Below are 46,766 nucleotides of genomic sequence, written 5' to 3'. Positions count from 1 at the left end.
TAAGATAGAAAATAGCGCGAGGTAAACAAGTAAAAAAAACCGTCCCATAATTACTTATGAGACGGCCTCATATTTGAAGCTGTGAAAATTTGATTTCGATATTTATTTCAACAAACCTCCCATTCCAAAAGCAGTTAATGCTTTCTCATATTGAACCTGAACGGCCTCATTTGCAGCTTTAAGGTATTCTCCGGTGAAAGGGTCGACATTGGTTCTGATCGGACGCTGACCTTTGGGTAAGCTGATTAAATTTACCACGGCGTCTGCAACATCTTGCGGATCGGGATTTAAGGTTTCGAATGCCTTGCCAACAGCGGCAGCCATTTTATTCGGATAATCTGCGATTGCTTCGTAACCATCATTAACCGAAACATCGGAACCAGGGTTGAATTTTTGTGACATCTCTGTCGGGAAAGCACCTGGCTGCAGAATGGCAACATCAACACCCAATGGTCTTACTTCGTAATGCAAACCTTCGCTGATGCCTTCCAAGGCAAATTTTGAAGCACTGTACATGGCCGCAAAAGGAAACGAAACAGCACCAAATCCGCTGGTAATATTGATGATAAGACCTTCGGATTGTTTGCGCATAAAGGGCAGCATCAATTTCATCAATCGCCAAGGTGCGATGACATTGATATCGAATAGTTCCTGCACATCGGCAGTGGTAAAACTTTCGGCTACACCGTTTCTGCTAAAACCTGCATTGTTTACCAACACATCTATTGTTCCTTCTTTTTCGATGATGGTATCTATGGCATTCTGCACACTATTTTCGTCCGTAAGTGCAACATCCAAAACCGTGACGTTCGCTATCTCTGAAAGAGCTTTTGCTTTGTCTGAATTTTTACCTTTTGTATCTCTCATTGTTGCGTAAACTTGGTTTCCCAAGGCTGCCACGCTTTTCACCGTAAGCCATCCAAATCCGCTATTTGTTCCTGTTATTAATACAATTTTTTTGCTCATTGTTTTTTGCCTTAAATTAATGATACAAAGTTCCGACCTTTAAAAACGAAAACATTTACCATTTGGTAAAAAGCGATTTTAGCGAATGTTTTTCCTAATTCTGCTTAACGATTGTTGGGTAATCCCCAAATAAGAAGCGATATATGATAGCGGAACACGATTGATAAGCATTGGATATTTTTGAAGAAATGACAAATAACGGGTCGTTGCATCTTCCGACACCAATGGACTTCTTCTATCCATCGCATCTGACAAACATTTTTGGGTTATTTTAGCTGCGATCCTGTCCCAATCAACTATTGTATTTGAGAGTGCATCCCAGTCTTTCTTCGTAAAAGCGAGCAATTTACAATCGGTAACTGCCTGAATATATTCTGAAGAAAGTGCTTGTGCTTCAAATTTTTGCTGGTCTGAAACAAAACTGTATTCGTCAATAAAGTAATGGGTTATCTCTTCGCCTTTATTGTTGTAATAGCAACACCGAAAAACGCCTTCCAAAACAAAACCAATGTATTTCGGAACTTTCCCAGCTTCCGAAAAATAATCATCTTTTTTCAAATCCACTTCCGTTGTTTTACTTTTGATAAAGTTGATTTGCTGTGGGTTCAGATTGCCAAACTGCAGTATATATTCAATCAATTTTTCCATTGTTGTAAAGTTAAGAAGGCGTTTTAATGAAGGAGTTAACATTTGGTAAAAAGTGATGTGTAGCGAGTTTGGCACAGAATCGTGTCAGGTCTTTAGTTTATCAGATTTCAGAATATTTTCTAGTGAAATCTAGACCTAAATTCAAGAGGACTTTGATTGGTTTTTGTCTTAAATAATTTACTGAAGCTTTGTGGATGCTCAAATCCTAACCCATAGGCTATTTCGCTAACGGATAATGCCGTGGTTGACAGTTTCTCTTTTGCTTTTTCTATCAGCTTTTCGTGGATATGCTGTTGTGTAGTTTGTCCGGTTAGAGATTTTAATAGACTTCCTAGGTAATTGGTTGACATATTGAGCTGTTCGGCAATCCAATGGGCGGTTGGTAAACCTTTATCAATTACATCATCCTTAAAGTAGCCATCAAGGATAATTTCCAGTTTTTCTAAAACCTGGTGATTGGTCTTCTTTCTTGTAATAAATTGCCGCTGATAAAATCTTTCGCAATAATTTAAAATAACCTCAATCTGGGAGATGACAATATTTTGGGTAAACTCATCAATTCCAGATTGATATTCTTTTTCAATTGCTTTGAAAAGCCCGATTAAAGTCTCTTCTTCTTTTTCGGAAAGAAATAAGGCTTCATTCACATCATAACCAAAAAATTTATAGTTATTAATCGTTTTTGCTAAAGATGTATTCCATATAAAATCGGGATGGAAAGCCAGAAGGTAGCCCGAAGGCTTTTTTTCAGTCTTACTAATGTTCAATCGTACAACTTGCCGGGGTCCAATAAAAGACATTAAGCCTTCATCAAAATCATATTGACTCTGCCCATAATGAAACTTTCCCTGAATATCTCTTTTGAAACCAATAAAATACAAATCCTGAACCCAGCTGATTTCAGATTCCTCGATTTGATATTCCACCAACCTATAATCTACCAAACTGATGAGTGGATGCTGAGGCTTTGGCAATCCAGAAATCTTATGAAATTCCGAAATGGTATCAATGGTGTATAATTTTCTATTATGCATAATCTAAAAAAATAAAGGCAACAGCAAGAACTGTTGCCCATACAAATTTAATAATCTGTAGATGTACTTAGCTTTTTAAATGCAGAGATTTCGTTTTGAAGTGCATTTAGTTTGTCTTCGGCAAGGCTGAATGCATCAGAACCTAAAACCAAATGAATTGGTGGATTTTTCATGGAAACCAATTCTACCAGTGCAAGAGCTGCCTTTTCAGGGTCGCCGGGTTGATGGCCGTTAATGTCTTTTTCGTGCGCCGTTTGAAGTTGTCTTGCCACGGTGTATTCTTCGATTTCAGTTTTTGGCGTTCTGAGCGAACCGCCAGTCAAGAAATCAGTTCTGAAATATCCCGGATAAACAACTGTTGCATTCACCCCGAATTCTTTCACTTCCGCAGCCAAAGCTTCTGTGAAGCCTACAACGGCAAACTTGGTAGCACAATAGATTCCCCAACCTGCAAATTCTCCTGTTAGGCCACCAATGGAAGCAATATTGATAATAAAACCGTTTTTTTGTTTTCTCAGGTAAGGCATTGTTTTTCTGATGATGTTCAGCGAACCGAACACATTGATGTCAAAATTCTGCCGGCTTTCCAGGTCCGTAATTTCTTCTAAGGTTCCCAATTGTCCGAAACCGGCGTTGTTTACAACGACCTCTAATTTGTTGAATTTCGCTATCGCTTTTTCAACCGCTGCTTCAACGGAAGTTTCATTGACTAAATCAACTTCCAAAGGAATAAACGACTCATTTTCATCGCTTACTGCGCTCTCCAATTCGGCAATATTTCTGGAAGTTGCGGCCACAAAATGACCCTCTGCCAATAACCTTTTTACTAAAGTTAGACCTAAACCTTTTGAAGCACCTGTTACGAACCATACTTTTTTTGTGTCCATTTTTTGATTGTTTTATTTGAGTATTAATGACAATGCAAATTTGGTCAGCATTTAATAATAGGATGTAGCTAAATCACGGCTTGTTGTAGCTGAAACAAATATCTTAATTATAAGACCGCCTAAACTCAGAAGGCGACATATCGGTTTTCTTTTTAAAAAGTATACTGAAGGACTGCGAATGCTCAAATCCTAATGCATAGGCTATTTCGCTAACGGATAATGCCGTGCTTGACAGTTTCTCCTTTGCTTTTTCTATCAGCTTTTCATGGATATGCTGTTGTGTGGTCTGGCCAGTTAATTGCTTCAATAAACTACCTAAATATTTGGGTGAAATACGCAGTGAATCTGCTACAAATTGGACGCTTGGCAAGCCTTTCGACAGCAACCCTTCATTGTTGAAATAGTCGTTCAGTACCGTTTCTAATTTATCTAAAAGCTGGTGGTTGGTTATTTTCCGGGTAATGAACTGGCGTTCATAAAATCGTTGGGCATACGTAAACAACAATTCTAATTGGGCAATAATTACATCCTGGCTGAACTTATCGATGTTGGCATTGTATTCGAAACGAATGTTGTCGATAATGCCGTTCATCATGGCTTCTTCTTTATCAGAAAGGAACAGCGCTTCATTGGCCGCATAATCAAAATATTCATATTGTTTTATCTTTTTTGCCAAAGAAGTGTTCCACAAAAAATCAGGATGTATCAGCAGCATCCAGCCCTGCATATCAGGCGGTATACCGCCATCTTCGCCACGCATGATTTGTCCCGGTGCCATAAATGCCATCAGGCCTTCATCAAAGTCATATTTCTGTTGCCCGTACAATAAATTGTTACAACCCCTTTTGAGTGATACGGTATAGAAGTCAAGCAATATGCTCACTACGTTTGATTCATTGGTAAATTTGGACACATCGACGATGCTGATGAGCGGATGCTGCGGCTTTTCTATTCCGGCCAAACGGTGTGCGTCTGCTATGGATTTTATGCGATAGGGTAACATATTAAGCAATGGATTTTATAAACGGATATTTCAACCAGATCATCACCAGCGGCATGATCAAAAACGGAATTTCTATCAATGCCATTTTAAAGTTGCCTGCTCTCACTGCTAATGTCATGATGATGACAATCGAAATGGCATTGAGCACATTGCCAATGAAAAATGTTTTTGGGATAAGGAGTAAAACACCAATTAACAAGGTCATGCCGCCAAAAATGGGAATCATGTTTTCTGTAATGCCCAGTTCGGTCATCATTTTGAGCGATTCTGGATTTTTTTTGTAGTTAAAGGTGTCCCAGCCGTGCTTGAATGCGAGATAAACAGATAGCAGCAGCAATACCAAAGAAATTATACTTTTTATCATAGTTCGTTGTTTTTAAATGGTACACTAATTTATTGAATTCTTTTAAATTTCATTGTTTTACCCAAAAGTGAAACCCCTAGATAACCCCGGAGATGCAATTCGTTTTCTGATTTCAATTTGGCATTGAGGCTGTACGTATCGCCATCACTGGGATTATATAGTTTTCCACCGCTGTATTCCCCTTTTTCAAATTTAAGATCGGTGACATTTACAATGCCTTGCCTGGAGCGGTTTTTCAGACATTTATTAGGGTTATTGTTGTCTTTTTTTGGCGTTTTTCCATCGGCTTCAAACATATTGGATGCCCATAACAGTTTCCCGAAATATTTGCCGTCTTGTTTGAAAATTGCAAATTTCAACTTTACATCTCCGGCTACACTTTCCCATTTTCCAATGATTTTGTCTGCGGGTTGTTGTGCAAAGCTTAGCGCAGATGTCAGCAACATAACGGTTGCAAAAAGTAACTTCTTCATAAGTGCTTATTTATTGTTTTTTTAGTTTTTTGATCGCTTTAAATTCTCCATGCCCCACCTTCAGCATTAAGCCAGGCATTATCTTAGTCGCCAATTGGATGATGCGGATCATAAATGGTTTCAATTCTTTTTTATCTTTCTGCAGACCGTCTACAACGACTCTTACCATATCATCTGCATTCATCATCATGCTTTCGTTGGGCTTTTTTACCCAATCGTCTTGCAATTTTGTTTTTACCCCCGGTGGTATCATCTCAAATACTTTTACATTCGTATCTTCCAGTTGCAAACGCAGCGATTGGGTGTAGGCACGGACCGCTGCTTTCGTGGCACTATAAATGGGAGCTGCTGAGTAACTCATAAAGGCGATCCCCGACGATACATTGACTATACCGGCAGATGGCTGTTTCAATAAATGAGGCAAAAACTGATGCACCATTTGGATGGTGCCGGTAAGGTTGGTGGCTATTTCCCGGTTGATGTTTTCTAGATCCAATGACTGGTCCTGAAGGTCTATCAGGCGCATCATCCCGGCGTTGTTGATGAGGATGTTGAGCTTGGGAAATTGTGTAGTGACGTCTTTGTATAGTTGCTCAATGTCTTGGGGATTACTTACGTCACTCTGGAAAGTATGTACACCCGGATACAGTTTTTTTGTTTCGTTTAGTGCATCTTGTTTACGACCTGTAACGATTACTGCTGCTCCTATTTCGGTGAATTGCTTTACCATTTCTAATCCCATTCCGGCTGTTCCTCCCGTGATGAGGATGGTACTGTTTTTTAAATCCATTTTCTTGACTATTTGTTGAAGCAAAGATCAATAGGAATCAATATGTCGATGTAACCAAAAGTCGGATTATTGTAGTGAAAAGTGAATATTAGGGTTTGATTTGTTTCACTTCTACTGCTATACACTATTCCCAGCGCATTTCCGCCGGAAATACCAAGAAGATCGATATTTACCCTGATCCGGTCGCCAGTGGGATGGATGTTTATAGATAATAAATTAATCTAAAAGATATAGCTCACTTTCGATAATGTCGATTTTGTGTAGTTTCTCATCGATAACTGTATCGATTGCTACTGTTCTATTTGCTTTCTTTGAATCCGAGGGTTTTAAGATGCAGACTGATGCATGCGGTTTAGAAATCAACTGTGCCTAAGGCTTTCATAATTGTAATTTCACCTAGGTATTTTCTATTTAAAAACAAATCGTGATCAAGTCTAAAAACATAACAAAGGCTACGGGCGTGTTCATCCTGATAACTACACTTTTGTTTCTTTGGGAAGTTGCGCATAATTTAGAGCCCATATTAATTACGCGTTTAAAGCGATTTTTCGACTTATCTACCGCAGAATCTACTTTAGTGGATTCTTCCGTCTATATTGTCTATTTGGTTATGGCTTTATTGGCGGGTCGGTTGATGAAGCGTGTAGGCTATCGATGGGGAATTATCATTGGTTTACCTAATAAATAGATATGGATAAAAATAAATACAGAAAGAAGCAACCCCTTTCCCTCCCCCCAATTGTGTTTGGAACAAGTGGGCTAGGTAATCTTTATGAGGATATTCCTTACAATTCCAAACTTCAGGTTGTTGAGCAATCCATGAAGGGCGACGAGCAGGAGATAACGGTTTTTGATTCTGCCGGCAAATATGGAGCGGGATTGTCATTGCATGTTTTGGGGAAATGTCTACAGGATCTGGATGTTGATCCATCGCGTGTTTTGATCAGTAATAAATTGGGTTGGTTTCAGACACCTTTGCTCACTAAAGAGCCAACCTTTGAGCCAGGAGTATGGAAAGGGATTAAAAATGATGCCGAGCAAAGGATCAGTTATAACGGAATAAAAGAATGTTACGTGCAGGGAAACAATCTCCTTTACCCATACAGAGCTGCACTCTTGTCCGTGCATGATCCGGATGAATACCTAGCAACAGCAGATTCAGCGGAAGAAGCACAATTGCGGTATAGGGAGGTCTTGGAAGCTTACCGGGCACTTTTGGAATTGCGTGAGGCAGGCGAAGTCATTGGCATAGGGGTAGGATGTAAGGATTGGAAAGTTGTACAGCGAATTGCGTCTGATATCGATTTAGATTGGGTAATGATCGCCAATAGCCTGACTATACATAGCCATCCACAGGAATTAGTGGACTTTATTGAGGAGCTACAGAAGCGCGGAGTTTGTGTTGTGAATTCAGCAGTCTTCAATGGCGGATTTCTTACAGGAGGCGATCATTATAACTATCGTTTGGTGGACAGGGGTACTAAAGCAGGACAAGATTTATACCACTGGCGAGATCAATTCTGGTCGATATGCGCTAAACATGGAGTAAAGCCAGCGGAAGCATGTTTCAATTTTAGCTTCAATATCCCAGGAGTGGCGAGTATCGCACTCAACACGACGAAACCCGAGAAGGTGAGGCCGAATATAAACATGGCGTCCAAGGTTATCCCGACTGCTTTTTGGGAAGAAATGCATGCACTCGGATTATTGGAAAGGGTATTTGGATAATGCCTTTAGATAGTATGGATACGTTGATATGCTTAGAATCAAACAGGTTTGAATATAGGTTGATGCCAATTCCTAAGTCGCAACCAAATCAGGTGCTGGTAGAGATTCCTCAGGTAGAAATTTGTGGAACGGACTATTTCATGCGTTCAAGGCAAGTCAACTTTTTTTGATTATCCGAGGATTTTAGGACATGAGGTTGCCGTCCGTATAGTAGATGAAGGCGACAGGACATTTGCGAAAGGAGAGTTGGCTACATGTATGCCGTAGCTTGCCGGTGGAATATGTACCGCTGCTCATGAATCTTTTTTAGGATTAGATAGCCGGATTATAAAAGTAGAAGTGGAATTTTAGTCTTTTGCTTGATTGGCAAAAACTTTGAGTCTTTTTTTGTAAGAGGTAGGGTTTTCGCCTGTCAGCTTTTTAAAAAGGCGATTAAAATAAAAAACATTATCAAAGCCTAATTTAAAGGCCAGCTCTTGCACACTATAGTCTCCCACTAATAACATGAGCTGCGCCTTTTCGATCTTTTTTCGGTTGATGTATTTTCCAGGTGTGCAATTGATCTGTTTTTTGAATGATCTGATCAAGTGATCTTTCGTCAAGAAGGAAATATCAGCCAATTCAGAAATGGATATCGTGGTATCAATGTGCGAATGGATGTAGTCAAGTACCCTAGACATCCTTTCGTCTACATTAGGGATTTTCTCTTCTGCTTGTGCAAAAAAGCGAGAGAGGATCTGCTTTATAATTCCTTGACTTTCGAGTTCTAGAGCCAACGGGGTATTTCCCTGAAGTGCTATATTTCTGATTAGCTCGGTAGAATTGTCATAATCTTTCGGATCATAATAAGAAAGTTCCCTTCCTGGGTTTATCTCGTGTAGACGCTTAACCAAATTGGCGCTGAGTTGATCGCCGACTATTTCGACGGGAAAACTAAATAGATCAAAAATACTGCGTGGTTTATCTGGACTTTCGTAAATGTGGATGTAGAAAAGGGTAAGATCCTCCTCACACTCGTACCCATGGGGTGTATAGGAGGGAGTGAGATAAAGATGCCCTTCTTTTAATTTTATCTTACCACCGTTACGCACGATTTTCGCGGCGCCTTTTACTATATAATGAACTCTAGCAAAAGGGCTATTGATATTTTTCCAATTCCAATCTGCATGATGTTCGGCATAACCAATGTTCAACAGGATAAAATCTAAATTGTACTTTTCTCTTTTCATATGCCTTTTTCAAGATAAGGGTCAGTTGCATGAATATGTTGGCCTTTGCCTATGGTATAGTCTATTTAAATACGTCCTTCGTCGTTAGCGTAAAGGTAACCATCTTTTACGGCATGTGTCAATAGGTTGGCCTTTAAAATATCGATTAAGTGCATGTTCTTATCGATGACGGTCAAGTGCAGGTGGCTTTTCATGGCTAATTTTGACTTGTAGGCCTTAACAGTAGTAGCCAAGTATATTGTGCATTTGATTTGTTTCACCTAAGGTGCGTGGCTCCTTAAGCAAAATCCTAATCTTGGTGACAATAGAATAAGGTAACATCAGTAACAAACAAACCATAATGGAGATAAAAGATAGATATGGTGCCGTTCAGAAAAATTACGCACAACCAATAAAACGCTATTGCCAAACACTTGATTTAATCGATGATGCCGAACTTATTGCCAAGTATGTTGCCGCGCACAGCGAAGAAGTTCATTGGCAGGAAATTAGGGAAGGGATAAAGCAAGTTGGCATTTTGGAGATGGAAATTTATCTATTGGAGAATAAGCTTTTTATGATCGTAGAAACAGGGGTCGATTTCCAGTGGGAAGATGCTTTTAACATTTTGGCCACACTTCCAAGACAGCAAGAATGGGAATGCTGGATGTCCTCATTCCAGCAGAGCAAGAAGGGGAGCACGGACAAAAAATGGAGATTGATGGATAGGATTTTCCATTTGTATCCGCGTATATCCTGAGCGATCAGTATGGTGATGCGGCGGCTTTACTGAGTCAAAGTCGATAAAGGACAAGTTTTTGTCGATAACGTGGGTTTTGTTCTTTTGAAAGACACTTACATTTGTTAGTATAATAATAGCCCTTTTATAAACCGAAGAGTTACCCTAAAATTGTCAGATCTGTCAACGGAGGTCATTCAACGGATTTTACGAAAAAGAAGATTTATGAATAGGAGAACAGTTATTAAGATGTTGGGAACAGCTATTCCAGCTCTTTATTTAAGTAAATTTTCCCATGGTCAGGGAAATTGGGTGAAGGTGCCGTTTAGACCTGATTGGGTTTCTTTAGAGAATTATCGCGTTCCCGAATGGTTCCGCGATGCAAAGTTCGGTATATGGGCGCACTGGGGCCCGCAATGTCAGCCTGAGCGTGGCGATTGGTATGCCAGAGGTATGTACGAGGAAGGATCTGATCAATACAATTATCACGTACAGACCTACGGTCATCCTTCTCAATTCGGATTCAAGGACGTTATAAACGAATGGAAGGCCGAGCAATGGGATGCCGAACAATTGATGGATCTATATGCCCGTACCGGTGCACAGTATTTTATGGCGCTTGCCAATCATCATGATAATTTGGACTTGTATAAGAGTAGTCATCACCAATGGAACAGTACGATGGTTGGTCCAAAAAAGGATATTGTAGCAGGATGGGAACGTGCAGCTAAAAAAAGAGGTATGCGTTTCGGCGTGAGTGTTCATGCCGCACATGCTTGGACTTGGTATGAGACTGCACAACGATCGGATAAAAAGGGACCGCTCAAAGGGATTCCATACGACGGCAAGCTAAGCGAGTCAGATGGTAAAGGCAAATGGTGGGAGGGTATGGATCCGCAGGGACTTTACGCCCAAGATCATGCCTTGAGCAAAGATAGCGAGGATGGACATAGTATACATAGACAATGGCACTGGGATGTCAGTACTGGCGTAAACGTACCCACGAAAGACTATTGCGAAAACTTCAGGGATAGAACATTAGAGCTTATTGATAACTACAGACCAGATATTGTATATTTCGACGATACTGCGCTTCCCCTATGGCCTATAAGTGATGTAGGTCTTCAGATAGCGGCACATTTCTATAACGAAAACCAAAAATGGCATGGTGGAAAACTACAGGCCGTGATAAACGGAAAGATTTTGGATGAAAAGCAACGTAAATGCATGGTATGGGATATAGAACGTGGTCAGAGCAATAAAATAGAGCCCGAGCCGTGGCAAACCTGTACCTGTATAGGTGCTTGGCATTACGATCGGAGGATATATGATAACGGACATTACAAATCGGCAAAAACGGTGATTCACATGCTGGTGGATGTCGTTAGTAAAAATGGCAATTTGCTTTTGAGCGTTCCGCTTCGTGGAGACGGCTCTTTGGATGATAAGGCGCGCCTGGTGGTCGAGGGGATAGCAGATTGGATGCAGGTAAATTCTGAAGCGATAATAGGAAGCAGGCCGTGGGATGTTTTCGGTGAAGGTCCTGCACAGAAAGATGCACCAGAATTGACGGCCCAGGGATTCAACGAGGGCAAAGGTAAACCCTTCACAGCAGATGATATCCGTTTCACGACCAAAGGGAAGGATCTATTTGCTACGGTGCTGGGAATTCCCGATAACAATACAGTCACTATCAAATCGCTGGGAAAAACGAATAGTAAACGAAAGAAAATAAGCAAAATAGTGGCTTTGGGCAGTAATAATCCTTTAGATTTTGTCAGGCATAACACACACCTAGAGGTAAATATTCCCAAGCATGTGTATAGAGACGACATAGCGTTCGTGCTCAGAATATCTTAGTTTGTGATGCTTTAGTGTTCTTGGTGGATGGCTGATACATGCTGTATACGGTATCAGCCATCCAAGAATGCGCTTATTTATATTTATACCGCTAACCAAATATTTAGTGGTGGTTGCCAAGGTGTAGCCGCCTTTTTTCGAACTTAATAAAACTCAAAATGATCGCTGGATTTTTTTTCTGTGGTGCTATTAAATGGCGTTACGTGATGATCGCATCGCTGTTATTGTTTGTGTGGTCTCTTTCTGCTCAAACGTCTGGATTAATATCCGGTATTGTTATTAACGAAAATGGAGAACCGCTTTCTGGGGCAACGGTGACCGTCAAAGGGACGGTCATGTCAGTTTCAACGGATGGTAAGGGCGAGTTTCGACTGCAGACCGACGCAAAAAGCGGAATCTTGGTTGTTTCGTTTACCGGATTTGTTACAACAGAATTCAATTTGGACGGGAAAGATTTCTACCGTTTTGAAATTAAATCGATAAGTGCTGGTCTTGAAGAGGTTGTCGTCGTAGGCTATGGTACCCAAAAAAGAGTCAATTTAACCGGATCTGTTTCATCCGTTTCAGCAAAAGATATTGAAGACAGGCCTATTACGCAGGCTTCTCAAGCTTTAGCTGGGTTAGCTACAGGGGTATCCGTTTCGCAGGGGGCTGGAAGACCAGGCAACGATGGGGCTTCAGTTAGAATACGCGGTCTTGGTACGTTTTCTGGTGCAGGAAACGAACCACTTGTTTTAATCGATGGATTGGCGGCATCTTTAAATGACATTGATCCCAACAATATTAAAAGCATATCGGTGCTCAAAGACGCTGCGTCCGCATCGATCTATGGAACACGGGCAGCAAACGGTGTTATTTTGGTAGAAACGAAAAGGGGATCAAGCGGACGTCTGATGGTGAACTATAACAATACTATAGGTTGGCAACGTGTGACCGAATTACCGGATTTCGTGAATTCTGGAAGTTATGCCGAACTCTTCAATGAAGCGAATACAAATATGGGCAGAGCGCTAACCTACACACAGGAAGAAATCAATAAGTTTAATTCTGGTAGCGATCCGGATAATTATCCAAATGTACCCCATCTAAAAAATTTACTGAATTCCGGTTCCGGGTTCCAGACCAACCATAATCTTGGCTTTTCAGGGGGAAATGACCAAAGCCGCTATCTATTTTCCCTAGGTTATCTTAATCAGGATGGAATCGTAGCGAAAAACAACTACCAGCGTTACAACTTTTTACTGAATTTCGACAGCGAAATATTCGAAAACTTAAAATTAAAGGTCAATGTAAACGGAAACACGGCAAAAACCGCAGAACCAAAGCATTTTGATGGCGATATGATGCATATGATAGGTTTCGCTGTACGCCAAGGACCCATTTACGCTGGAAGAAAAAGCGATGGTACTTATGGATACCAAGACAACTACAGCCCTGAAGCATGGATGTCGAGTGAGTCTTTTGTTAACCGTGCCAACAAGTTCTTCCTTGGTGGAGCCGAACTAGCCTGGGAACTTTTGCCCGGTCTTACTTGGAGCGGAAAAGCTGGTTACAACTATTCCAACTATACCGATAATAGCTTCACTTCAAATTTCGTCTTTGACGAAAATAAAACCGTAGGCCCGAATAATCTTAATGTAAGCTCGGGTGACAACTCCTTAATTACACTACAATCGCTGGTTAACCTCGATAAGAAGTTTGGCACCCACGTACTGAATCTGTTGGGAGGATATTCAGAAGAACGCTACCGTTCGGATTGGACATCGGCGTTCCGTGATAATTTTCCCAGTAATCTTTTACATGAATTGAACGCAGGTGCGTCATCAAATATGCAATCTTCGGGCTCAGGAGAAGAGTGGGCGTTGAGATCTTTCTTCGGTAGGGCACAGTATAATATTGACGATCGCTATTTGCTGGAAGCAAATGCACGTTACGATGGTACTTCTAGGTTTCCTGGCAGTGGAAGATGGGGACTTTTTCCTTCGATATCAGCAGGTTGGAGGATTTCAGAAGAATCCTTTTTCAAAAACAATGTGACAGCTATCGATAACCTCAAACTGCGAGCCTCTTGGGGGCAACTGGGGAATCAGAACATAGGCAATTATCCCTATCAAAATGTTCTCAATTTAGGCTATGGTTACCCGATAGGGGATGTGTTTTCTCCTGGGGCTAGGCTTGTGAACCTAGCCAATGCGGACATAACCTGGGAAACAACGACGGTCACCGATATAGGTGTCGATTTAACCTTACTAAACGGCAAGTTAGATTTTGTAGTCGATTACTTCGACAAGTATACCGATGATATTCTTTATAATTTGACTGTTTCTGGTGTCCTTGGCTTAACCCCCTCTGAGGTAAATGCAGCGGCGGTCCGAAACCGGGGTATAGAATTAATGGCAAGATATAGCGGTAATATAGGCAAAGTAGGCTTTTCATTCAGCCCAAATTTTACCTATACAAAGAATAGGGTAACGCGTTTAGCAGGGGATCTTCAGCAGGATATCGCTAAGGGACTGTTTGTAGGACATTCCTTGGGCGCGATATATGGATATAGTGCTGATGGTCTGTTTGTAAACGACGCGGATGTCGCTGACTATGCCACGCAACCATATGCTGCTGAGCCTGGATTCGTGCGATATGCAGATATCAGCGGACCGGACGGGGTCCCAGATGGCATTGTCGACCCCACTTACGACCGTCAGATCATCGGAAACACGGTGCCAAAGTATAGCTTTGGGGCAACTTTGAATCTCGATTACCGAGGATTTGATGCCTCGCTGATCCTCCATGGTTTGGCTGGTTTCGAAAGACAAATGGGAGCTTACCAGGCGTTTGCTTTCTATAACGGGGGGCAGATTCAACAGTGGCAGGCCGATGGTCGTTGGACTGCGGAAAATCCTGATCCGAATGCTGATTATATTAAGCTTAGCAGTTTAAATATGGGATCAGGAACAATCATGACTTCAACGTTTTGGAATAGGAATGCTTCTTTCCTGCGCGTGAAAAATGCGCAAATAGGTTATTCGTTCGGTGAACAGACAATCAAGAAAATCGGTGTTTCCCGATTACGTGTGTTCCTAAGTGGACAAAATCTACTGTCCTTCAATAGTTTCTATAGAGGATGGGATCCTGAAATGAATCAGGCGACCGGAGATAATACGCCGTTTTACCCGATAACAAGTGTTTACACTTTTGGAGTTAATGTTAATTTTTAGTAGACATTATAATATATTTATTATGAAAACCAATATGATTTGCCGCCTATTGGTGGTTACTACAATATTTTCGTCGAGTGTACTGTTAAATGGCTGTAGCAAGGATTTTTTTGATAAGAATCCATTGGATGCTATTTCAGATGCCACTTTTTGGAAAACCGAAAGTGATGCAATGCTTGCATTGACTGGATGCTATAATACTGGGGGCTTTTGGAAAGGTGAAGATTTTTGGACGCCTAGGAGCATGGTTTTTTTGGATATGATGGCCGGCAATGGGTCGGAAAAGGAATCTATTCCCGACAGGATGACAGACGGAACGTTGAACTCGGCTTATTGGGTCGTAGAATCCTATTGGAAAAATTCCTACCAAAAGATTGCTGCCTGTAATAACTTTCTTGATCATATCGATCTGGTGAGTATGGATAATGATTTGAAAGCCTCGTTGGTTGCTGAAGTTCGGACACTGCGTGCATACGAATATTTTAATTTAGGTCTTTATTATGGAGGAGTACCACTGGTAAAAAATATTCTATCCATCGATCAGGCAAATAGTGTTGAGCGTGCCTCTAGGGATGAAGTTTGGGATTTTGCAGAAACCGAACTCGATGAAAGCTACGGACTACTTCCCAATACGCGGCCAACCAGTGAATCTGGGAGGATCACTGCTGGTGCGGCGCTAGCCATACAAGGGCGGCTACTAATGGCGAGAGAAAAGTGGTCCAGCGCGCAGGAAGTATACAAAAAGGTGATAGATGCTAAGGTGTATGAAATAACGCCAAATTACCAATCTGTTTTTAATCTGGGCAACGGTGGGGGAAAGGAAGTAGTATTGAGTTCGCAATACAAGGAAGATGTATTTGGACATGTACTATTGCAATATCTATACCCAGAAACTTGGGGCGGTTGGCATCAATTTTCGCCTTACAACGAACTTGTGAAGAGTTTCGAGTGTAGCGATGGAAAAACCATTGAAGAGTCACCTACGTACGAGGTGCATAACCCTTATGTAAACCGGGACCCACGATTGGATTATACGATTTTAATCTCTGACCGTTCAACTTTTAAAGGGCAAACCTACGTATCTCGGCCCGGTACTTCCTCACCGGACAGATTTAATCGATATAATTGGAGCGGTTATTCTATACGAAAATTTATGGACGAGTCTTTCGACGGAAATTTGATGAATTATGGGGCAAATTTCCCGCTGATACGATATGCTGAGGTCTTATTGGGCTATTTGGAGTCTGCTTTGGAAGCCGGTTCTACACTTGACCAAACGTTGCTTGACAACACCATTAACTTGGTCAGGGGACGCGCTGATGTCCAAATGCCTGCAGTAACGTTAACAGACAGGAATGTCTTGCGCAATATAATAAGACGCGAAAGACGCGTCGAGTTTGCATTCGAAGGTCTTCGATATTACGATATTCTGCGCTGGGGAATAGCCGGTACAGAACTTAATTGGCAGTTTACCGGTATGAAACTGACCAACACGCCGAATACTTATAATGATTTCGCAGTGGATGCGGAGGGATACCTGATTTATCAAAAGCGTGCGTTTAAAGTGGGAGTTAATGAACTTTGGCCAATACCGCTTTCCGAAATACAGATAAACCCGAAGTTGACCCAAAATAAAGGCTATTAATGGAGGTTTTGTGATGGATAAAGGAGATTACCTACAGCCGACGCTATAGTTGGCTGTAGTAAACCAAGCCTAAATTTTAGTTGCTGTCAGCAAGGCTTTTGCAGGCAGTTGTTACTGTAATAAGTTAGTTTTTTATTTAGTGCAATAGTGGTTAAGGGCAGTTTTTTCTAGTTGCTGATCACTACTTATTCTAAAAAAAGACGAAGAATACTTTGCTAACCAATTTTTAAAGACATATGATTCACCGAAAAAAATCTCCTAAATGGCCCTTAGGCCTCTTGCGGTATTTACCTTTCCTATTCTTTACTTTTGGCCTAATCCATTCAGCCGATGCGCAGCGAGTAAAAGTTTCAGGCGTTGTCAAAGATGCATCGCAGGCGTTAATTGGTGTGACCGTTGTTGTCGAAGGAAGTTCGTTATCCACAACGACAGATAGTACAGGAAGCTATCTTTTGAATGTGCCAGCAGGTAGCACGCTGAAATTTTTTCACATCGGTCATCAAAGCAGTCAGCTATCTCTACAAAATTATGTTCCATTGTCTTCTGGCGAGTATCGTATTGATGTCGTCATGGAGAGTCAGAATAACGATATAGACGAGGTTACGGTAGTTGCCTTTGGTACCCAACGTAAATCGAGCATGGTCAGTGCCATAGAGACGGTGAGTCCCAAAGAATTAAAGGTTCCTTCCAGCAACTTAACGACCGCATTGGCAGGCCGTATTGCTGGGGTTATCGCTTACCAGCGTAGTGGCGAGCCAGGTCAAGACAACGCATCGTTTTTCATTCGGGGTGTCACCACTTTTGGTTATAAAGTGGATCCACTTATTTTGATAGATAACGTAGAGGTTAGTGCAACAGAATTGGCACGCATGCAACCGGATGACATCGAGAGTTTCTCGATCATGAAAGATGCCACCGCAACAGCTCTTTATGGCGCTAGAGGTGCAAATGGCGTGATCCTGATCACGACGAAAGCGGGCAAGGAAGGACCTGCGAAAATTTCTTTTCGAGCCGAGAATTCATTCTCTTCGCCGACAAAAAACATCAAACTGGCAGATCCGGTAACTTATATGCAACTGGCGAATGAATCGGTACTGACAAGAAATCCCTTGGGCTCGCTTCCATATGCGCAGAACAAAATAGACCAGACTGCTGCCGGTGCCAATGAGTATATTTATCCCGCGGTAGATTGGATGGACGCATTACTGCGGGATTACACGACCAATCAAAGGTATAATTTTAGTGCAAGCGGTGGCGGTCAGGTTGCTCGTTATTATATCGCAGGAACGATGAATCAGGACAATGGGATTTTAAAAGTGGACAAGCGTAACAATTTCAACAGCAACATCAACTTGAAATCTTACCAACTTCGCTCAAATATAAACCTCAATATGACAAAATCCACTGAAGTTATCGTGCGACTGTCAGGTAGCTTCGATGATTACAGAGGCCCTATTGATGGCGGAAGCGGAATGTATACAAAAATAATGCGATCATCTCCTGTCGATTTCCCGGCCTTCTTTCCTGCCGAGCTCATGCCTAGAACAAATCATATTTTGTTTGGAAATGTGGAAGGAGCCTCGCTTATAAATCCATATGCCGATATGGTAAAAGGTTACAAGGATTATTCAAAATCTTTAATGAATGCCCAATTTGAACTTAAACAGGATTTAGGAGCACTTACCGAGGGATTAAGTCTGCGCGGGCTATTTAATACTTCGCGTTACTCTTTTTTCGATTTGAATCGTAACTATAATCCATTCTACTATCGTGCCACGGGATACAACGCAATTAATGATACCTATGCTTTGGCTTTGTTAAACGAAAATAGTGCTACAGAATATCTTAACTACAACGAAGGTGCGAAAGATATCAATACAACGGTTTATATGGAAGGAGCGGTCAATTATATAAATACCTTTGGAAAGCATGATGTTAGTGGTCTTTTAGTCTATATACGCAGACAACAACTTTTCGCTAATCAAGGTACTTTGCAAAGGTCGCTTCCTTACAGAAATCAAGGTTTGTCGGGACGTTTTACCTATGGTTATGACAACCGCTATATGCTGGAAGCTAATTTCGGTTATAACGGATCCGAACGATTCTATGAGACCGAAAGATATGGTTTTTTTCCAGCCGCTGGTGCCGGATGGTATATCTCCAATGAACGGTTTTGGGAGCCACTTTCAAAAATCGTTACTAAACTGAAGTTGCGCGCAACCTATGGAATGGTAGGCAATGACGCGATAGGCGGGGCGGATGACCGTTTTTTTTATCTTTCAGAGGTTAACATGAATGATGATGGCCGAGGTGCAGTATTTGGGGAAAGATTCAATTATTACCGACCGGGCATTACCGTAAATCGATACGATAACAGGTTGATCACTTGGGAGCGTTCAACAAAACTTAACACTGGATTTGAATTTGGACTTTTCAACGCTTTTGAACTTCAGGTCGATTATTTTAATGAAACCCGTGACAATATATTGATGAATAGGGCGGCGATACCTACCACGATGGGTTTGTCGGCAGACGTCAGGGCTAACGTGGGCCGAGCAAAGGCTTATGGTGTAGACCTATCTGCCGACTTTAACAAATCATTTGGTGAATTATGGCTTCAAATGCGTGGGAATTTTACCTACGCAAGAAGTGAATTTCTCGAATACGAAGAGCCAGAATATGCGGAGCAATATAAGCTCAGACCGGGCAATTCGATCAATCAGGTTTTTGGTCTTGTCGCCGAAAGATTGTTTGTGGATGAATTCGAAGTCGCTAACGCCCCTCGCCAAAATTACGGCGATTATATGGCCGGCGACATAAAATACAGAGACTTAAACATGGATGGTCGTATTACCGATCTAGATCAGGTGCCCATAGGTTACCCAACAGTTCCTGAAATAATCTATGGTTTCGGGTTTTCAACTGGCATGAAAGGATTCGATTTATCGGTCTTTATGCAGGGCTCCGCAAGATCATCTTTTTGGATAGACCCGAGAGCTACGGCACCGTTTGTTTCCTATAATTATCCTGGCGAAAGCCTTGCAGGAACTCAAAATGCGCTCTTGGAGGCCTATGCGAATGATCATTGGTCGGAGAGTAATAGGAATCTTTACGCGCTGTGGCCACGGTTGAGCAATGCGGTTAACAATAACAATGGACAGACAAGTACATGGTTTATGCGTAACGGTGCGTTTCTTCGACTAAAGACCGTAGAATTTGGTTACAGCATCCCTCAAAAAGTATTAAAAAATGTGAAGTTGGGGATGGCTAGGGCATACCTCAGTGGTATTAACCTAGCAAACATCACTGGCTTTAAGCTTTGGGATATCGAAATGGGGGGAAATGGTCTTGGATATCCCGTACAACGCGTTTTTAATTTAGGTTTACAAATTGGCTTTTAACATGAAGATCACATACATTATTACCTTGTTTTCGACGGTCTTGTTGACCTCCTGCAAGGATTATCTGGACATCGTTCCAGATAACGTAGCAACGATAGATAATGCTTTTACCAATAGGAATGAAGCTGAAAAATTTTTATTCACTTGCTATTCCTATTTGCCACAGGAAAGTTATATATACGAAAACCCCGCGTTATTGGGGGGAGACGAATTGTGGACTTATTGGCCAATTACCGGATTAAGTAGGCTGCCTACTTTTCCTCAAGAAATAGCAAGGGGAAATCAGGGCATCGTAGACCCTTATCTCAACTATTGGGATGGACAGCAGTCAGGTAAGCCACTTTTTAGAGCACTTCGGGACTGTAATATATTTTTAGAGAACGTGGATCAAGTTGTCGATCTTGATCCATTTATGAGAGACCGCTGGATCGGCGAAGTACAGTTTTTGAAAGCTTATTATCACTTCTACCTAATGCGCATGTATGGCGCAATCCCTATTGTGGATCGCAATATACCTATATCTGCTTCTAAAGAGGAAGTTCGCGTTTCGCGAAATTCTATTGACGAAGTAGCTAATTACATTGTTGATTTATTGGATAGTGCAGCTGCAAAGCTGCCGGATCAGATCCAAAATAGGGCGACAGAACTTGGACATATCACTAAACCAATTGCACTTTCTATAAAAGCGAAGGTATTGGTAACGGTTGCTAGTCCATTATTTAACGGAAATAATGATTATACCGGGCTGGCGAATAAGGACGGTACCAATTTGTTTAGTCGAGGATTCGATTTGCAAAAGTGGGAAAGGGCACTTTTGGCCTGTAAGGAAGCCATTGCGGCTTGCGAAAAAGCAAACATACATCTGTACCGTTTTTCGAGTGCTTTGGTTACGGTTAACGACCGAATTCGTAAAGAAATGGATATAAGAAACAGTGTTTGTGAGCCATGGAATGAAGAGGTCATTTGGGGATTTACAAACGGAACCGGTTCGGGCATACAGCTTCAGTCCATGCCGAGGCTTAATAGCGCTTATCCCGGTAATGAGTCGACATTTGGTCAAATCGCACCAACCTTGGGAATGGCGGAAAGCTTCTATACCCGCAACGGGTTGCCTATACAGGAAGACAAAACTTGGGATTATGCAGGTCGTTTCATGCTGAAAGTTGCGGAAGCTGGTGAATTGGACTATTTGCAACAAGGTTATACTACCGCCGCTCTACATTTTGAACGTGAGCCGAGATTTTATGCCAGTATGGCCTTCGACGGATCACTGTGGTACATGGAAAATGGAACTTGGCCAGTTCAGGCTAAATCAGGACAGGCACAATCTCGAAAGTCTGCTTTTGGATATTCTATTACTGGTTATTTCCCGAAAAAATTAGTGAACTGGAAATTTGTCATTCAGTCCGGACAAGCCATATCCCAGGAACAATATCCATGGCCCGTCATAAGGCTTGCCGACCTATATCTATTATATGCAGAAGCATCTAATGAGGTCAATGGTCCTGGAGAAGAGACGTCCAAATATCTTAATATGGTTAGGGAGCGAGCTGGTATACCTACCCTTCAGGATTCCTGGCGTGATTTTGCACGTAATCCTTCGACAATTTTCTCCAAAGATGGACTGCGTGATGTTATCAGACAGGAACGGCTAGTAGAGCTGGCATTTGAAGGTCATCGGTTTTGGGATCTAAGGCGGTGGAAGCTTGCAGCAGAGGAACTTAATAAGCCCATTTATGGCTGGGACGTAGAACAGGAAGATGCCGGTAACTATTACAGAAGAAAACTGTTGTATAATCAAAGATTTACCAGTCCAAGAGATTATTTATGGCCAATTAGGGAATATAGTCTGGTAGTCAATCCAAATTTAGTACAGAACCCAGGTTGGTAACTTTTAAACTTAGTTATGATTAATTTATATAAAACCTTTGCATTGATCAATGCGTTTATGCTTTTTTACAGTTGTAAGGAGCCTAAGATCGAACCAATATACACAGCGGGACAAGCCCCCGGAAAAATCTCCGTTACTAAAATAGAAGCGCTTCCTGGAACTGTTAAAATTACCTATAACTTACCTCAGGAAAGAGACCTGCTTTATGTATCGGCTGAATATACTGATAAATACGGAAAAAAGATTGAGGGAAAGTCATCTGGATATACCAACACCATTACCATAGAGGGGTTTGCCGATACGGCCGCCTATGAGGTTTCGCTTTATGCTGTCAGCCGAACAGAGGTTAGATCATCACCAACAGTTGTTCAGGTACAGTGTTTGCTCCCCCCCGTGTATGATGTGCTTAAAAGTTTGGATATTCGAGCTGATTTCGGTGGGGTCAATGTCACATTTTCCAACCAAACGGAAGCGCCGCTATCATTGGTCGTCGCCTATCGAGACAGTCTAGGAAAGTATATCGATAAGGAAACCTTCTACACCTCACGCAAGCAGGTGTCGCTCACCGCCCGAGGGTTTTTATCGAATAGCACAGATTTTGCGATCTTTTTGCGCGATCGTTGGAACAACCGAACGGACACGCTATTTCGTACGTTAACTCCTATTTACGAACGGGAACTTGACAAAAATAGATTTCGAAGCATTACCTTACCCAGCGATGTCGCCGTTGGCTGGGGACTCCCTATTCCAAATTTATGGGATAGGGTCGTCGCTGCCGAAGGATACATGTGGCATTCCGTAGACGCGCCAATGCCCATGCATTTTAGCTTTGACTTAGGTGTTCAGGTGCAATTGAGCCGATTTGTGTTGTGGCAGAGGCAGGGGCAATGGATATACAACCACGGAAATCCAAAACGATACGAAGTATGGGGGTCGGCTAATCCCTCCAGTGACGGAAGCTGGGAAAATTGGGTTTTACTGGCTCAATGTGTGTCCGATAAACCGTCAAAACAGCCGTTGGGTATGAATACCGCTGAAGATGTCGCCGCCGCCGCTCGCGGAGAAGAAACGAATGTATCACTAGATGCTCCTAGGGTACGCTATATCCGAATAAAAGTGTTAGAACCTTGGGTTGGATCGGGAGGTCAGGCTGCGCACATTTCGGAAATGACATTTTATGGAAATGACAGTAATTGAAAAACAAAATGAGACAGATATATTTTTTAAATGTGCTATTTATCAGTTTTTGTCTGCTGGGCTGTACAAAAATGGATGACTACAAAAGGTTCTTTGATGACCAAGAAATAATTTATATTGGTAAACCTGATTCTGTCAAAGTCTTTTCTGGTAGGGAAAGAGTAGATATTCAATGGCTTATCATATCGGATCCAAAGGTAAGTTCAGCAACGATTTATTGGAACAATAGAGCAGAGCAAAAGAAAGTCGATATTCAGCGTGGAGCAGGTGTCGACACGGTTCGCACAACGATAGATGGCCTGACGCAGGGATTTCACACGTTCGAATTATTTACCATGGATCAGGAGGGAAACAGGTCGGTTTCCGTTTATACATACGGCATGGTATACGGAGATAATTATGAAGCTAGTCTACCTAATCGATCAGTTGACGGCATAAAGTACGAACCAGATGGTAATACGTTTGTCAGCTGGCTATTGGCAGATAGCGCATCTATCGGAGTTAGCTTGTCTTATGAAACTATTTTAGGAAAAAAGAGGATTAAGTACATTTCCAATGATGAACTTACAACAGAGTTGGAGGGGTGTGACCCTGATAAACAAATATTTTATCGAACAATGTACAAACCTGATCCTATGGCTATAGATACATTTTACGCACCAGAGATAACCTTAAAAGTTAATGAGATCTTGTTGAAAAATGCAGGATCACCTTTTCGTGGTACCAATATTTCAGGTAGGTGGGGCAATCTAGAATCTTGGGACACAAATACCGCCGCCAAAAATCACGATGGAATTGGAGGGTTCGATAATGTCAATAATGGCGGATTTCTATCATTCGAATATTGGAGTACACCTCCCATTATCAATGGAAAGATCTCCCAATCTATACAGCTTCCAAGTGGAAAATATCGGATGGTAGCCCGAGTTTCCAATATCGACTACACTTGCGAAGCAACGTATATGTTGGTCTGTGCAGGTTCCAACCTTTCGAATGTGGAATCCATTGACTCTGCAATAGCGGCCTTCAGGCTTACGGATAATTTTTTAAATAATAAGGATATAGCCGTCCCTTTTCAACTCAATACTAGACAATTAGTGACATTAGGTTTTCTTTCGACAATGGTGCAAAATAATCCAACGAGCGTGCGTATTTCCAGTGTACGTTTGTATCGCGAGAATGAATAGTAGGAGCCTTTCCTGGCGATATCTCCGATTTGTTGGCGAGTTTGATCAGTATATTTTTATTTTAGACTACGCCCTTAAAAAATAGAATAAATTGATTGGCCTCGACGGGAATGTAAAACAAACCGTGTCATTAGCTGAATTACCGCCCTGTTGGGATGGTAATTCAGCTACCCTTTGGCTATTGCCAAAAAGAGCAAAGTTCCAACTTTAGTTGAACTTTTGTTAGGTCTTCGCGGAGAGGGCGGGATATGTTTAGCCCCACATCCCCAAGCTTGGCGCTAAACGAGCGAAGTTCGAAGCCTGCGGGTTCTCATCCCTTAACTATTGCTAAAAATAACAAAAGTCCAACTTTCGTTGAACTTTTGTTAGGTCTTTGCGGAGAGGGCGGGATTCGAACCCGCGGTACCGTTTCCAGTACGACAGTTTAGCAAACTGTTCCTTTCGGCCACTCAGGCACCTCTCCGTGTTTCGACTGTGCAAACATAACGCAAATATTTTATTCTGCAAAGCGTAGAAACGTATTTTTTACTAAAAAACAATAACGTTCTGACAGTCAAAAAGATTTTTTAACTAGGGCATAGCGGCGCTGCTGCGCTTGTTGACATCGTAGTCAATGCGTACATGGTAAATACTTTTTAACATCGCTTTGAATATGTCGGAGACCTCTGTGATATCACGCATGGTGATATTTGCATTCATAAATTGGCGTTGTGTAATTTTATAGTCGATGATTTTGTCGACCAGCTTATTTATGGATTCCTCACTGGGCTCTTTAAGCGCTCTAGATGCCGCCTCTACCGAGTCGGCCATCATCAGTACAGCTGTCTCTTTGGAAAATGGTACCGGCCCCGGATAGCGGAAGATACTTTCATCTACCAGCTTGTCTGGGTTGTTCTTTACAAACATATTGTAGAAAAAATCCACCCGGGTAGTGCCGTGGTGCGTGCGGATAAAGTCAATCACCACTTCCGGCAAGAGACTTTTTTTAGCCATTTCCACCCCTTTGTGCACATGCGATATAATGATCTGCGCCGATTGCTCGGGCGTTAGCTCCTCGTGCGGATTTGTTCCGGAGCGTTGGTTCTCGATAAAGAATAGTGGATTGGACATTTTCCCGATATCGTGGTAAAGTGCGCCTGCTCGAACGAGCAAAGGATTTCCACCGATTTTGTAAATTGCCGCTTCCGCGAGGTTTGCCACTTGCAGTGAATGTTGGAAGGTGCCCGGAGCTTTAAGGGATAGCTCACGCAGGATACGGGAGTTGCTATTGGTTAGCTCCATCAGGGTGAGATCGGATACGATGCCGAACAAACGTTCAAATGCATAGATAAGAGGGTAGGCAAGGAGCGTAAGTCCAACACTAACGATAAATGGAGCGATGTCAACCCAGTAAATATTACTGAAAGATCCGTTTCTCGTTAACACCAAACCGACATAGGCAACAATATAGGTGGCCAGAATAATAAGCGAGGAAACCAAGAATTGTTCCCGCTTGACTAGCGTTTTGATGCTATAGATGGATACCATACCCGCAATAAACTGAAGAAAAACAAATTCGTAGCTATTCGGCACGAAAAGAGCCGCAATCAACACCATAAGCAGATGGATGTTCAACGCCACTCGGGTATCAAAAAGCACACGGAAAATGATGGGTACGCTGCAATATGGAATGTAATAGAGGTTCGGGATCTTCATGTTAAGCGCCCAAGAGAGAACCCCCAGCATGGCTATGATCACAATCAGGATGATCATGACGAGCCTGTTGTTCTCATAGATGGACGAGCGAAAAAAGTAAAGGAATACCATGAGTAGCGCGATACACATCGAAATCATGATGAACTGGCCAATTGCCACAAAATTCTGGTTACCACTGATGCGTGCTTCATCCTCAAAAACCTTGCGCAGTGACTCCAGTTTTTGGTAGGTTTCATTATTGATTATCTTATCCTTTTCGGCAATGAGCTCGCCCTTTTGCACTACCCCTCTAGTGCTGGAGATGTTGGCTAAGGCATTCTGTTCTACTTTATTGGTGAGGTTTTCGTCAAAAATATAATTTAAGGTGACGTAATTTTTCAAAATCTCTGAAAGCCATGCCTTTCTAACTATTTTCGTGTTTTTGGCTACCGATTGATGGATGTATTGATTCGCTGATTCAATCGTGAAGATATCCGCCGTGTTTTTTTGCTGTGCGATATTTTCGTGGATAAGCGTAAAATTGTACTCCCGCTGCGTTTTATCCACATTTTCAGGATCCAGACCTTTGTTTTGATAGCGGTTGTTGAGTGATACAATACCCCGGTTATAGACGTAATTTAGCAACGCGTTACCCACGTTTTGGTAAGTTTCCAGATTACCCTTTCCCAACGTGTCCATATTTCCAATCTGCCATTTTTCGGCTATATCGGTATTAAATTGGTCAATTTGCTCCTTGCTAGCGCTAGCATTCAGTGTATATACAGGTTGTACAGTCTTTAGAATCTGTTCTCTATCTCGAATCAGCTCCTCTTGCGTTTTCAAGATCGCAAAATTATAGGGTGAGATCAAGTTGTCGTGATTCCAAGCCTTGCCCTTCTGAAATTCGTACCGAAAACGCGGTTGTTTGGGTAAAAAAATACCGATCAGGACAATTGCCAAAATAACCATTGCAAACTTGACCAAAAAGGAGTTATTTTGATTCTTTTCTCCGCTATAATTTATCTTAAGTTTAGCCACTTACCGTATCTTTTATTTGTAAAACTACCATTCCACACAAAGGTAACACATTCTCGCGGAATCCGTTTGTCGATTAATTTAAGAAATTCTGTGGAGAATGGTAACTGACTTCCCTATCTTTGCGTAAAATTTAGAGATCATGGCTACGACAAAACATTTGATTGCTCCCTCAGTGCTTGCTGCAGATTTTGCTAGGCTTTACGACGATATACAAATGGTCAATAATAGCGAGGCCGATTGGTTCCATATTGATATTATGGATGGCGTATTTGTGCCCAATATCTCCTTCGGATTTCCTGTTATGCAGGCTATTGCTAAGTATGCGACGAAACCGCTGGATGTACATCTGATGATTGTGGATCCAGATCGGTATTTAAAGTCTTGTAAAGACGCCGGAGCGGCGGTTATTACGGTTCACTACGAAGCTTGTACACATCTGCATCGTACGCTGGCCGCTATTCACGAGCTGGGATGCAAGGCTGGTGTCGCCTTAAATCCACATACGCCTGTCGACTTGCTGAAAGATGTGATCGGCGATATCGATTTGGTCTGTTTGATGTCTGTCAATCCAGGTTTTGGAGGACAGAAATTTATCGAGCAAACCTACGTGAAGATTAAGGAACTGCGGGCCATGGCAGCAGGTGTACAGGATGCGTTGCTTATTGAAGTAGATGGCGGTGTTGGGGCGAGTAACGCGGCTAAGCTGCTGGAGGCTGGTGCGGATGTGCTTGTAGCGGGAAGCAGTGTTTTTGGTGCGAAAGACCCGTCGGCAGCGGTTCAGCAGCTAAAACACATTGCTATCGGGACGAAGACTGTCTAGGACCATTTGTTAGCAGCTTCAGTAGATTTACTTCAAATAGGGACTGCTCGGTTTTTCATCAGGCGTGTTTATTTTCAATTGAAATACCCGTTTTTGGTGAGACTATCCTGACGCGGAAAAGTATGTTGTTTGGATTTGTTCCAAATTAATACCGGCCTCCGAAGAGTCCTGCTTAAAACCTATTCTTTTTTGTATTTTTGTCGTAAATCAAAAAACGGACATCCGATTGGTTTTTTTATGAACATTACGTGCGATACGTTGTTTTATTGTAACTGGGCAGCGTATGTTATATGGGATATAAAACACGGATAGCCGTATACAAAAAAACAGGCTACAAACACGTAGATTTACTGCAATTTTGAAACGACTTATTAATGATGAGTACTTATAACGATTATATTCAAGAGATTGAAGAAAGAAAGCAGCAAGGTTTACATCCTAAACCAATCGATGGTGCAGACTTGCTTCATGAAATGATCAACCAAATCAAAGATCCGGGCAATCCCAATAGAGCAGATTCGCTGCATTTTTTTATTTACAACACACTACCTGGCACAACCAGCGCTGCTGGGGTCAAGGCCAAATTCCTGAAAGAAATAATCACAGGCGAAGCGATCGTAGAAGAGATTCCGCCTGCGTATGCTTTTGAATTATTGTCACACATGAAAGGCGGTCCATCGATAGGTGTTTTGCTGGACTTAGCGCTTGGCGACGATGCAGTACATGCGCGACACGCCGCCCAGGTATTGAAAACGCAAGTATTTCTTTATGATGCGGACATCGAGCGTTTAAAGAAAGCCTTCCAAGAAGGGAATGCGATAGCAAGAGATGTCTTGGAAAGCTATGCAAAAGCAGAGTTCTTTACACAATTGCCGGAAGTCGCTGAAGAAATCAAAGTGGTAACCTTTATAGCAGGAGAAGGTGATATCTCGACGGATTTACTTTCACCGGGCAATCAGGCACATTCGCGCTCGGACAGGGAGTTGCATGGCAAATGCATGATTAGCACCTCTGCGCAGGAAGAGATCAAAGCATTGCAGGCGAAACACCCCGACGCTAGCGTGATGCTGATAGCCGAAAAAGGTACCATGGGAGTAGGCTCTTCCCGGATGTCCGGGGTGAATAATGTAGCTTTATGGACAGGCAAGCAAGCTAGTCCCTATGTGCCGTTTGTTAATATTGCTCCTATTGTAGCTGGAACAAACGGTATTTCACCTATTTTTCTGACGACGGTTGATGTTACGGGTGGGATAGGAATTGATCTGAAGAACTGGGTGAAAAAAGTGGGGCCAGACGGACAGGTCGTGCGTGATGAAAAAGGAGAGACCATCCTTGAAGAGGTTTATTCGGTTGCTACAGGCACCGTTTTGACCATCAATACGAAAACGAAGAAATTATATCAAGGGGATAAGGAGCTTATCGATATAGCAAAAGCCTTTACCCCACAAAAAATGGAATTTATAAGAGCCGGCGGCTCTTACGCTATTGTATTTGGCAAGAAAATTCAAACTGTCGCTGCCAAAATTCTTGGTGTGGAAGCAACGACTGTATTTGCGCCGGCTAAAGAGATTTCTGTGGAAGGGCAGGGGCTGACGGCTGTCGAAAAAATCTTTAACAGGAACGCTGTTGGAGTCACATCGGATAAAGTGTTGCACGCCGGTTCGGATGTGCGCGTTGAAGTGAATATCGTTGGCTCGCAAGATACAACCGGATTGATGACTGCGCAAGAATTGGAGTCGATGGCTGCGACCGTGATTTCGCCAATTGTCGACGGTGCATACCAATCGGGCTGTCATACGGCTTCGGTTTGGGATAAGAAAGCACAGGCAAACATACCGAGATTGATGAAATTCATGAACGACTTCGGTTTGATCACGGCTCGGGATCCTAAAGGTCATTATCCGGCCATGACGGATGTTATTCATAAGGTGCTCAATGATATCACGGTAGACGAATGGGCGATTATTATTGGTGGTGATTCACATACCCGGATGTCAAAAGGTGTTGCATTTGGTGCCGATTCAGGTACGGTAGCGCTTGCGCTAGCGACGGGAGAGGCGTCGATGCCTATTCCAGAGTCAGTGAAGGTGACCTTCAAAGGCGAGATGAAAGACTACATGGACTTTCGAGATGTGGTTCATGCTACACAGGCGCAAATGTTAAAGCAATTTGCTGGCGAGAACGTCTTTCAAGGTAGGATTATCGAGGTGCATATCGGTACGCTTCCTGCGGATCAGGCCTTCACCTTTACAGACTGGACGGCCGAGATGAAAGCGAAAGCTTCTATATGTATCTCTGAGGACGATACCCTGATCGAATCCTTGGAAATTGCAAAAGGAAGAATCCAGATCATGATAGATAAGGGCATGGACAACGAAAAGCAAGTTCTCCAAGGTTTGATCAACAAAGCCGATAAACGGATTGCGGAAATTAAATCTGGTGAGAAGCCTGCGTTGACGCCAGACGCGGATGCGAAATATTATGCGGAGGTTGTGGTCGACCTCGATATGATTGCGGAGCCGATGATAGCTGATCCTGATGTGCATAACGATGACGTCTCTAAACGCTATACACATGATACCATCCGTGAACTGTCTTATTATGCTGGTGAGAAAAAGGTAGATCTGGGTTTCGTCGGCTCATGCATGGTTCACAAGGGCGATTTGAAGATTGTTTCGCAGATGCTGAAAAACCTAGAAGAACAGCAGGGTAAGGTGGAATTCCGGGCGCCATTGGTTGTCGCTGCACCGACGTATAATATTATAGACGAGTTGACAGAGGAGGGCGATTGGGAAATATTACAACGCTACTCCGGCTTCGAATTTAGTGATATACTTCCAAAAAGTATTGCGCGGACAACATATGAGAATATGATGTACTTGGAACGCCCTGGTTGTAATCTCTGTATGGGAAACCAAGAGAAAGCAGCTAAGGGGGATACCGTTCTTGCTACATCAACACGTTTATTCCAAGGCCGTGTTGTGGAAGATGCTGAGCGTAAAAAAGGAGAATCGCTCTTGGCATCTACGCCTGTTGTCGTTCTTTCTGCCGTATTGGGAAGGATTCCAAATATGGAGGAATACAGAACTGCGGTGAAGGGTATAGATTTAACCACATTCGCTCCGCCGGTGAAGCAATTGGTCGGATAGATCAAGATGATCTTTTCGAAAGGTGAATTTTTAACTGCTAATAAAATTAAAGAGATATGGCATTTGATATTAACATGATAAAGAAGGTTTATGGCCAATATGAGGAGCGTATTAATGCAGCTCGTAAGGTCGTTGATAAACCTTTGACTTTATCCGAGAAAATTTTGTATGCCCATTTATGGGATGGCAATGCAACCGAAGCTTACGAGCGCGGGAGCTCTTATGTAGATTTCGCACCAGACCGTGTGGCCATGCAGGATGCAACCGCACAAATGGCCTTGCTGCAATTTATGCAAGCCGGTCGTCCAAAGGTAGCCGTACCGTCAACGGTGCATTGCGATCACTTGATTCAAGCAAGAGATGGCGCAGCGGAGGATTTATCCCGTGCTAAAAGTGAAAGCTCGGAGGTATTTAACTTTTTATCTTCCGTTTCGAATAAGTACGGTATTGGCTTTTGGAAACCAGGAGCGGGGATTATTCACCAAGTGGTGTTGGAAAATTACGCGTTTCCTGGCGGTATGATGATCGGTACGGACTCGCATACGGTCAATGCTGGTGGATTAGGAATGGTTGCTATTGGCGTTGGCGGTGCTGATGCATGTGATGTCATGGCGGGCCTACCTTGGGAGCTTAAATTTCCGAAATTGATCGGTGTCAAACTTACCGGTAAATTAAGTGGTTGGTCCTCGCCGAAGGATGTGATCTTGAAAGTCGCGGGTATCCTAACCGTAAAGGGTGGTACAGGTGCTATTGTCGAATATTTCGGCGAGGGTGCCGAGTCGTTGTCCTGTACGGGTAAAGGTACGATCTGTAATATGGGTGCCGAAATTGGCGCGACGACATCCACCTTCGGTTACGATGAATCAATGGAGCGGTATCTCCGGGCTACCGACCGCGCGGAAGTGGCCGATGCTGCCAACGCTGTCCAAGCGCATTTAACAGCTGACCCGGAAGTGTACGCAAATCCGGAGCAGTATTTCGATCAATTGATTGAAATCAATCTATCTGAATTGGAGCCTTCTTTAAATGGGCCGTTCACCCCAGATTTATACACACCTGTCTCGCGTATGCGCGAGGAAGCTGAGAAAAATGGCTGGCCGACTAAAGTTGAGTGGGGCTTGATCGGTTCCTGCACAAACTCTTCCTATGAAGATTTGTCACGCGCTGCATCCATTGCCCAGCAAGCCATAGATAAAGGATTGGTGACGAAGGCCGAGTTTGGGATTAATCCCGGATCAGAACAAGTGCGCTATACGGCTGATCGGGACGGATTGTTGAAAACATTCGAAGAGCTAAATGCGACCATCTTCACGAATGCATGTGGTCCATGTATTGGTATGTGGGATCGTGCGGGCGCCGACAAACAGGAAAAAAATACGATTGTGCACTCCTTTAACCGCAATTTCGCGAAACGTGCAGATGGTAATCCAAACACCTATGCGTTCGTGACCTCCCCAGAGATTGTGGCTGCTATTGCTATATCGGGAGACCTAGGTTTCAATCCTGTTACGGATACATTGACCAACAGAGATGGGGAGCAAGTAAAATTGGATCCACCTACTGGAGATGAATTGCCTAGCAAAGGTTTCGATGTGGAAGATGCCGGCTATCAGGCACCTGCTGCTGACGGGTCGGGGGTAGAAGTGGAAGTTTCGCCGTCTTCGGATCGTCTGCAGCTCTTGGAACCCTTTGCAGCTTGGGAGGGTACGGATCTGAAAGGCTTAAAATTATTGATTAAAGCCAAAGGCAAGTGTACCACAGACCACATCTCCATGGCTGGTCCTTGGCTAAAATACCGCGGTCATTTGGATAACATCTCCAATAATATGTTGATTGGTGCAGTAAACTATTTCAATGATCAGACAGACTCCGTTAAAAATCAATTGACAGGAGAGTATGCGGGTGTTCCTGCAACACAGCGTGCCTACAAAGCGGAAGGTATCGGGTCGATCGTCGTCGGAGATGAAAACTATGGTGAAGGCTCCTCACGCGAACACGCGGCTATGGAACCTCGTCATCTTGGCGTTCGGGCCGTGTTGGTTAAATCGTTTGCCCGTATTCACGAAACAAACTTGAAAAAGCAAGGAATGTTAGGATTGACCTTTGCGGACAAAGATGACTATGATAAAATCCAAGAGGACGACACCGTGGATATCTTAGGGTTAACATCTTTTGCTCCAAACCAGCCGCTAACCGTGGTGCTGCACCATGCGAATGGTACGCAAGATCAAATATCGGTTAACCATACGTATAATGCACAGCAAATCGAGTGGTTTAAAGCGGGGGGCGCATTGAATATTATCCGTAAGAACCAAGCAAAGAAATAAGTTTCTTTTGCCTTACATAAAAAAATCCCTTGTCATATCGACGAGGGATTTTTTTATAATCTGATACCACCCAAACGCTTATCAAAAAAGCTATTTAGTCAGCTCTTGATCTATCGCCTGTTGGAGTAGCGGGCTAACGGGCACCAAAGGCAAGCGTACATAATCGGAAGAAACAATGCCTAATTGTTTCATGATGTACTTTACACCACAGGGGTTGCTTTCTACGAAGCATAGCTCAGTTAGTTTCAGTAAGTCGTTGTGTTCGGCGCGTGCTGCGGTATAGTCTCCGGCTGCACATAGTTTGGCCAATGTGGCGACCTTCCTCGGAAAAGCGTTGCCGATCACGGAAATAATTCCCGCAGCGCCCAGAGCCATCATCGGTAGCGTTATGGGATCATCCCCAGAGATCAATAGGAAATCTGCTGGTTTGTCTCGCATGATTTCGCTGAATTGCGCGAAGCTACCCGAGGCTTCTTTTGTGGCAACAATTTGCTCAAAATCCGTTGCCAGGCGCACTGTTGTTGCTGGAGACATATTACTGCCGGTCCTTCCGGGTACGTTGTACAAGATAATGGGGAGCTTCGATGCCGTCGCAATAGCTTTGTAGTGTTGGTAAATACCTTCTTGTGTAGGCTTATTGTAATAAGGCGATACAGAAAGCAAAGCACAATAACCCGAAAAATCGAAAGAAGCCACTTGCGAAACGATTTCCTGCGTATGATTACCTCCCAATCCGGCTACCAACGGCACGCGACCATTCACATGTTTCGATGTATACATCCAAATTTGCTTTCGCTCCTCGGCAGTTAGGGTCGCTGTTTCACCTGTAGTACCCAAAGATACCAAGTAATTCATCCCTTCATCGATTTGAAAGTCTATCAGTCTGCCCAGCGACTCAAAGTCAATCGATCCATCTGCATTAAAAGGAGTAACCAAAGCTACACCTGCTCCTTGAAGCTCATTCATTGTGTGTGATATAGTTTTTATTATGGATTAATCATGTTCAAAATGTCCTGATCCGAAATGATCGGTATCTGCAGTTTTTCGGCTTTCGCTAGCTTTGAAGGGCCCATCTTATCGCCTGCAACGAGGTAGTTCAATTTGGCCGATATACTGGATACCATTTTTCCGCCGTGCGACTCGATCAGCTGTGCCAATTCGTCTCGGGAGAAATCTGCAAATACGCCGGAGATCAAAAAGGTTTTGCCCATCAAGCTGTCGCCAGCCAGGACCACCTCTTGCTCTTCGATTTCAAATCGTAGACCGGCTTCCTTTAGCCGTCCGATCTCCAAAAGGTGCTGCGGATCGTGCAGGTAATTGTATACGCTATCGGCTATTCGCCCACCGATATCCTGCACGGCAGCCATCTCTTCGGCACTCGCCGCAATAATCTGATCGATCGTTTTAAAATGTTGTGCTAATTTCTTCGCAATGGTTTCCCCGACATGGCGAATGCCTAATGCAAAAAGTACCTTTTCAAAAGGTTTCGATTTTGATTGTTCGATGCCTGCCAACATATTGTCAATGGATTTTGCGCCAAAGCGCGCTAAGCCCTTTAGCTCTTCTTGATGTTCTTTTAGGGAATAGATATCCGCTATTTTATGCAGTAAACCGAGCTTATAGAAGGTTTCGATAGTTTCGTCCCCCATACCTTGGATATCCATCATTTTGCGACCAATAAAATGCTGGAGCTTTCCTACAATCTGCGGCTTACATCCATCCTCATTGGGGCAATAGTGCACCGCTTCGCCCTCTTGACGAAGGAGTTCAGTCCCGCATTCCGGACATACGCTAGGGTAAACGATCGGAGCTGTTCCTATGGCGCGTTTCTCGCCATTGACGCCGATCACCTTTGGGATAATTTCACCCCCTTTTTCTACATAAACGGTATCACCTTCATGGAGATCCAAGCGCGCAATTTCGTTGGCATTGTGCAGCGAGGCACGTTTGACCGTGGTGCCGGCCAGCAAGACTGGCTTTAAGTTGGCGACGGGCGTTACAGCACCAGTACGACCCACCTGATAGGTGATGCGTTCCAGCTCCGTTTCGACACGCTCGGCCTTGTATTTATAAGAAATCGCCCATCGGGGAGATTTGGCGGTAAAACCCAGCTCTTCCTGTTGTGCATAATCGTTTACTTTAATCACGATGCCATCGATATCGTAGGATAGCTGATGTCGGGCTGTATCCCAATGGCTGATAAACGAGAACACGTTATCCATGGAGTGGCACAAAGATGTGTGTTCGCATATTTGGAAACCCCAGCTCTTTACAGCTTGTATGCTTTCCCAATGGCTGGCAAACAGCCGGTTTCTATTGTCGGCGTACAAAAAGTACAGGAAACAATCTAAAGGTCTCTTTGCTACTTCCTTGGGATCCTGTAATTTAATTGTTCCAGAAGCAAAATTCCTCGGATTGGCATACGATTGTACGCCTGCGTCTTGACGTTGTTTGTTCAGGCGCTCGAAAGCGGCACGGTGCATAAATATTTCACCACGTATCTCGAATGTAGCCGGATAATTTCCTTTTTTTAAATGATGCGGAATACGCCGTACGGTCTTGACGTTGTTGGTTACCTCATCGCCCTGCACCCCGTCGCCACGTGTGACGGCTTGGACCAATGTGCCGTCTTCATAGGTTAATGAGATGGACAAACCATCGAATTTCAGTTCACAAACATATTGTACTTGATCGCCGACGACCTTACGAACGCGCTCGTCAAATTCACGGAGCTCTTGCTCGTTGTAGGTGTTTCCTAACGATAGCATGGGCCAACGATGAGCTACCGTGCGAAACTTTTGGGTAATATCCCCACCGACCTTTTGGGTAGGTGAGTTTGGATCTCTAAATTGAGGATACTCGAGCTCCAAGGATTCCAACTCCTTTAATTTCAAATCGAAATCGTAATCTGAAATAGGTGAATTTGCCAAAACGTAGTACTGATAGTTATAGTCATTCAGCTCTTGCGTGAGTTGGTCGATTCTTTCTTGGATACCTGCTAACATAGAGAACAAATTTAGTAAAATTAGGCTGTAAACATACTATCACCACGCTTTTTATACCATTGTACCTGACTAGAGATCGGTCCGCCTACAGCAGGAAACGCTGTTATTCGACGGTCCATGCATTATTTGAAATTATCACCTTTCAAGCTGGAGAATTTGCGTATTTTATTCACGTAATATGACCAAATAATGCTTTTAGTGTACATGCCTGCTGTACTCATCGTTTGCTTGTAACTGCGACGCTTCTTAGCATTGCGAAAGAAATAAACAAAGAAATGTTGGTGCGACCGGCTGACAGCCCATGCATCGCGGAATTTTCCGTCAGCCAAAAATTTCAACAAAGCCAATAGATCCATCCACATGCGTACGAAAATGATCCAGCATGCCGGTAAAAATGGTAGGTTTTTTTGCAACATGACCAAATTATTTCTGAAGTTTAGATACGTTTTCTTTGGATTACTTGCACTCAACGTGCCGCCTCCTACATGGTAGACGGTTGCATCGCTTACGACTGCAATGCCGTAACCCATCCGTTTTAACCGCCAGCAAAGGTCAATTTCTTCCATGTGCGCAAAGAAATCGGCATCGAATCCTCCGGCTTCCTTCCAACGTGAAGATCGTATAAAAAGTGCTGCGCCAGATGCCCAGAATACTTCGTAATTGTCATCATATTGACCCATATCGCGTTCGACCGAATCGAACAGTCGTCCTCGACAGAACGGGTAGCCGTAAGTGTCCAAAAAACCGCCGGCGGCTCCGGCATGTTCAAACATGTCTTTATCGTGGTAGGCCTTTATTTTGGGCTGTGCCGCCGCGATGTTTGGATGCTGCTCTAGATAATCGATGATGGGTTCGATCCACGATTCCGTAACTTCCACATCTGAATTTAGCAATACAAAATAGTCCGCCTCCACCTGTTCCAAGATGGCATTGTATCCACCGGCGAAACCTAAGTTGCTGGGATTTCTGATCACCCGTATCGTCGGGTAATTTTCCTCGACAAATAAGAGTGAATCATCCGTCGAGCTGTTGTCACCTATCACAAATTCGACGTTAGGGTAGCGACTGTTATATACAGAAGGTAAAAATTTCTCTAAAAAAAATCGTCCGTTCCAATTAAGGATCACGACGGCCACGCGTGGGTAATGTTTCATGATCTGCGTTTTCTTTTCCAACGTCTGTGCGACCAAAGCCAATATTCGGGTTGGCTTTTGATCATCTTTTCGGTAAATCGATTGTGGATCTGTGTGATTTCGTTTGCTTCGTAACAGTCCGGATCGCTTACTAGGGTCGTGAATTTACAATAGTAATATCCTCGCTTTTTCTTTCGACCAATATGGCAGTAAACTACCGGATTTTTTGTCAGTTTGGCGATTCGTTCCGTGCCGGTGTACACCAAGGTTTCCTGCTGGAGAAAGTCCATGTAATAGTCAGAATCTTGGTAAGTGGGCGTTTGATCAGCAACGAACATGCTGATATGCGGTTTATTACGAAGTTTCACGATATGCCTTAGGATCTGTTTCATGGGAACCATGGTGGCTCCGAAGCGACACCGGAGATCATTGTACACGCTGTTAAAATCGCTATTGCTCAACGGTTTATATATGATCAGTTTCGGTAAAGAAGTCATTAGCGAAAGCCTGTAGATACCCAATTCCCAATTTCCGTAATGTGCGGTAACGCCAATAACCCCTTTTCCTTGATCAAGGTGTTGATAAACCTCTTCCGCATTAAGTAACTCGATACGCTTGCTGACGGTGGTTGCCCTCATTGTGCGCATTTTGACGGCCTCCACCACGAGGTCGGGTAGAAATCTATAAAACTTTTTTGCTATAACATCTCGCTCTTCGGCGGATTTATCGGGGAAAGCATTTTCGAGATTGTCGGATACGACCTGTCTACGGTACCGAACCACATAAAAAAGGATGTAATACAACAAGTCAGAAACGCTGTACAGTAACCAAAATGGTAGCAAAGATGTAAGATAGAGTAATGCTGCTATACTTTTTTTTCCCATGAAGACGGTCAAATCGCTTGAAATTTCTGCAAATATCCCTAAATAAGTTTACTTTTGCCTAAAATAGTTAAAATCGATGAATTCTTCTCTGCTCTTACCTGCTTTTTACTTGCCGCCAGTATCCTATTTCCACGCCATCAAACAGGCTGGAAGCGAGGCATTGCTGTTGGAAAAGCATGAGCACTATGCGAAGCAGAGCTATCGTACGAGAGCTAGGATTGCTTCGGCCAACGGCGTATTGGATCTTATCGTCCCGATTGTACACGGAAGGAAAGAGAGGGTAGCGATGAAAGATATCCGAATCAATTACGAGCACGATTGGCAACGCCTCCACTGGCTAAGCTTGCAAACGGCTTACCGGAGCTCAGCCTATTTTGAATACTATGAAGACGATTTTCGTAAATTTTATGATCGGCAACATGCTTTCCTTTTCGATTTTAATTTTGCACAACTTGAGTTGTTGTTGACATGTTTGAAATTAAATCGCAGTGTACACTTCAGCGAAGCGTATGTATCGCCTGAATCGGCCGCAGATTTACGAACGCTCATCCATCCGAAAAGAGATCATTTTTGGCCAACCCAGCCTGCCTATTACCAGGTGTTTGAAGAACGGCATGGCTTTCTGCCAGAGCTGAGTGTTATCGATCTTTTATTCAACCAAGGTCCGCAAAGCAAAAATTTCTTATAGCACTGCTTTCTTCTGAAAAACTTTTGAATCAATTTATTGTTTAAAGATAACAATAAAGATGGTTTCATGAGAAAGCTGATTACAATGGTGCTGCTAACCTTATGTTTTACAACTGGGTTTGCGCAAGAAGAGCAGGATACAATTCATTACCATAAAATTTATTATTTGGGCGGTACAGGGCTGTCTTTCCCTATGGGAAAAACAAACAACGTATTCACCACCAAATTGTTTTCAGGAAGTATGGGGCTGGATATTTCGTTGAAAGATTCGCGCTACTTTCTGACTCCGACCCTATACCTGCTAACATATGGTTACAATCAGCAACGTCCAGATCCGGATTATAATTATATGGTTCAAAACGGGCGTGCAAATTTTTATATGCTGAGTCTCGCTGCTGGCCGTCGTAGGCAATTTAAGCGTCTGAATACCTTCGTTTATTTAGGTCCGGCAATAGGGTTGGTGAGCGAGCCTCGTGGCGAGCTTGTTGGGCAGGTACTGAAAATGGACAATAAGTATTCTGTATCTGTTGCGGGAAAGATGGGCGTCGGTGCTGACTACAAATTCCCGGGCTTCTTTATTGGCGCCGAATTAGGTTATCTGCAGCACTTCAGGCAAATTGAAGGAAACCCCGTTCAATTCCTGACGCTTATGGTTGGGTTGAAATCCGATATTACCAGCTTAAGTGAGAAGGTGAGTCATGCCATCGGTCTGGATAACTATATCGATTAGCCTATGTACGGCATGCATAAAATCAGGCGGGTGGCGCAGATTCTACGCATTTTGTCTAAGCACGGTTTTGACGAAGTCATTTCCCGTTCGAATATCGATCGCCTGATCCCAGATAGTATATTGCTTTGGAATGCGCACACCAAACGTATCTTTGAAGAAGATTTTAATGTCCGCGTACGCCTCGCGATCGAGGAGCTTGGGCCAACGTTCATCAAATTGGGGCAGCTGTTGAGCAACCGTGCCGACATCATCCCAGATGATCTACGTCAAGAGCTGATCAAATTGCAGGATGAAGTGCCTCCCGAACCGATGAAGCTGCAAGAAAAGCTGGCTAAATCACTGGGTATCGATCTGGACGAACACTTCGAATCGATAACGGAGGAACCGATAGCGGCGGCATCTATCGCGCAAGTTTATCGCGGCACACTAAGAGACGGAACGGCGGTTATCTTTAAGGTGAAGCGTGGCCAAATTAACCAAATTGTGCATGCCGACCTCGACTTTATCTTGGACTTGGTGAAGTTGTTGCGTAGCAAATATGAAATTATTCAGAAGATCAATTTATATGAAATTGTACAGTCCTTTGCCAATTCCTTGATCGGAGAGCTTTCTTTCACCAATGAGCTGAATAATATTGAACGCTTTCGCCGAAATTTTAAGGGGAACAGCTTGGTCTACGTGCCGAAAATCTACCGCGCCTACTCCAATGACGAGATCTTGTGTATGGAATTTATAGCAGGTTTCAAAATTAACGATGTGGAACGGTTGCTGGATCAAGGTTTGCAGCCTCAAACGGTACTGCAGCATTGTTTAGATCTTTATTTGGAGCAGGTGCTGCAACATGGCTTTTTTCATGCAGACCCACACCCGGGGAATGTATTGATCAACCAAACAGGGCAGATTGTGTTTATCGATTTTGGATCGATGGGCTTTATGATTCCAAGAGATCGCGATATGATCGAGGCCATGGTCATCAATTTTTTGATGAACGATGCCAAGGATCTTATCCGCAATGTCAAAAAATTAGCCGTGGTGCATCATATTGATGACGAAAGGCAACTGGAGCGTGATGCGTATGAGATCTTCCAGATGATTGAAGAGAATGCGCTGGATGATATCGATATTTCCGTTATGCTCTTTAAACTCAACAAAATTTTGCAATATAACAGCATATTGCTGCCAGATTTCGTGTATTTGCTGCTGCGCGGGGTTTCCATTTTAGAAGGCACAGGCCGGCAGTTGCATGCCGAACTGAATGTCCCTGAAAGTATCAAGCCTTTTGCCAAGAAAATTGCGCAACAAAAAATGTCGGCCGAATATATTAAAAAGCAACTGCTCGATAAGGCCAAATTTATGAAAGATGTACTATCCGAGGTACCAGAAGATTTGATCACGCTTTTGGAGAAAGCAAAAGCGGACAAGCTGACGTTGAACCACAAGATCCAGGATTTCGACCGTATGCAGCTGGTCTTTCATCGTATCGGAAATAAGTTTTTGCTCTCGATTTTGGCCATGACTTTCGGGGTAGGCGCAAGCATTTTGGCACATGGCCGTGTAGGTTACTTGATTTGGGGAATGCCTATTCTTTCTTGGCTAGGCTTTACGGTGAGTTTTATCCTCTCCGGCATCCTGTTGGTCTATCTTATCCGAAGCAAATAATAGCGACCGTTTGCATGCTGTATCTTTTTTTGGTACTTTGAGGCCAAACATCGTATTATGAGAACAGTATTATTATTTTTTATTTCGCTCAGTACATTTTTTAACGCGCATAGCCAAGCGGTTCAAGCTTATACCACAGTGGAAAATATAGATTATGTGGAAAAGCCGGTCTCCGATTACCAACGCGCCCAATGCCAATTGGATATACACTATCCAACGGAGGGCGAAAAAAGGCCGATCATTATATGGTATCACGGCGGCGGGCTGACAGGCGGGCGGAAGGAAATCCCCAGTTTTTTAAAGGAGAAGGGTTATGTCATTGTCGGGGTGGGCTATCGTTTTTCACCGCTCGTGAAAGTAGAAGATATTATACAGGATGCTGCGAAGTCGGTTTCATTTGTCTTGAAGCATGCAGAAAAATATAACGGTGATGCGGGTAAGATGTTCCTGTCGGGTCATTCCGCAGGTGGTTATCTTGCACTCATGCTGGGACTTAACAAACGCTATTTGAAGGAAGAAGGCTTGGATGCCAACCAACTGGCAGGCATCATTCCCTTCAGCGGACAGGCAATCACCCATTTTACGGCGCGCAAGGAGCAGGGGGTGGATGAGAAACAGCCCACTATCGACGCCTATTCCCCATTGTTTTGGGTACGTAAGGACGCTGCCCCGATCGTTCTGCTGACCGGTGATCGGGAAAAGGAAATGCTTGGCAGGTATGAAGAAAATGCCTACCTCAAACGAATGCTGAATGTCGTAGGCCATCGGGATACAAGACTGTTGGAATTTGATGGTTATGGGCATGATATGGTTTACCCTGGTTTGCCCGTATTGCTGGATGAAGTAAGCCGTATCCTGAAACAAAAAGATACAAATTAGTAATTTCCGATAATAGACTTTTTCGACCTTCAGGCCACCAAGGGATCAGCGAACTATGCTGATCCTTAATGGACGGCTTATTCCTCAAGATTTGGCATTCGCTCTCCTTTATAATAATACTGTTTGTCGCGCTCGTCGATAGGCCGAATGACACGGCAAGGGTTGCCAGCGGCCACAACATTGGCCGGTATATCTTTCGTCACGACAGATCCGGAGCCGATCACCGCATTTTTACCAATGCTGACACCGGGATTCACAACTGTGTGGCCCCCAATCCAAACGTTATCGGCTATGTTTATTGGCTTCGCAAACTCCCAGCCCGCCGCTCGCGTCTCTGGATGTACGGGATGCCCTGCGGTGAAAAGGGATACATTTGGTCCGATCAATACATTGGCTCCAATCGTAACCGGTGCACAGTCCAAGATGGTGAGATTAAAGTTTGCGTAGAAGTTGTCTCCCAAAAAGATATTATAACCGTAATCACAACGAAACGGAGGTTCTATAAAAAACAAATTGGTTGTTCTGCCGAAGAGCTTTTTTAGGAGCTGGTTTCTTGCTTTTATTTTAGAGGGCGCTAAGTTGTTAAAAATATGGAGTTGCTCTTTGGCGTACTGTCTTTCGTCAAACAATTCTCTGCCCATAGCGCGATATATTTCTCCGGCAATCATTTTCTCTTTCGATGATTTCATCTGATGGTTTTTGCGATTCTAGGATTAAGATACTAAAAATGTTGATGAAAGTATCTAGGAATCGACAAAAGGAGGGGGGGCTTCAAATTGTCATCTGGAAAATAGCTTTTCTAGCTTTATGTACAATAATGTGTATTTTTACCGGGAAAAACAGAGAACGACTATGTTAAAGGAACTACATCCGAGGGCGGTATGGACGCATTTTGAAGCGTTGAATGCGGTGCCCCGAGGATCAAAGAAGGAGCAGCGCGTCATTCAGTTTATGTTGGATTTCGGCCATGGATTGGGCTTGACTACCGCTAAAGATGCCGTGGGCAACGTGATTATCCGTAAACCAGCTACGCCCGGTATGGAAGAACGGCAACCTGTGGTGCTACAATCCCACTTGGATATGGTACATCAAAAGAATAACGATACGGAGTTTGATTTTGATAACGAAGGTATTAAAATGTTCGTCGATGGTGACTGGGTGCGTGCAGATGGAACAACCCTTGGCGCAGACAATGGTATCGGTGTTGCCGCGATCATGGGCGTGCTGGCGGCAACGGATATTGCACATCCACCGCTGGAAGCGCTGTTTACGATTGATGAAGAAACCGGAATGACCGGAGCTAAAGGGTTGCAAGGCGGATTGTTAAGCGGTAGTATCTTGCTCAACCTGGATACGGAAGAGGATACGGAAATCGATATTGGCTGTGCCGGAGGGGTTGACATAACTGCCCGCTTAGCTTATGAACCAGTCACACCTTCTGCCCTGATGTGCTACTACCTGCTGGAAGTGAAAGGTTTGCAGGGTGGACATTCGGGTATGGAAATCCATAAAGGTTTGGGCAATGCTAATAAAATCTTAACGCGTTTGCTCTATAGATTGACTTTAGCAGGCGCACGCTTGTCGAGCATCGATGGTGGCGGGTTACGGAATGCTATCCCGCGGGAAGCTTCAGCCTTATTGGCTTTTGAAGATCCAGACGAACAAGTTGTGTTTTCCGTTTTTGATCAGGAGGTGGCAGTGGTGAAAGCGGAGTTCGCGACCGTTGATGGCGGGTTGCAGATCAGCCTACTAAAAGTGGCGGCAGCGCCTGTTACCTTGTTACCTTTGGCTGTGCAAGAAAAGCTGCTGAAGGCTTTGTATGCGGCGCCAAATGGTGTATTTCGGATGAGCGCTGATTTTGTAGGTCTCGTGGAAACCTCCAATAATATGGCTCGGGTAGCGGTGAAGGATGGAGATATTGTTGTCAAATGTCTGACGCGTTCTTCGGTGGAATCGTCGAAATGGGATTTAGCAACCGCGTTACAGAGCTGTTTCGAGTTGATGGGGGCATCGGTTTCTTTCTCGGGCGATTATCCCGGCTGGACACCGAATCCGCAGTCGAAGATTTTGGATGTGTTAAAATCTACCTACGCATCCCTTTTTGCGGATGAACCTGAAGTGGTGGCATGCCATGCCGGATTAGAGTGCGGTATTTTAGGCACCAATTACCCCGGGATGGATATGATATCCTTTGGACCGACCATTTTGGGAGCGCATTCGCCGCAGGAAAGGGTATCGATTTCTTCAGTACAGAAATTTTGGAAATTTTTGCTGCAGATACTTCGGCAGATTCCAGTGACAACGTAAAAAAAAGGGGCGCCCATAATGGACTGCCCCTTTCACTTTGTTTCAATATAGCTGTTTAGTTTGAGCTCAAATCAAGGACAAAGTCTTCCTTCGCCAAACGCACTTTCTTTAGATTGGCCAACCAATCGTTTTCGCTATCGCGATAGCCTAAAGCTAATATCGTAACGGATTTTAATCCCCATTTATCAAGCTCTAACAACTCGTCCAAAGCAACATTGTTAAAACCCTCCATAGGTGTAGCATCGACTTTCTGTTCTGCTGCTGCGGCAATGGCCAACCCAAAACCGATGTAAGCCTGACGCGCGGCATGTTGGAAATGTTGCTCTTTACTTTGCTGTTGGAAGTTGCTGAACAATTGATTTTTATAGTCGTCTGCAAATCCCTGAGGCAAATTGCGTTCTTTCTCTTGTTGCGCAAACACGGAGTCAACACGCTCTTTGGTGTATTCATCGTATGCAGCAAATACCAGAACATGAGAAGCATCGACAATTTGGCTTTGACCGTAAGCAATAGGCTGGATCTTGGCTTTCAATTCCGGATCGGAAATCTCAACCACTTTAAAAGGATGCAAGCCTGATGAAGTAGGTGCTAGCCGCGCAGCTTCAACAATATAGTCTACTTTTTCTTGTGCAACCGCTTGGCCATTCATCTTTTTGGTTGCATATCGCCACTGTAAATCTTGTAGTAAGCTCATTTTTTTATTTTTTATTAATTAGGGTATACATAAAACTTTCTATAGCATCTTTGAATACAGGGGTCGGTTCCGCTGGAATCACCGTATTCGAAAGCAATTCAATGGAAATAAACCCGTGCAACATGGACCAAAAGGTTTTCAGCTTCAGGTAGATATCAGTGTGCTCTTGCCGATGGCTTTGAGCCAATTTTTCGATGGCCACTCGCATCATGTCAGACATCTGTTTCATCTCTGCTACACTATTTACCGTTTCGCAATGAGGGATGCCCAAACTGAACATAATCCGATAATGCGCTGTTCGACTGGCTGCAAACCGCCAATAGCTATACGCGATCTCGCGAATACGCTCATCATCGCTAGCCGTCTGTATTTGGCGCATTTCCTCAGTCAATTTTGCGAAACCATCCTTGATGAAGTACTCTTGGATAGCCTCCTTATTTTCGAAATGCTTGTAAATAACGGGTACGCTGTACTCGATGGCATCTGCGATACGACGGATAGACAGCGCTTGCCAACCTTCTTCAGCAATGATATGCCATGACTCGGCAATGATTTGCTGTTTTATCTCTTCCTGCTGCCGTGCCTTACGATCGTTGATACCCATTCTTGTTTAAACATTTTGTTAACAGTGTTATCAAAAGTAACGATATTATTTTATTTTCAAGTGGGTTAGTTATAAATAGACAATAGTTTGACATAGCTACGGGAATCTATATTCGCTATATTTATACCATGCAAAATTTCGAAACGCCCGAAAAGATATCACTTGTACTCGGGAGTGGTGGTGCACGCGGTCTGACACACATTGGTGTGATACAATATCTCGTAGCGCATGGCTACGAGATTGATGAGGTTGTGGGCTGCTCGATTGGAGCATTGGTTGGTGCGGCATATGCTTGCAATCGTGTCCAGCAACTTGGCGATTGGATGAAGACCTTAACCAAAGCTCAGGTTTTTAAACTGATGGATTTCACAAATCCGCGCTACGGCTTACTAAAAGGGGAGCGGGTCCTGACGATATTGCAGGATGTATTCGAAGATGTATTGATAGAGGATCTCCCATTTAAATACACGGCGGTGGCGACCGATCTCGAACGGGAAGAAGAAGTGCTGTTCATGGACGGAAGCATTTACAGTGCTATCCGTGCCTCCATTGCCATTCCAGGTGTCTTTAAAGGTGTGTTGCAGGGCAACCGATTTTTGGTGGATGGGGGTGTTTTGAACCCTTTGCCGCTCAACCACGTAAGTAAACGGGGCAATACGGTGATCGCAGTTAATCTAGATGGTTTTCCTACAAAGGAAGAAGGTTTTGTTGCGAAGCTTAATCCCGTTGGTCTGCTGCAGGAATCCTTTTATGCGATGCGACGCCGACTGAGCACGCTGAGCCTAGCCTACTACCAACCAGACTACACCATCACGATTCCGCATGATGCTGCCGGGGTATGGGATTTCCACCGCTCCAAGGAATTGATTGACTTGGGCTATGCACTTGCTGAAAAAGCGCTTCAAGTCTAGATCTGGGAATCACATGTTTGCTAGGAAGT

General features: G+C 43.4%; 38 protein-coding genes and 1 tRNA gene (1 of these 39 only partly in view). 19 read left to right on the top strand and 20 right to left on the bottom strand.

Annotation, left to right across the window (positions count from 1 at the left end; translation table 11 throughout):
* Window positions 1-102: 102 nt before the first annotated feature.
* The 8 genes from IE165_RS15705 to IE165_RS15670 all read right to left on the bottom strand — a co-directional run bounded on the left by IE165_RS15705 (window position 103) and on the right by IE165_RS15670 (window position 6,165).
* Complete coding sequence (locus IE165_RS15705; RefSeq protein ID WP_189627589.1) at window positions 103-966, bottom strand: SDR family oxidoreductase; 864 nt, start codon at window positions 964-966, stop codon at window positions 103-105.
* A gap of 78 nt (window positions 967-1,044) precedes the next feature.
* Window positions 1,045-1,614, bottom strand: a complete 570-nt coding sequence (locus tag IE165_RS15700; protein WP_189627588.1) for a Crp/Fnr family transcriptional regulator — start codon at window positions 1,612-1,614, stop codon at window positions 1,045-1,047.
* A 119-nt stretch (window positions 1,615-1,733) separates the two neighbouring features.
* Window positions 1,734-2,648, bottom strand: a complete 915-nt coding sequence (locus tag IE165_RS15695; RefSeq protein ID WP_189627587.1) for a helix-turn-helix domain-containing protein — start codon at window positions 2,646-2,648, stop codon at window positions 1,734-1,736.
* A gap of 47 nt (window positions 2,649-2,695) precedes the next feature.
* Window positions 2,696-3,535 carry an SDR family NAD(P)-dependent oxidoreductase gene (locus IE165_RS15690; RefSeq protein ID WP_189627586.1) on the bottom strand — a complete coding sequence of 280 codons (840 nt, stop codon included), beginning with the start codon at window positions 3,533-3,535 and terminating at the stop codon, window positions 2,696-2,698.
* A gap of 103 nt (window positions 3,536-3,638) precedes the next feature.
* Window positions 3,639-4,538: a helix-turn-helix domain-containing protein gene (locus IE165_RS15685; protein ID WP_229826591.1), complete on the bottom strand. Its 900-nt coding sequence runs from the start codon at window positions 4,536-4,538 to the stop codon at window positions 3,639-3,641.
* A gap of 1 nt (window position 4,539) precedes the next feature.
* Window positions 4,540-4,902: a hypothetical protein gene (locus tag IE165_RS15680; protein WP_189627584.1), complete on the bottom strand. Its 363-nt coding sequence runs from the start codon at window positions 4,900-4,902 to the stop codon at window positions 4,540-4,542.
* Window positions 4,903-4,931: 29 nt separating this feature from the next.
* Window positions 4,932-5,375 carry a DUF2147 domain-containing protein gene (locus IE165_RS15675; RefSeq protein ID WP_189627583.1) on the bottom strand — a complete coding sequence of 148 codons (444 nt, stop codon included), beginning with the start codon at window positions 5,373-5,375 and terminating at the stop codon, window positions 4,932-4,934.
* 10 nt (window positions 5,376-5,385) lie between these two features.
* The gene (locus tag IE165_RS15670; protein WP_189627582.1) at window positions 5,386-6,165 is read right to left on the bottom strand and encodes an SDR family oxidoreductase; all 780 of its coding nucleotides are present in this window, start codon (window positions 6,163-6,165) and stop codon (window positions 5,386-5,388) included.
* Window positions 6,166-6,589: 424 nt separating this feature from the next.
* Between IE165_RS15670 and IE165_RS15665 the strand changes: the two genes are divergently transcribed.
* Together IE165_RS15665 and IE165_RS15660 are read left to right on the top strand one after the other, a co-directional pair.
* Window positions 6,590-6,853 carry a hypothetical protein gene (locus IE165_RS15665; RefSeq protein ID WP_189627581.1) on the top strand — a complete coding sequence of 88 codons (264 nt, stop codon included), beginning with the start codon at window positions 6,590-6,592 and terminating at the stop codon, window positions 6,851-6,853.
* A gap of 2 nt (window positions 6,854-6,855) precedes the next feature.
* Window positions 6,856-7,893 (top strand): aldo/keto reductase, encoded by a 1,038-nt coding sequence (locus IE165_RS15660; RefSeq protein WP_189627580.1) that lies wholly within the window; start codon window positions 6,856-6,858, stop codon window positions 7,891-7,893.
* Between the two features lie 347 nt (window positions 7,894-8,240).
* On the opposite strand, the gene IE165_RS15655 is transcribed toward IE165_RS15660, so the two are convergent.
* Window positions 8,241-9,122, bottom strand: coding sequence for a helix-turn-helix domain-containing protein (locus IE165_RS15655; protein ID WP_189627579.1), 882 nt, complete (start codon window positions 9,120-9,122; stop codon window positions 8,241-8,243).
* A 65-nt stretch (window positions 9,123-9,187) separates the two neighbouring features.
* Window positions 9,188-9,316 (bottom strand): hypothetical protein, encoded by a 129-nt coding sequence (locus IE165_RS18580; protein ID WP_262891183.1) that lies wholly within the window; start codon window positions 9,314-9,316, stop codon window positions 9,188-9,190.
* Between the two features lie 146 nt (window positions 9,317-9,462).
* On the opposite strand from IE165_RS18580, the gene IE165_RS15650 reads away from it, so the two are divergent.
* The 8 genes from IE165_RS15650 (at window position 9,463) to IE165_RS15615 (ending at window position 24,236) form a co-directional block, all read left to right on the top strand.
* On the top strand, window positions 9,463-9,861 hold the full coding sequence (locus tag IE165_RS15650) for an L-rhamnose mutarotase (protein WP_189627578.1): 399 nt from the start codon (window positions 9,463-9,465) through the stop codon (window positions 9,859-9,861).
* Window positions 9,862-10,065: 204 nt separating this feature from the next.
* On the top strand, window positions 10,066-11,700 hold the full coding sequence (locus IE165_RS15645) for an alpha-L-fucosidase (RefSeq protein WP_189627577.1): 1,635 nt from the start codon (window positions 10,066-10,068) through the stop codon (window positions 11,698-11,700).
* A 158-nt stretch (window positions 11,701-11,858) separates the two neighbouring features.
* On the top strand, window positions 11,859-14,915 hold the full coding sequence (locus IE165_RS15640) for a SusC/RagA family TonB-linked outer membrane protein (RefSeq protein ID WP_189627576.1): 3,057 nt from the start codon (window positions 11,859-11,861) through the stop codon (window positions 14,913-14,915).
* 22 nt (window positions 14,916-14,937) lie between these two features.
* Window positions 14,938-16,560: a RagB/SusD family nutrient uptake outer membrane protein gene (locus tag IE165_RS15635; protein ID WP_189627575.1), complete on the top strand. Its 1,623-nt coding sequence runs from the start codon at window positions 14,938-14,940 to the stop codon at window positions 16,558-16,560.
* 236 nt (window positions 16,561-16,796) lie between these two features.
* Entirely contained in the window at window positions 16,797-19,961 is a 3,165-nt protein-coding gene (locus IE165_RS15630; protein ID WP_189627574.1) for a SusC/RagA family TonB-linked outer membrane protein, read from the top strand.
* A gap of 1 nt (window position 19,962) precedes the next feature.
* On the top strand, window positions 19,963-21,852 hold the full coding sequence (locus IE165_RS15625) for a RagB/SusD family nutrient uptake outer membrane protein (RefSeq protein WP_189627573.1): 1,890 nt from the start codon (window positions 19,963-19,965) through the stop codon (window positions 21,850-21,852).
* A gap of 15 nt (window positions 21,853-21,867) precedes the next feature.
* Window positions 21,868-23,049 carry a DUF5000 domain-containing lipoprotein gene (locus IE165_RS15620; protein ID WP_189627572.1) on the top strand — a complete coding sequence of 394 codons (1,182 nt, stop codon included), beginning with the start codon at window positions 21,868-21,870 and terminating at the stop codon, window positions 23,047-23,049.
* An 8-nt stretch (window positions 23,050-23,057) separates the two neighbouring features.
* Complete coding sequence (locus IE165_RS15615) at window positions 23,058-24,236, top strand: DUF4998 domain-containing protein (RefSeq protein WP_189627571.1); 1,179 nt, start codon at window positions 23,058-23,060, stop codon at window positions 24,234-24,236.
* Window positions 24,237-24,612: 376 nt separating this feature from the next.
* On the opposite strand, the gene IE165_RS15610 is transcribed toward IE165_RS15615, so the two are convergent.
* Window positions 24,613-24,699: transfer RNA gene (locus IE165_RS15610), tRNA-Ser, on the bottom strand.
* A gap of 107 nt (window positions 24,700-24,806) precedes the next feature.
* Window positions 24,807-26,948, bottom strand: a complete 2,142-nt coding sequence (locus IE165_RS15605; RefSeq protein WP_189627570.1) for an HD family phosphohydrolase — start codon at window positions 26,946-26,948, stop codon at window positions 24,807-24,809.
* Window positions 26,949-27,087: 139 nt separating this feature from the next.
* Here IE165_RS15605 and rpe point away from each other — a divergent pair, with 139 nt between their 5' ends.
* The 3 genes from rpe (at window position 27,088) to IE165_RS15590 (ending at window position 33,244) form a co-directional block, all read left to right on the top strand.
* Complete coding sequence (rpe, locus tag IE165_RS15600) at window positions 27,088-27,768, top strand: ribulose-phosphate 3-epimerase (protein WP_189627569.1); 681 nt, start codon at window positions 27,088-27,090, stop codon at window positions 27,766-27,768.
* Window positions 27,769-28,142: 374 nt separating this feature from the next.
* Window positions 28,143-30,917, top strand: a complete 2,775-nt coding sequence (locus IE165_RS15595; protein WP_229826590.1) for a bifunctional aconitate hydratase 2/2-methylisocitrate dehydratase — start codon at window positions 28,143-28,145, stop codon at window positions 30,915-30,917.
* 56 nt (window positions 30,918-30,973) lie between these two features.
* Window positions 30,974-33,244, top strand: a complete 2,271-nt coding sequence (locus IE165_RS15590) for an aconitate hydratase (protein ID WP_189627568.1) — start codon at window positions 30,974-30,976, stop codon at window positions 33,242-33,244.
* Between the two features lie 90 nt (window positions 33,245-33,334).
* On the opposite strand, the gene dapA is transcribed toward IE165_RS15590, so the two are convergent.
* The 4 genes from dapA to IE165_RS15570 form a co-directional block, all read right to left on the bottom strand.
* A complete protein-coding gene (gene dapA / locus IE165_RS15585) occupies window positions 33,335-34,210 on the bottom strand; it encodes a 4-hydroxy-tetrahydrodipicolinate synthase (RefSeq protein WP_189627567.1) in 876 nt (291 codons plus the stop codon).
* A 20-nt stretch (window positions 34,211-34,230) separates the two neighbouring features.
* Window positions 34,231-36,249 carry an NAD-dependent DNA ligase LigA gene (ligA, locus tag IE165_RS15580; RefSeq protein ID WP_189627566.1) on the bottom strand — a complete coding sequence of 673 codons (2,019 nt, stop codon included), beginning with the start codon at window positions 36,247-36,249 and terminating at the stop codon, window positions 34,231-34,233.
* Between the two features lie 122 nt (window positions 36,250-36,371).
* Window positions 36,372-37,403 (bottom strand): glycosyltransferase family 2 protein, encoded by a 1,032-nt coding sequence (locus IE165_RS15575; RefSeq protein WP_189627565.1) that lies wholly within the window; start codon window positions 37,401-37,403, stop codon window positions 36,372-36,374.
* Window positions 37,400-38,266, bottom strand: a complete 867-nt coding sequence (locus IE165_RS15570; RefSeq protein ID WP_189627564.1) for a lysophospholipid acyltransferase family protein — start codon at window positions 38,264-38,266, stop codon at window positions 37,400-37,402. The genes IE165_RS15575 and IE165_RS15570 overlap by 4 nt, the downstream gene beginning before the upstream one ends.
* 76 nt (window positions 38,267-38,342) lie before the next feature.
* On the opposite strand from IE165_RS15570, the gene IE165_RS15565 reads away from it, so the two are divergent.
* The 4 genes from IE165_RS15565 (at window position 38,343) to IE165_RS15550 (ending at window position 42,221) form a co-directional block, all read left to right on the top strand.
* On the top strand, window positions 38,343-38,954 hold the full coding sequence (locus IE165_RS15565) for a WbqC family protein (RefSeq protein WP_189627563.1): 612 nt from the start codon (window positions 38,343-38,345) through the stop codon (window positions 38,952-38,954).
* A 66-nt stretch (window positions 38,955-39,020) separates the two neighbouring features.
* Window positions 39,021-39,683 (top strand): hypothetical protein, encoded by a 663-nt coding sequence (locus tag IE165_RS15560; protein WP_189627562.1) that lies wholly within the window; start codon window positions 39,021-39,023, stop codon window positions 39,681-39,683.
* Window positions 39,684-39,695: 12 nt separating this feature from the next.
* Window positions 39,696-41,342: an ABC1 kinase family protein gene (locus IE165_RS15555; protein ID WP_229826589.1), complete on the top strand. Its 1,647-nt coding sequence runs from the start codon at window positions 39,696-39,698 to the stop codon at window positions 41,340-41,342.
* A 57-nt stretch (window positions 41,343-41,399) separates the two neighbouring features.
* Complete coding sequence (locus IE165_RS15550) at window positions 41,400-42,221, top strand: alpha/beta hydrolase (RefSeq protein WP_189627560.1); 822 nt, start codon at window positions 41,400-41,402, stop codon at window positions 42,219-42,221.
* Between the two features lie 77 nt (window positions 42,222-42,298).
* Here the strand turns inward: IE165_RS15550 and IE165_RS15545 are convergent, their stop codons facing one another.
* On the bottom strand, window positions 42,299-42,910 hold the full coding sequence (locus IE165_RS15545; RefSeq protein WP_189627559.1) for a sugar O-acetyltransferase: 612 nt from the start codon (window positions 42,908-42,910) through the stop codon (window positions 42,299-42,301).
* Window positions 42,911-43,073: 163 nt separating this feature from the next.
* Between IE165_RS15545 and IE165_RS15540 the strand changes: the two genes are divergently transcribed.
* Window positions 43,074-44,528 (top strand): aminoacyl-histidine dipeptidase, encoded by a 1,455-nt coding sequence (locus IE165_RS15540; RefSeq protein ID WP_189627558.1) that lies wholly within the window; start codon window positions 43,074-43,076, stop codon window positions 44,526-44,528.
* Between the two features lie 55 nt (window positions 44,529-44,583).
* Here IE165_RS15540 and IE165_RS15535 read toward each other — a convergent pair whose 3' ends face one another.
* Window positions 44,584-45,222 (bottom strand): nitroreductase family protein, encoded by a 639-nt coding sequence (locus IE165_RS15535; RefSeq protein ID WP_189627557.1) that lies wholly within the window; start codon window positions 45,220-45,222, stop codon window positions 44,584-44,586.
* A 4-nt stretch (window positions 45,223-45,226) separates the two neighbouring features.
* On the bottom strand, window positions 45,227-45,826 hold the full coding sequence (locus IE165_RS15530; protein ID WP_189627556.1) for a TetR/AcrR family transcriptional regulator: 600 nt from the start codon (window positions 45,824-45,826) through the stop codon (window positions 45,227-45,229).
* 128 nt (window positions 45,827-45,954) lie between these two features.
* Here IE165_RS15530 and IE165_RS15525 point away from each other — a divergent pair, with 128 nt between their 5' ends.
* Window positions 45,955-46,737 (top strand): patatin-like phospholipase family protein, encoded by a 783-nt coding sequence (locus tag IE165_RS15525; protein WP_189627555.1) that lies wholly within the window; start codon window positions 45,955-45,957, stop codon window positions 46,735-46,737.
* A 9-nt stretch (window positions 46,738-46,746) separates the two neighbouring features.
* Here the strand turns inward: IE165_RS15525 and IE165_RS15520 are convergent, their stop codons facing one another.
* Window positions 46,747-46,766 carry the end of an alpha/beta fold hydrolase gene (locus IE165_RS15520; protein ID WP_189627554.1) on the bottom strand. 805 nt of this gene lie beyond the right edge of the window, so the window shows 20 of its 825 coding nt (coding positions 806-825); the start codon falls outside the window, past its right edge; the stop codon is at window positions 46,747-46,749.

The sequence above is a fragment of the Sphingobacterium griseoflavum genome (assembly GCF_014653155.1).
Taxonomy (GTDB): Bacteria; Bacteroidota; Bacteroidia; order Sphingobacteriales; family Sphingobacteriaceae; genus Sphingobacterium; species Sphingobacterium griseoflavum.
Note: the sequence above shows the minus strand (reverse complement) of the source record. Positions and strands in the feature narration are given on the sequence as shown.

Coding starts and splice junctions, on each gene's coding strand:
- IE165_RS15705 (WP_189627589.1), bottom strand. CDS start 966: ATGAGCAAAAAAATTGTATTAATAACAGGAACAAATAGCGGATTTGGA.
- IE165_RS15700 (WP_189627588.1), bottom strand. CDS start 1,614: ATGGAAAAATTGATTGAATATATACTGCAGTTTGGCAATCTGAACCCA.
- IE165_RS15695 (WP_189627587.1), bottom strand. CDS start 2,648: ATGCATAATAGAAAATTATACACCATTGATACCATTTCGGAATTTCAT.
- IE165_RS15690 (WP_189627586.1), bottom strand. CDS start 3,535: ATGGACACAAAAAAAGTATGGTTCGTAACAGGTGCTTCAAAAGGTTTA.
- IE165_RS15685 (WP_229826591.1), bottom strand. CDS start 4,538: ATGTTACCCTATCGCATAAAATCCATAGCAGACGCACACCGTTTGGCC.
- IE165_RS15680 (WP_189627584.1), bottom strand. CDS start 4,902: ATGATAAAAAGTATAATTTCTTTGGTATTGCTGCTGCTATCTGTTTAT.
- IE165_RS15675 (WP_189627583.1), bottom strand. CDS start 5,375: ATGAAGAAGTTACTTTTTGCAACCGTTATGTTGCTGACATCTGCGCTA.
- IE165_RS15670 (WP_189627582.1), bottom strand. CDS start 6,165: ATGGATTTAAAAAACAGTACCATCCTCATCACGGGAGGAACAGCCGGA.
- IE165_RS15660 (WP_189627580.1), top strand. CDS start 6,856: ATGGATAAAAATAAATACAGAAAGAAGCAACCCCTTTCCCTCCCCCCA.
- IE165_RS15655 (WP_189627579.1), bottom strand. CDS start 9,122: ATGAAAAGAGAAAAGTACAATTTAGATTTTATCCTGTTGAACATTGGT.
- IE165_RS18580 (WP_262891183.1), bottom strand. CDS start 9,316: ATGAAAAGCCACCTGCACTTGACCGTCATCGATAAGAACATGCACTTA.
- IE165_RS15650 (WP_189627578.1), top strand. CDS start 9,463: ATGGAGATAAAAGATAGATATGGTGCCGTTCAGAAAAATTACGCACAA.
- IE165_RS15645 (WP_189627577.1), top strand. CDS start 10,066: ATGAATAGGAGAACAGTTATTAAGATGTTGGGAACAGCTATTCCAGCT.
- IE165_RS15640 (WP_189627576.1), top strand. CDS start 11,859: ATGATCGCTGGATTTTTTTTCTGTGGTGCTATTAAATGGCGTTACGTG.
- IE165_RS15635 (WP_189627575.1), top strand. CDS start 14,938: ATGAAAACCAATATGATTTGCCGCCTATTGGTGGTTACTACAATATTT.
- IE165_RS15630 (WP_189627574.1), top strand. CDS start 16,797: ATGATTCACCGAAAAAAATCTCCTAAATGGCCCTTAGGCCTCTTGCGG.
- IE165_RS15625 (WP_189627573.1), top strand. CDS start 19,963: ATGAAGATCACATACATTATTACCTTGTTTTCGACGGTCTTGTTGACC.
- IE165_RS15620 (WP_189627572.1), top strand. CDS start 21,868: ATGATTAATTTATATAAAACCTTTGCATTGATCAATGCGTTTATGCTT.
- IE165_RS15615 (WP_189627571.1), top strand. CDS start 23,058: ATGAGACAGATATATTTTTTAAATGTGCTATTTATCAGTTTTTGTCTG.
- rpe (WP_189627569.1), top strand. CDS start 27,088: ATGGCTACGACAAAACATTTGATTGCTCCCTCAGTGCTTGCTGCAGAT.
- IE165_RS15595 (WP_229826590.1), top strand. CDS start 28,143: ATGATGAGTACTTATAACGATTATATTCAAGAGATTGAAGAAAGAAAG.
- IE165_RS15590 (WP_189627568.1), top strand. CDS start 30,974: ATGGCATTTGATATTAACATGATAAAGAAGGTTTATGGCCAATATGAG.
- dapA (WP_189627567.1), bottom strand. CDS start 34,210: ATGAATGAGCTTCAAGGAGCAGGTGTAGCTTTGGTTACTCCTTTTAAT.
- ligA (WP_189627566.1), bottom strand. CDS start 36,249: ATGTTAGCAGGTATCCAAGAAAGAATCGACCAACTCACGCAAGAGCTG.
- IE165_RS15575 (WP_189627565.1), bottom strand. CDS start 37,403: ATGAAACATTACCCACGCGTGGCCGTCGTGATCCTTAATTGGAACGGA.
- IE165_RS15570 (WP_189627564.1), bottom strand. CDS start 38,266: ATGGGAAAAAAAAGTATAGCAGCATTACTCTATCTTACATCTTTGCTA.
- IE165_RS15565 (WP_189627563.1), top strand. CDS start 38,343: ATGAATTCTTCTCTGCTCTTACCTGCTTTTTACTTGCCGCCAGTATCC.
- IE165_RS15560 (WP_189627562.1), top strand. CDS start 39,021: ATGAGAAAGCTGATTACAATGGTGCTGCTAACCTTATGTTTTACAACT.
- IE165_RS15555 (WP_229826589.1), top strand. CDS start 39,696: ATGCATAAAATCAGGCGGGTGGCGCAGATTCTACGCATTTTGTCTAAG.
- IE165_RS15550 (WP_189627560.1), top strand. CDS start 41,400: ATGAGAACAGTATTATTATTTTTTATTTCGCTCAGTACATTTTTTAAC.
- IE165_RS15545 (WP_189627559.1), bottom strand. CDS start 42,910: ATGAAATCATCGAAAGAGAAAATGATTGCCGGAGAAATATATCGCGCT.
- IE165_RS15540 (WP_189627558.1), top strand. CDS start 43,074: ATGTTAAAGGAACTACATCCGAGGGCGGTATGGACGCATTTTGAAGCG.
- IE165_RS15535 (WP_189627557.1), bottom strand. CDS start 45,222: ATGAGCTTACTACAAGATTTACAGTGGCGATATGCAACCAAAAAGATG.
- IE165_RS15530 (WP_189627556.1), bottom strand. CDS start 45,826: ATGGGTATCAACGATCGTAAGGCACGGCAGCAGGAAGAGATAAAACAG.
- IE165_RS15525 (WP_189627555.1), top strand. CDS start 45,955: ATGCAAAATTTCGAAACGCCCGAAAAGATATCACTTGTACTCGGGAGT.